Source organism: Amycolatopsis sp. NPDC102522 (assembly GCF_055584485.1).
The window spans coordinates 460,938-516,983 of record NZ_JBVJLY010000002.1; the positions used below are offsets into that span (position 1 = coordinate 460,938).

At 68.6% G+C, this 56,046-nt stretch carries 53 protein-coding genes (2 of these 53 running past the window's edge); 25 read left to right on the forward strand and 28 right to left on the reverse strand.

Translation table 11 applies throughout. The features are described 5' to 3' along the window. On the forward strand, nt 1–3,692 hold the 3' portion of the coding sequence (locus ACZ6YV_RS08070) for a multifunctional oxoglutarate decarboxylase/oxoglutarate dehydrogenase thiamine pyrophosphate-binding subunit/dihydrolipoyllysine-residue succinyltransferase subunit (protein ID WP_465508940.1). 22 nt of this gene lie to the left of the window's left edge; the window shows 3,692 of its 3,714 coding nt (coding positions 23–3,714); its start codon lies beyond the left edge, outside the window; the stop codon is at nt 3,690–3,692. A 125-nt stretch (nt 3,693–3,817) separates the two neighbouring features. Further along, the gene (locus ACZ6YV_RS08075) at nt 3,818–4,606 is read left to right on the forward strand and encodes an SMP-30/gluconolactonase/LRE family protein (protein WP_465508941.1); all 789 of its coding nucleotides are present in this window, start codon (nt 3,818–3,820) and stop codon (nt 4,604–4,606) included. On the opposite strand, the gene ACZ6YV_RS08080 is transcribed toward ACZ6YV_RS08075, so the two are convergent. The 3 genes from ACZ6YV_RS08080 to ACZ6YV_RS08090 all read right to left on the reverse strand — a co-directional run bounded on the left by ACZ6YV_RS08080 (nt 4,603) and on the right by ACZ6YV_RS08090 (nt 8,423). Continuing rightward, nucleotides 4,603–5,325, reverse strand: a complete 723-nt coding sequence (locus ACZ6YV_RS08080) for a hypothetical protein (protein WP_465508942.1) — start codon at nt 5,323–5,325, stop codon at nt 4,603–4,605. The genes ACZ6YV_RS08075 and ACZ6YV_RS08080 overlap by 4 nt on opposite strands. A gap of 65 nt (nt 5,326–5,390) precedes the next feature. Then, a complete protein-coding gene (locus ACZ6YV_RS08085; RefSeq protein WP_465508943.1) occupies nt 5,391–6,422 on the reverse strand; it encodes an Ig-like domain-containing protein in 1,032 nt (343 codons plus the stop codon). Nucleotides 6,423–6,857: 435 nt separating this feature from the next. Further along, the gene (locus ACZ6YV_RS08090) at nt 6,858–8,423 is read right to left on the reverse strand and encodes a S8 family peptidase (protein WP_465508944.1); all 1,566 of its coding nucleotides are present in this window, start codon (nt 8,421–8,423) and stop codon (nt 6,858–6,860) included. A gap of 392 nt (nt 8,424–8,815) precedes the next feature. Between ACZ6YV_RS08090 and ACZ6YV_RS08095 the strand changes: the two genes are divergently transcribed. Further along, a complete protein-coding gene (locus ACZ6YV_RS08095; RefSeq protein ID WP_465508945.1) occupies nt 8,816–9,331 on the forward strand; it encodes a GNAT family N-acetyltransferase in 516 nt (171 codons plus the stop codon). A 78-nt stretch (nt 9,332–9,409) separates the two neighbouring features. On the opposite strand, the gene ACZ6YV_RS08100 is transcribed toward ACZ6YV_RS08095, so the two are convergent. Genes ACZ6YV_RS08100 through ACZ6YV_RS08115 form a run of 4 tightly spaced genes read right to left on the reverse strand, consistent with a single transcriptional unit; the run spans nt 9,410 to nt 12,772 of the window. Next, nucleotides 9,410–10,318, reverse strand: a complete 909-nt coding sequence (locus tag ACZ6YV_RS08100) for an ABC transporter substrate-binding protein (protein WP_465508946.1) — start codon at nt 10,316–10,318, stop codon at nt 9,410–9,412. After that, a complete protein-coding gene (locus ACZ6YV_RS08105) occupies nt 10,315–11,004 on the reverse strand; it encodes an ABC transporter permease (RefSeq protein WP_465508947.1) in 690 nt (229 codons plus the stop codon). Before ACZ6YV_RS08105 ends, ACZ6YV_RS08100 begins: the two co-directional genes overlap by 4 nt. After that, the gene (locus tag ACZ6YV_RS08110) at nt 11,001–11,684 is read right to left on the reverse strand and encodes an ABC transporter permease (protein WP_465508948.1); all 684 of its coding nucleotides are present in this window, start codon (nt 11,682–11,684) and stop codon (nt 11,001–11,003) included. The genes ACZ6YV_RS08105 and ACZ6YV_RS08110 overlap by 4 nt, the downstream gene beginning before the upstream one ends. Next, entirely contained in the window at nt 11,684–12,772 is a 1,089-nt protein-coding gene (locus tag ACZ6YV_RS08115; protein ID WP_378239895.1) for an ABC transporter ATP-binding protein, read from the reverse strand. Before ACZ6YV_RS08115 ends, ACZ6YV_RS08110 begins: the two co-directional genes overlap by 1 nt. A gap of 91 nt (nt 12,773–12,863) precedes the next feature. On the opposite strand from ACZ6YV_RS08115, the gene ACZ6YV_RS08120 reads away from it, so the two are divergent. Next, complete coding sequence (locus tag ACZ6YV_RS08120) at nt 12,864–14,267, forward strand: bis-aminopropyl spermidine synthase family protein (RefSeq protein ID WP_465508949.1); 1,404 nt, start codon at nt 12,864–12,866, stop codon at nt 14,265–14,267. A gap of 388 nt (nt 14,268–14,655) precedes the next feature. On the opposite strand, the gene ACZ6YV_RS08125 is transcribed toward ACZ6YV_RS08120, so the two are convergent. Continuing rightward, entirely contained in the window at nt 14,656–15,831 is a 1,176-nt protein-coding gene (locus ACZ6YV_RS08125; protein ID WP_378239893.1) for an NAD(P)-dependent malic enzyme, read from the reverse strand. A 376-nt stretch (nt 15,832–16,207) separates the two neighbouring features. Here ACZ6YV_RS08125 and rfbC point away from each other — a divergent pair, with 376 nt between their 5' ends. Further along, nucleotides 16,208–16,813: a dTDP-4-dehydrorhamnose 3,5-epimerase gene (gene rfbC, locus ACZ6YV_RS08130; protein WP_465508950.1), complete on the forward strand. Its 606-nt coding sequence runs from the start codon at nt 16,208–16,210 to the stop codon at nt 16,811–16,813. Between the two features lies 1 nt (nt 16,814). Here rfbC and ACZ6YV_RS08135 read toward each other — a convergent pair whose 3' ends face one another. Next, a complete protein-coding gene (locus tag ACZ6YV_RS08135; protein ID WP_465508951.1) occupies nt 16,815–18,422 on the reverse strand; it encodes a GMC oxidoreductase in 1,608 nt (535 codons plus the stop codon). Between the two features lie 167 nt (nt 18,423–18,589). Here ACZ6YV_RS08135 and ACZ6YV_RS08140 point away from each other — a divergent pair, with 167 nt between their 5' ends. Further along, on the forward strand, nt 18,590–19,267 hold the full coding sequence (locus ACZ6YV_RS08140; protein WP_465508952.1) for a hypothetical protein: 678 nt from the start codon (nt 18,590–18,592) through the stop codon (nt 19,265–19,267). An 11-nt stretch (nt 19,268–19,278) separates the two neighbouring features. Here ACZ6YV_RS08140 and ACZ6YV_RS08145 read toward each other — a convergent pair whose 3' ends face one another. Then, on the reverse strand, nt 19,279–19,749 hold the full coding sequence (locus ACZ6YV_RS08145) for a hotdog fold domain-containing protein (protein ID WP_465508953.1): 471 nt from the start codon (nt 19,747–19,749) through the stop codon (nt 19,279–19,281). A 63-nt stretch (nt 19,750–19,812) separates the two neighbouring features. On the opposite strand from ACZ6YV_RS08145, the gene ACZ6YV_RS08150 reads away from it, so the two are divergent. Both ACZ6YV_RS08150 and ACZ6YV_RS08155 read left to right on the forward strand, forming a co-directional pair. Then, nucleotides 19,813–20,406, forward strand: a complete 594-nt coding sequence (locus ACZ6YV_RS08150; RefSeq protein ID WP_465508954.1) for an acid phosphatase — start codon at nt 19,813–19,815, stop codon at nt 20,404–20,406. Then, nucleotides 20,406–20,888 (forward strand): GNAT family N-acetyltransferase, encoded by a 483-nt coding sequence (locus tag ACZ6YV_RS08155; RefSeq protein ID WP_465508955.1) that lies wholly within the window; start codon nt 20,406–20,408, stop codon nt 20,886–20,888. The genes ACZ6YV_RS08150 and ACZ6YV_RS08155 overlap by 1 nt, the downstream gene beginning before the upstream one ends. Nucleotides 20,889–20,958: 70 nt before the next feature. Here ACZ6YV_RS08155 and ACZ6YV_RS08160 read toward each other — a convergent pair whose 3' ends face one another. After that, a complete protein-coding gene (locus ACZ6YV_RS08160) occupies nt 20,959–21,462 on the reverse strand; it encodes a hypothetical protein (protein ID WP_465508956.1) in 504 nt (167 codons plus the stop codon). Nucleotides 21,463–21,763: 301 nt separating this feature from the next. Here ACZ6YV_RS08160 and ACZ6YV_RS08165 point away from each other — a divergent pair, with 301 nt between their 5' ends. Both ACZ6YV_RS08165 and ACZ6YV_RS08170 read left to right on the forward strand, forming a co-directional pair. Beyond that, nucleotides 21,764–22,690, forward strand: coding sequence for a diacylglycerol/lipid kinase family protein (locus ACZ6YV_RS08165; protein ID WP_465508957.1), 927 nt, complete (start codon nt 21,764–21,766; stop codon nt 22,688–22,690). A 273-nt stretch (nt 22,691–22,963) separates the two neighbouring features. Continuing rightward, on the forward strand, nt 22,964–23,218 hold the full coding sequence (locus ACZ6YV_RS08170; protein ID WP_026466945.1) for a WhiB family transcriptional regulator: 255 nt from the start codon (nt 22,964–22,966) through the stop codon (nt 23,216–23,218). A 313-nt stretch (nt 23,219–23,531) separates the two neighbouring features. On the opposite strand, the gene ACZ6YV_RS08175 is transcribed toward ACZ6YV_RS08170, so the two are convergent. Further along, nucleotides 23,532–25,055 carry a sensor histidine kinase gene (locus tag ACZ6YV_RS08175; RefSeq protein ID WP_465508958.1) on the reverse strand — a complete coding sequence of 508 codons (1,524 nt, stop codon included), beginning with the start codon at nt 25,053–25,055 and terminating at the stop codon, nt 23,532–23,534. Between the two features lie 106 nt (nt 25,056–25,161). On the opposite strand from ACZ6YV_RS08175, the gene ACZ6YV_RS08180 reads away from it, so the two are divergent. Continuing rightward, entirely contained in the window at nt 25,162–25,236 is a 75-nt protein-coding gene (locus ACZ6YV_RS08180; protein WP_369299112.1) for a 50S ribosomal protein bL37, read from the forward strand. 78 nt (nt 25,237–25,314) lie between these two features. Here ACZ6YV_RS08180 and rsrA read toward each other — a convergent pair whose 3' ends face one another. Together rsrA and ACZ6YV_RS08190 are read right to left on the reverse strand one after the other, a co-directional pair. Beyond that, a complete protein-coding gene (gene rsrA, locus ACZ6YV_RS08185; protein WP_465508959.1) occupies nt 25,315–25,638 on the reverse strand; it encodes a mycothiol system anti-sigma-R factor in 324 nt (107 codons plus the stop codon). Then, nucleotides 25,635–26,273 carry a sigma-70 family RNA polymerase sigma factor gene (locus tag ACZ6YV_RS08190; protein ID WP_465509286.1) on the reverse strand — a complete coding sequence of 213 codons (639 nt, stop codon included), beginning with the start codon at nt 26,271–26,273 and terminating at the stop codon, nt 25,635–25,637. Before ACZ6YV_RS08190 ends, rsrA begins: the two co-directional genes overlap by 4 nt. Nucleotides 26,274–26,463: 190 nt before the next feature. Between ACZ6YV_RS08190 and ybaK the strand changes: the two genes are divergently transcribed. Together ybaK and ACZ6YV_RS08200 are read left to right on the forward strand one after the other, a co-directional pair. Next, entirely contained in the window at nt 26,464–26,940 is a 477-nt protein-coding gene (ybaK, locus tag ACZ6YV_RS08195; RefSeq protein WP_465508960.1) for a Cys-tRNA(Pro) deacylase, read from the forward strand. Nucleotides 26,941–27,341: 401 nt separating this feature from the next. Then, nucleotides 27,342–27,905, forward strand: coding sequence for a hypothetical protein (locus ACZ6YV_RS08200; protein ID WP_465508961.1), 564 nt, complete (start codon nt 27,342–27,344; stop codon nt 27,903–27,905). Here the strand turns inward: ACZ6YV_RS08200 and ACZ6YV_RS08205 are convergent. Together ACZ6YV_RS08205 and ACZ6YV_RS08210 are read right to left on the reverse strand one after the other, a co-directional pair. Then, nucleotides 27,855–28,463, reverse strand: coding sequence for an alpha/beta hydrolase family protein (locus ACZ6YV_RS08205; protein ID WP_465508962.1), 609 nt, complete (start codon nt 28,461–28,463; stop codon nt 27,855–27,857). The genes ACZ6YV_RS08200 and ACZ6YV_RS08205 overlap by 51 nt on opposite strands. Then, nucleotides 28,460–29,218, reverse strand: a complete 759-nt coding sequence (locus ACZ6YV_RS08210; RefSeq protein ID WP_465508963.1) for an SOS response-associated peptidase — start codon at nt 29,216–29,218, stop codon at nt 28,460–28,462. The genes ACZ6YV_RS08205 and ACZ6YV_RS08210 overlap by 4 nt, the downstream gene beginning before the upstream one ends. 101 nt (nt 29,219–29,319) lie before the next feature. Between ACZ6YV_RS08210 and rsgA the strand changes: the two genes are divergently transcribed. From rsgA to ACZ6YV_RS08240, 6 genes are all read left to right on the forward strand, one after another. After that, entirely contained in the window at nt 29,320–30,330 is a 1,011-nt protein-coding gene (gene rsgA / locus ACZ6YV_RS08215; protein ID WP_465508964.1) for a ribosome small subunit-dependent GTPase A, read from the forward strand. A gap of 60 nt (nt 30,331–30,390) precedes the next feature. Further along, a complete protein-coding gene (locus tag ACZ6YV_RS08220; protein WP_465508965.1) occupies nt 30,391–31,287 on the forward strand; it encodes an SCO4651 family lipoprotein in 897 nt (298 codons plus the stop codon). Next, nucleotides 31,287–32,159, forward strand: a complete 873-nt coding sequence (locus tag ACZ6YV_RS08225; protein ID WP_465508966.1) for an SCO4651 family lipoprotein — start codon at nt 31,287–31,289, stop codon at nt 32,157–32,159. Before ACZ6YV_RS08220 ends, ACZ6YV_RS08225 begins: the two co-directional genes overlap by 1 nt. A gap of 137 nt (nt 32,160–32,296) precedes the next feature. Next, on the forward strand, nt 32,297–32,974 hold the full coding sequence (locus ACZ6YV_RS08230; protein WP_465508967.1) for a hypothetical protein: 678 nt from the start codon (nt 32,297–32,299) through the stop codon (nt 32,972–32,974). 72 nt (nt 32,975–33,046) lie between these two features. Next, nucleotides 33,047–33,841, forward strand: coding sequence for an SCO4651 family lipoprotein (locus ACZ6YV_RS08235; protein ID WP_465508968.1), 795 nt, complete (start codon nt 33,047–33,049; stop codon nt 33,839–33,841). Between the two features lie 61 nt (nt 33,842–33,902). Next, a complete protein-coding gene (locus ACZ6YV_RS08240; RefSeq protein WP_465508969.1) occupies nt 33,903–34,787 on the forward strand; it encodes an NAD-dependent epimerase/dehydratase family protein in 885 nt (294 codons plus the stop codon). A gap of 68 nt (nt 34,788–34,855) precedes the next feature. Here ACZ6YV_RS08240 and ACZ6YV_RS08245 read toward each other — a convergent pair whose 3' ends face one another. Then, nucleotides 34,856–35,347 carry a DUF6912 family protein gene (locus ACZ6YV_RS08245; RefSeq protein WP_465508970.1) on the reverse strand — a complete coding sequence of 164 codons (492 nt, stop codon included), beginning with the start codon at nt 35,345–35,347 and terminating at the stop codon, nt 34,856–34,858. Further along, nucleotides 35,344–36,750: a WS/DGAT/MGAT family O-acyltransferase gene (locus tag ACZ6YV_RS08250; protein ID WP_465508971.1), complete on the reverse strand. Its 1,407-nt coding sequence runs from the start codon at nt 36,748–36,750 to the stop codon at nt 35,344–35,346. Before ACZ6YV_RS08250 ends, ACZ6YV_RS08245 begins: the two co-directional genes overlap by 4 nt. Before the next feature lie 34 nt (nt 36,751–36,784). Between ACZ6YV_RS08250 and ACZ6YV_RS08255 the strand changes: the two genes are divergently transcribed. Then, a complete protein-coding gene (locus ACZ6YV_RS08255; protein WP_465508972.1) occupies nt 36,785–37,558 on the forward strand; it encodes a TrmH family RNA methyltransferase in 774 nt (257 codons plus the stop codon). On the opposite strand, the gene ACZ6YV_RS08260 is transcribed toward ACZ6YV_RS08255, so the two are convergent. Beyond that, complete coding sequence (locus tag ACZ6YV_RS08260) at nt 37,555–37,962, reverse strand: HAD family hydrolase (RefSeq protein ID WP_465508973.1); 408 nt, start codon at nt 37,960–37,962, stop codon at nt 37,555–37,557. The genes ACZ6YV_RS08255 and ACZ6YV_RS08260 overlap by 4 nt on opposite strands. Before the next feature lie 112 nt (nt 37,963–38,074). Here ACZ6YV_RS08260 and ACZ6YV_RS08265 point away from each other — a divergent pair, with 112 nt between their 5' ends. Then, entirely contained in the window at nt 38,075–38,575 is a 501-nt protein-coding gene (locus ACZ6YV_RS08265) for an Rv3235 family protein (protein WP_465508974.1), read from the forward strand. A 68-nt stretch (nt 38,576–38,643) separates the two neighbouring features. Here the strand turns inward: ACZ6YV_RS08265 and secA are convergent, their stop codons facing one another. The 8 genes from secA to ACZ6YV_RS08305 all read right to left on the reverse strand — a co-directional run bounded on the left by secA (nt 38,644) and on the right by ACZ6YV_RS08305 (nt 49,663). Beyond that, on the reverse strand, nt 38,644–41,475 hold the full coding sequence (gene secA, locus ACZ6YV_RS08270; protein WP_465508975.1) for a preprotein translocase subunit SecA: 2,832 nt from the start codon (nt 41,473–41,475) through the stop codon (nt 38,644–38,646). Nucleotides 41,476–41,724: 249 nt separating this feature from the next. Next, nucleotides 41,725–42,414: a ribosome hibernation-promoting factor, HPF/YfiA family gene (gene hpf / locus ACZ6YV_RS08275; protein WP_378239866.1), complete on the reverse strand. Its 690-nt coding sequence runs from the start codon at nt 42,412–42,414 to the stop codon at nt 41,725–41,727. Between the two features lie 543 nt (nt 42,415–42,957). Further along, nucleotides 42,958–43,596 (reverse strand): ComF family protein, encoded by a 639-nt coding sequence (locus tag ACZ6YV_RS08280; protein WP_465508976.1) that lies wholly within the window; start codon nt 43,594–43,596, stop codon nt 42,958–42,960. Between the two features lie 377 nt (nt 43,597–43,973). Next, the gene (locus ACZ6YV_RS08285) at nt 43,974–45,701 is read right to left on the reverse strand and encodes an LpqB family beta-propeller domain-containing protein (protein WP_465508977.1); all 1,728 of its coding nucleotides are present in this window, start codon (nt 45,699–45,701) and stop codon (nt 43,974–43,976) included. Continuing rightward, a complete protein-coding gene (gene mtrB / locus ACZ6YV_RS08290; RefSeq protein WP_465509287.1) occupies nt 45,698–47,380 on the reverse strand; it encodes an MtrAB system histidine kinase MtrB in 1,683 nt (560 codons plus the stop codon). The genes ACZ6YV_RS08285 and mtrB overlap by 4 nt, the downstream gene beginning before the upstream one ends. 43 nt (nt 47,381–47,423) lie before the next feature. Continuing rightward, nucleotides 47,424–48,101: an MtrAB system response regulator MtrA gene (gene mtrA / locus ACZ6YV_RS08295; RefSeq protein WP_005150760.1), complete on the reverse strand. Its 678-nt coding sequence runs from the start codon at nt 48,099–48,101 to the stop codon at nt 47,424–47,426. Between the two features lie 111 nt (nt 48,102–48,212). Beyond that, the gene (locus ACZ6YV_RS08300; protein ID WP_465508978.1) at nt 48,213–49,349 is read right to left on the reverse strand and encodes an NAD(P)/FAD-dependent oxidoreductase; all 1,137 of its coding nucleotides are present in this window, start codon (nt 49,347–49,349) and stop codon (nt 48,213–48,215) included. Then, nucleotides 49,346–49,663, reverse strand: coding sequence for a bifunctional 3-phenylpropionate/cinnamic acid dioxygenase ferredoxin subunit (locus ACZ6YV_RS08305; RefSeq protein ID WP_465508979.1), 318 nt, complete (start codon nt 49,661–49,663; stop codon nt 49,346–49,348). Before ACZ6YV_RS08305 ends, ACZ6YV_RS08300 begins: the two co-directional genes overlap by 4 nt. Before the next feature lie 154 nt (nt 49,664–49,817). Here ACZ6YV_RS08305 and ACZ6YV_RS08310 point away from each other — a divergent pair, with 154 nt between their 5' ends. The 4 genes from ACZ6YV_RS08310 to ACZ6YV_RS08325 all read left to right on the forward strand — a co-directional run bounded on the left by ACZ6YV_RS08310 (nt 49,818) and on the right by ACZ6YV_RS08325 (nt 55,536). Continuing rightward, the gene (locus ACZ6YV_RS08310) at nt 49,818–50,603 is read left to right on the forward strand and encodes an IclR family transcriptional regulator (protein WP_465508980.1); all 786 of its coding nucleotides are present in this window, start codon (nt 49,818–49,820) and stop codon (nt 50,601–50,603) included. A gap of 255 nt (nt 50,604–50,858) precedes the next feature. Next, a complete protein-coding gene (locus ACZ6YV_RS08315) occupies nt 50,859–53,285 on the forward strand; it encodes a GcvT family protein (protein WP_465508981.1) in 2,427 nt (808 codons plus the stop codon). After that, entirely contained in the window at nt 53,282–54,427 is a 1,146-nt protein-coding gene (gene solA / locus ACZ6YV_RS08320) for an N-methyl-L-tryptophan oxidase (protein ID WP_465508982.1), read from the forward strand. The genes ACZ6YV_RS08315 and solA overlap by 4 nt, the downstream gene beginning before the upstream one ends. Beyond that, on the forward strand, nt 54,424–55,536 hold the full coding sequence (locus ACZ6YV_RS08325; RefSeq protein WP_465508983.1) for an aromatic ring-hydroxylating oxygenase subunit alpha: 1,113 nt from the start codon (nt 54,424–54,426) through the stop codon (nt 55,534–55,536). Before solA ends, ACZ6YV_RS08325 begins: the two co-directional genes overlap by 4 nt. A gap of 4 nt (nt 55,537–55,540) precedes the next feature. On the opposite strand, the gene ACZ6YV_RS08330 is transcribed toward ACZ6YV_RS08325, so the two are convergent. Continuing rightward, nucleotides 55,541–56,046, reverse strand: partial view of a dTMP kinase gene (locus tag ACZ6YV_RS08330; RefSeq protein WP_465509288.1) — the 3' portion only. 127 nt of this gene lie beyond the right edge of the window; the window shows 506 of its 633 coding nt (coding positions 128–633); the start codon falls outside the window, past its right edge; the stop codon is at nt 55,541–55,543.

Genomic DNA, 56,046 nt, shown 5'->3' on the forward strand with positions numbered 1-56,046 from the left:
CACAATTCGGCCCCAACGAGTGGGTCGTCGAGGAAATGTACGACCAGTTCCTCGCCGACCCCACCTCAGTCGATGCCGCCTGGCACGACTTCTTCGCGGACTTCAAGCCCACGCAGGACGCGCAGACGAAGGCTGACGACGCACGTCAGACCTCCGCGGAGACCGCCAAGGAGGGCGCGGGCGCCAACGGCCAGGCCGCCAAGCCGACGCCGCAGACGGTCCGCAACGCCGAGTCCACCGCGAAGCAGACCGCCCCGGCGGAGGCCGCCCCCAAGGCAGCGGCGAAGCCCGCTCCGAAGGCCGCCGCGCCCAAGGTCGAGAAGGCTCCCGCCAAGCCCGCCGAGAAGGCCGCCGAGCCGGAGTCGAAGCAGCTCCGTGGCGCCGCGGCGGCGATCGCGAAGAACATGGACGCCTCGCTGTCCGTGCCGACGGCCACGAGTGTGCGCGCCGTCCCGGCGAAGCTGATGGCCGACAACCGCATCGTCATCAACAACCACCTCAAGCGCACGCGCGGCGGCAAGATCTCCTTCACGCACCTCATCGGGTACGCGATGGTCCGGGCGCTGAAGAACTTCCCGAACATGAACCGGCACTACCAGCTGATCGACGGGAAGCCGTTCGCGATCACGCCGGAGCACGTGAACTTCGGTCTCGCGATCGACATGAAGGGCAAGGAAGGCTCCCGCACGCTCGTCGTGGCCTCCATCAAGGCCACCGAGAACATGACCTTCATGCAGTTCTGGCAGGCCTACGAGGAGATCGTCAAGAAGGCCCGCAACGGCAAGCTGACCGCCGACGACTTCGCCGGCACCACGATCTCGCTGACCAACCCCGGCGGCATCGGCACCAACCACTCGGTGCCGCGGCTGCAGACGGGCCAAGGCGCGATCATCGGCGTCGGCGCCATGCAGTACCCGGCGCACTTCGAGGGCACCAGCGAGAAGGCTCTGGTCGACCTCGGCGTGTCGAAGATCATGACGCTGACCTCGACGTATGACCACCGCATCGTCCAGGGCGCGGAGTCGGGCGAGTTCCTCAAGCGCATCCACGAGCTGCTGCTCGGCGAAGACGGCTTCTACGACGACGTCTTCACCAGCCTGCGCCTGCCGTACGAGCCGATCCGCTGGGTCGCCGACATCCCGGACGGCCCGGTCGACAAGACCGCGCGCGTGATCGAGCTGATCGACGCCTTCCGCATGCGCGGTCACCTGATGGCCGACACCGACCCGCTGAACTACCGGCAGCGCAGCCACGCCGACCTCGATGTCCTCTCCCACGGTCTGACCCTGTGGGACCTGGACCGCGAGTTCCCGGTCGGCGGTTTCGCCGGTCAGGAGCGGATGAAGCTGCGTGACATCCTCGGTGTCCTGCGTAACTCGTACTGCCGCACCGTCGGCATCGAGTACACGCACATCCTCGACCCCGAAGAGCGTCGCTGGATCCAGGACCGCGTCGAGATCCCGCACGAGAAGCCGGACCCCGCCGTCCAGAAGTACGTGCTCTCGAAGCTGAATGCCGCCGAGGCGTTCGAGACCTTCCTTCAGACCAAGTACGTCGGTCAGAAGCGGTTCTCCCTCGAAGGCGGCGAGACGGCGATCCCGCTGCTCGACACGCTGCTGGACAAGGCCGCCGAGCACGAACTCGACGAGGTCGTCATCGGCATGCCGCACCGCGGCCGCCTGAACGTGCTCGCGAACATCGTCGGCAAGCCGATCGCGCAGATCTTCCAGGAGTTCGAGGGCAACCTCGACCCGGGCCAGGCGCACGGCTCCGGTGACGTGAAGTACCACCTCGGCGCCGAGGGCAAGTACTTCCGCATGTTCGGCGACGGCGAGACGAAGGTGTCGCTGACCGCGAACCCGTCGCACCTGGAGACCGTCGACCCGGTCCTCGAGGGCATCGTCCGCGCGAAGCAGGACATCCTCGACAAGGGTGGCGAGGGCTTCACCGTCCTCCCCGTCCTGATGCACGGCGACGCGGCCTTCGCGGGCCAGGGTGTCGTGGCCGAGACCCTGAACCTGGCGCTGCTGCGCGGCTACCGCACCGGCGGCACCGTGCACGTCATCGTCAACAACCAGGTCGGCTTCACCACCGCGCCCGAGCACTCGCGTTCGAGCGAGTACGCCACCGACGTCGCGAAGATGATCGGTTCGCCGATCTTCCACGTGAACGGTGACGACCCCGAAGCCGCGCACTGGGTGGCCAAGCTGGCCGTCGAGTACCGCCAGGCGTTCCACAAGGACGTCGTGATCGACCTGATCTGCTACCGCCGCCGCGGTCACAACGAGGGCGACGACCCCTCGATGACCCAGCCGGCGATGTACGACATCATCGACACGAAGCGTTCGGTCCGGAAGACCTACACCGAATCGCTGATCGGCCGCGGCGACATCTCCGTCGAAGAGGCCGAGGCCGCGTTGCGCGACTTCTCCAGCCAGCTGGAGCACGTGTTCAACGAGGTCCGCGAGCTGGAAAAGCACGTGGCGAAGGCCAGCCCCTCGGTCGAAGAGGAGCAGCAGGTCCCGGCCAAGGTGCCCACGGCGACCACCACCGAGGTCATCGAGCACATCGGCGACGCGTTCCTCAACGTCCCCGAGGGCTTCACCCCGCACCCGCGGGTCAAGCCGGTCATGGAACGCCGCCACAAGATGTCCCGCGAAGGCGGCATCGACTGGGCGTACGGCGAACTGCTCGCCTTCGGTTCGCTGGCCATGGAAGGCCGTCTCGTGCGGCTGTCCGGCCAGGACTCCCGCCGCGGCACCTTCACCCAGCGCCACTCGGTGCTGATCGACCGCAAGACCGGCCAGGAGTACTCGCCGCTGGCCAGCCTGGCCGAGGGCCAGGGCCGCGTGATGATCTACGACTCGGCGCTCTCCGAGTACGCGGCCGTCGGCTTCGAGTACGGCTACTCCGTGGCCAACTCCGAAGCGCTGGTCATGTGGGAAGCGCAGTTCGGTGACTTCGTCAACGGCGCGCAGACCGTCATCGACGAGTACATCTCCTCCGGCGAGGCCAAGTGGGGCCAGCTCTCCGACGTCGTGCTGCTGCTGCCGCACGGCCACGAAGGCCAGGGCCCGGACCACACCTCCGGCCGCATCGAGCGCTTCCTCTCGCTGTGCGCCGAAGGCTCGATGACCGTCTCGGTGCCGTCGACCCCGGCGAACTACTTCCACCTGCTCCGCCGTCACGCTCTCGACGGAGTCAACCGCCCGCTGGTGGTCTTCACCCCCAAGTCGATGCTGCGCAACAAGGCCGCGACTTCGCAGGTCGAGGACTTCACCGGCCAGACGAAGTTCATGTCGGTCATCGACGACGCCGTGGTCGACCCGTCGAAGGTGCGCAAGGTCCTGCTGACGTCGGGCAAGCTCTACTGGGAGCTGGTGGCCGAGCGGACGAAGCGCGAGGCGAACGACATCGCGATCGTCCGTGTCGAGCAGTACTACCCGCTGCCCAAGAAGAAGCTGGTGGCGGCGCTCGAGCGCTACAACGGCGCTCCCGCGGTCTGGGTCCAGGAGGAGCCGGAGAACCAGGGTGCGTGGCCGTTCTTCGGCCTGAACCTGCCGCGGAAGCTCCCGGAGGTGTTCTCCAGCCTGGACGTCGTTTCGCGTCGTCCGATGGCGGCGCCGTCGGCCGGTTCGTCCAAGGTGCACGAGGTCGAGCAGAAGGCGCTCATCGCGCGGGCCTTCGACTGATCGCCTGACCTGTACGTGAAGGCCCCCTTCATTGCGCTAGACGCAGTGAAGGGGGCCTTCACGTACTTGGGTGTCGAATCCGGCGGGTCCCGTTCGTGTAGGGGGAAACGAACGAAGGAGACGCCATGAACACCCTGCTCGACGGCCTCAAGCTCCCCGAATCCGCGCGCTGGCACGACGGCCGTCTCTGGCTGGCGAACTGGGGCGGCGGCGAGATCCTCGCGGTCACCCCCGGCGGCGAGAGCGAAGTCATCGCGAACGTGCCGACCACGATGCCGATCACCTTCGACTGGCTTCCCGACGGCCGCCTGATCATCGTCCAGGGCCCCGAAGCCCGCCTGCTCAACACCGACCTGAGCGTCTACGCGGACCTCGCCCCCGTCGCCGCCTTCTGCAACGAGGTCGTGACAGACGGCCGCGGAAACGCCTTCGTCAACGGCTCGCACGACCTCCAGGCACCCGGCGTTCTCGCCGTCGTCACCCCGGACGGCGAAGTACGCCAGGTCGCCGAAGACATCCTGTTCGGCAACGGCATGGCCATCACACCCGACGACAAGACACTGATCGTCGCGGAGTCGTACGGCAACCGGCTCACCGCGTTCGACATCGGCGACGACGGTTCGCTGTCCGGCAGGCGAGTCTGGGCGGACCTCGGCGGCGACCACCCCGACGGCATCTGCCTCGATGCCGAGGGCGCCGTCTGGTACGCGGACGTGGCGGGCAAGTACTGCGTCCGCGTCCGCGAAGGAGGCGAAGTGCTGCAGAAGGTCGAGGCCGACCGAGGCTGCTTCTCCTGCACTCTCGGCGGCGAGGACGGGCGTTCGCTCTACGTCCTCGCCGCGGAATGGCACGGCTGGGAGAACCCATTCGGCGACGGGCCGACAGGGCAGGTCCAGGTCGAGAAGCTCTCCTAGCCGATCGCGCGGGAGGTCGCCTTCGCGACCTTCAGCGCGTTCTCCTTGCAGACCTTCTGGTCGACGACCCCGGAGGGGTCCGGGCCGGTCACGATGACCTGCGCGTCGACGTTGCCCTGGTAGAACCTGATCGTGCACTGGCTTTGGGAACTCATGGTGATGTAAGCGGCCTTGGTCGCTTTCTCCAGGCTCGGGATCACTTCGCCGCCGTCGTCGAACGCGTTCTCGTAACCGGCCTTGGCCGTGTCCTCTCCGTTGCCCGTGCCCGGTTCCGCCGACTTCGCGAGGTACATGGTGACCAGCGCGGAAGGCGCCTTGTACTCACGCCAGCTGCAGTCCGACGCGTAGAGCTCGATGCTCGAGTCCGAGGTGCTCGCGCGCCGCTGCCCTGTCGGGTTCTCCAGCGGTGGTAGGTTCCGCACGCCCTGCCCGATCTTGTCGCAGGTCGGCAGCACGGTGTACTTGTCCGGCGGGCCGGTCTTCTTCGACGAGGTCGGCGCCGCGGACGAAGACGAACCGGAGTCACCGGAGAGCAGCAGGACGGCCGCGACCCCGCCGCCGCCGAGCACCACCACCGCGGCGACGACGAGCCCGACGATGAGCCCGGTGTTCGACTTCTTGGGCGGCGGCGGGCCGTACCCGGGCGGCGGGTAGCCCGGGTAGCCCTGCGGCGGATACGGTTGCTGAGGCCCCTGCTGATAGGGCGGTCCGGGCTGCATACGCAGAGAGTAGAGCCCCACCACGGTCCTTAGTGGACGAACACCGCAAATGGGCGCGCGTCACACTAGTTGTGGATGGTGACCTTCACCGGTGCCGACCAAGCGGCCCCGTTCGGCCCGGTGGCCAGGGCCGATACCGAATGCTCCCCGTTGGAGATCTTGGTCGTGTTCCAGTTGATGTTCCAGTTCGGACCGGAGTTGGCGGTGCCGATGAGGGTCTTCTGGGCGACGTAGAACGCCACCGTGGTCGTGTTCGTGGCCGTGGCGTTCGCGAGAGTCGTCCCCCTGACCGTCTCTCCCGTCGCCGGACTGGTGATCGTCGCCGTGACCCCGGTAGGGCAGGCGTTCACCCAGGAGCACATGTTGAGCACGATGATCCCGACCGTCGCACCCGCCCCGGCCAGCAAGGTCTGCAGGATGACCACGACGCCCGCGGCCGTGATGGCGAGACCGACCGATCCCATCAACACAGCGCAGGCGATGACGGGGGCGGCACCGGCCGTGAGCAACGCGGCGGCGAGCGCGAGGAGCGCGGCGGCCGCGACGGCGACGATCCAGCAGGTGATCTTGCAGATCCAGCAAGGCGCCGCGGCTTCCGGGCCCGCACCCACCGCTTCGATATCGGTGAGCGGCGCCAGTGTGTTGTAGATCGTGGTGTACTGCGCCGCCGTCGGCATCGTGGAAAAGAACACGTAGGAACTGGTGTCCGCGTTCGTGATCGTGACCGTCCAGGTGCCCGGCATGGGAGTCTTGATCATGCAGCTTTGGAGCATCGTCGGATCGTTGCCGGAACAGACGACGAAACGGCTGTCGGTTTCGCTCGGCCCCACCGTATTGCCACCGGGATCCTTCAGGGAGACATTGACCCCGGCGGGATAGCCACCGCCGTCCGTCGTCACGCTGCCCATCAGATAGGGCACGTCGTGATCGACGACGATCGTCAAGGTCTGGGTGGTGTCCTCACTCAACGTGCCCCGCAAAGCCGCCAGCGGGTGAATCTCCCCGACTCTCGCCGAGTCGGAATTCTGTGCGGGAATCACATATCCCGCGCAATAGCAGTTCGGCCCGTCGACTTGGTTCTGCACCAGCACGGCCATCTCGCCGCCCCTTTCGTGCCACCTCCGAAAAACTGGGACATGCTCGTGCCACCGACACGGCGATCGCGGGCGCACCAAGGCGACCACGGACACCGCGATCATGTTCGGCCACGGAATGCGAATTCGTCCGCGTCGATCGCGCCGTTTCCCGGCCGCCAGGGGAAAATCGCGATGAGTGAATGCCCGAGGCCCTTTGCGCGCCGACTCCGAGAAGTATCCACTCGGCGGCCGGGCCTGCCCAGACCGGTTCGACTATGTCAGCCTTTCGGGATTCCTCGTCACCCGTCCGCCAGAGGACACAAAGGATTCCCTGTAGCCGCAAGGCGTTCCGGGTTTTTGACAAAGACGCAGGTCAGGAAATGAACCGTGCGCCGGGCACGGAAAGGCCCCCTTCCCAGCAGGAGGAAGGGGGCCTTCACGTACTCCAGGGGTGGATCAGAGGGTCAGCGACCAGCTGTTGAGGGAGCCGGTGTCGACCCGGTACACGTCCTGCACCTTGAGCTTCCAGGCGCCGTTCGCGGCCTCGGCCGCGGCGTTGACGGTGTAGGTGGTGTTGATGTTGTCGGACGAGTCGTTGCTCGAACCCTTCAGGCGGTACGAGGTGCCGTCCGGCGCGACCAGGTCGATGACCAGGTCACCGACGTAGGTGTGCGTGATGTTCACCGCGACCTTGGTGGTGGCCGAGGCGTTGCGGGCGCAGTTCGCGACGGTGACCGTGCTGGTCACCGCGGCACCGGCGTCGGGGATGGCGACGACGCCGCTGTTGGTCTGCGTGCCACACGGCGTCGGCTCGGGGCCGGGGCCACCGCCGGAACCGGTGTTGAGCAGCACGTTCGGCGAACCGGTGCCCGGGCTGGTCACCTTGTCCTTGACGCCGGCGTTGACCAGGGCGTCACGGACCTGGGCGGGCGTGGCGGTCGGGTTGGCGGAGGCGTAGAGAGCCGCCGCGCCGACGACGTGCGGGGTCGCCATCGAGGTGCCGCTGATGGTGTTGGTGCCGTTGTTCAGCCACGTCGACGTGATGCCGCTGCCCGGCGCGAAGATGTCGAGGCAGGTGCCGATGTTGGAGAAGTCGGACTTGGCGTCGGTGTTGGTGGTCGAGCCGACGGTGATCGCCTCGGGCGTGCGGGCCGGGGAGGTGTTGCACGCGTTCTGGCCGTAGTCGTTACCGGCCGCGACACCGTAGGTGACGCCGGCCGCGATCGACCGCTGGACGGCCTGGTCGAGGGTCGCCGAGGCGCCGCCACCGAGGCTCATGTTCGCGACGGCGGGCTTGACGGCGTTCGCGGTCACCCAGTCGATACCGGCGATGACACCGGCTGTCGTCCCGGAACCGGAGCAGTTCAGCACGCGGACGGCGACGAGCTTGACGCCCTTGGCCAGACCGTGCGCGGTACCGCCGATGGTGCCGGCGACGTGGGTGCCGTGGCCGTTGCAGTCCGTGGCGTCGTTGTCGTTGTCGACGGTGTCACGACCGTGGGTCGCGCGTCCGCCGAAGTCGGGGTGCGTGGTGAGGATGCCGGTGTCGACGACGTACGCGGTGACGTTCGACGCCGTGGTGCTGTAGCTGTACTTCTGGTCCAGCGGGAGGCTCTGCTGGTCGACCCGGTCCTGGCCCCACGACGGTGGGTTCAGCTGGTCCGTCGAGGCCGAGACGGTCTGGTTCTGCTCCACGTAGGCGACAGCGGGATCGGCCGCGACACGCTTCGCCTGCTTTTCGGTCAGGGCACCGGAGAAGCCGCGGACCGACGACGCGAAGGTCTTCTCGACCGTGCCGCCGTGGCGGTTCGTCACGCTCTTCGCGGTGGCCTCGACCGAAGAACCGTCCTTCAGCACGACGATGTAGCTGTCCTTGATCGCCTTCGCGCTGCCCGCGTTGACGATCGAGCCTTCCGCCGCCGACGCGACAGTCGTGCCGCCGAGCGCCGTCAGCACGGCGACAGCCGCCGTGACACCGAACACCGGCAGTCGTCTCTTCAAGGATCCCAGGGAATTGTTCAAGATATTCCTCCCAGGCAGGGTCGACCCGCGGACAGGAGATGTCCGCCGGATCGTTGGGTGAATCGGAAGGTGAAGCGCGTTCACTCGAGGAACGCAGGCTGAGACTAAGTCGCCTTTTCACCCCAAGGAAGACCTTGCATTACGGACATCCGGGTAGTAATGGGCGTCACATCGACGCAGCTCGGGTACCGTTCAGCCCCCGCCTTTAGTCGCGTTTTGCGCCCGTACGGCCCACGAAGAATGGGGAATCCGCACATCCGGTGGTCGTTTTACGGACCTCTGATCGTTTCACCGGCACGGAAGTACACACGGATGGCCGCCTACTAAAGTCGCGACGTCCCGGCGCGGAAATCGATTTCCATCCTACCTTCGGAGGGAGCACACTCTGGCGCATGCTGCTCCGACAGGAAAACCCGGCCGACATCGAGCCGATCCACGCCGTCCATCTGGCCGCGTTCGCGAAACACAGTGTCCCGGTGGTCGAGGCGAAACTCGTCGACGAACTCAGGGCCGACGGTGATCTGATCGGCGCACTGTCCATCGTGGCCGAACGCGACGGGAAGGTCGTCGGGCACGTCTGCTGCAGCCCGTCCCGGCTCGGCTCCGACGAGAAGTCGACGGTCGGCCTCGGCCCGCTCGGTGTCCTGCCCGAGTATCACGCCTCCGGCGTCGGCTCCGCGCTCGTGCACGCCGTGCTCGGCGCGGCGGACGCGCTCGGCTACGGCGCGGTGGTCCTGCTGGGCGACCCGAACTACTACTCGCGCTTCGGCTTCGTTCTCGCCGATCAGTACGGGATCACGCCGCCGGTCGCGGAATGGGCGCCGCATTTCCAGGTCCGCACCCTGCGCGCGTACACGCCGGAACTCCGGGGCGACTTCCGCTACTCCCCCGCTTTCGACCGACTGTAGATCCGTCCGCGTTTCGTCCTCCGAATGCGATGGTTGCGCACGCGAGTACCGCATTCAGCGGACGAAACGCAGGACGTCTCAGGCGGGGGCGAGGAGGTTGTTCCGCCGCAGGAACTCCTCGGCGACGTCGAGCGGGTTGCGCTTCTCCTCGCTGAACTGGACGTTCAATTCGGTCAGCTGATCGGTCGTGAGCGCCGCCGAGACCCGGTTCAGCGCGTCGACCTCCTTCGGCGACAGCGTCCCCTTCGCGACGAGCGGCACGATGTTCTGCGCGGGGAACATGTTCTTGTCGTCCACCAGCGGCACGAAGCCGTTCGCGGCGATCGTCGACGACGTGCTGAACAGGTCGGCGACCTGGATGTCGCCGGATTTCAGCGCGGCGACCGTGACCGGGCCGCCGGTGTCGGTCGTGCGGACCTCGGCGAACTCGCAGCCGTAGAGCGTCTTGATCTTTTCCTTCCAGCGGCTGCTCCACTGGCCGGGACCGCCGAACACGAGTTCCTTGCACCGCTTGCCGAGATCGGAGAAGGTCCTGATCCCGGAATCGGCGAGTTCCTTGCGCACCACCAGAAGATCCTTGTCCTCGGCGGGTGCCTGCTCCAGCACCTCGAACCCGGACGGCAACTTCTGCTTCAGCTGCGTGTAGACGTCCTGCGGGGTGGTGGCCTGCGTCTCCTTGTCGAAGTAGCGCAACAGGTTCCCGCTGTAGTCCGGCACCACCGAAAGCGACTTGTCCTGCAGTGCCTTGACGACGACCTCGCGGCTGCCGACCGGCGGGCGCACGGTCACGTTCTCCGCTCCCGCGTTGCGCAACGCTCCCGCGTAGATCTGGGCCAGCAGAAGGCTTTCCCCGACATCGGACGCGCCGATGATGATGTCGCCGGTCGCGCCGCCCTCGGCGCCGCCGGCGAGCGGGTTGCCGCAGCCCGCAGACAGCACCGCCAGCAAGGCGATCCCGGCGAACAGCGCCGCCACCGTCCGCTTCATACCTTGGCCTTCTTCCCGCTCGCGACCTGCGCCAGCCGAACTCCCTTGGGCACCAGCAAACGCTGGACACCGGCCAGGATCAGATCCAGCACGACTGCGAGCAACGTCGTCAGGACCGCGCCCGCGACCACCTGGGGATAGTCCAAAATGGCCAGTCCGTCGAGCAGGAACCGGCCAAGGCCGCCAAGCCCGACGTACGCGGCGACGGCGGCCGTCGCCACCAGTTGCAGCACCGAGTTCCGCACCCCGCCGAGCACCAGCGGCAGCGAGATGGGCACCTCGACCTTCCACAACCGTTGCCAGCCGGTCATTCCGATGCCCTGAGCCGCGTCGACCACGCCGTGGTCGGTCGCCTGCAGGCCCGCGTACGTCCCGGCGAGGATCGGCGGGACGGCGAGCACCACGAGCCCGATGATCGTCGAGATCTCGCTTTCGGTGAAGAGCAGGAACAGGAAGGTCACCAGCCCCAGCGTCGGCAGCGCGCGGATCGCGTTGCCCCCGCTCACCAGCAGTACCGCGCCGCGGCCGGTGTGCCCGACGTAGAGCCCGAGCGGGATCGCGACGATGAGCGCGAAGACCAGCGCCAGCACCGTGTACCCGAGATGCTGCAGCAGCCGGGCCGGGATGCCGTCCGTGCCCTGCCAGTGGGCCGGGTCGCCGAACCAGTTCAGGACGTCGCCGATCATTTCGCCCCCGCCGTGGTCGCCACCCGGTCCCAGGGTGTGAGGAGATTGCGGAGCTGGACCAGCACCAGGTCGACGATCAGCGCGAGCAGCAGGGTCGCGACGATCCCGACGACGATCGGTGAGAAGTACTCACGCTGGAAGCCGTCGGTGAACAGCACGCCGAGCCCGCCGGTGCCGATCAGCGCGCCGACGCTGACCAGGCTGATGTTGCTGACCGACGCCACCCGGACGCCCGCCGCGAGCACCGGCACCGAAAGCGGCAGCTCCACGCTGAGGAATCGGCGCGCGGGTTTGTAGCCGACAGCCGTGGCCGCGGCGACGACGTGCGGCGGGACAGCGTCGAGCGCGTCCAGCACCGGGCGCACCAGCAGGGCGGCGGTGTAGACGGTGAGCGCGACGATGACGTTGACACTGTCGAGGATCTTGGAGCCGATGATGCCCGGGATCACCACGAACAAGGCGAGTGACGGGATCGTGTACAGCAGGTTCGACACCACCAGCAGCACCGAACGCGCCGCGGCGAACCGGTGTCCGAGCCAGCCCGCGAGTACCGCGATCACCAGGCCCAGCACCAGCGGGACCAGTGAGAGATAGATGTGGTCGAGCAGATCGCCGAAGAACTGCGAGCGGTTGTTGGCGCTGCCGAGATAACGTCCGAGTTCCGCGAAGAAGTCCCCCATCAGGAACCCAGCGGCAGCGCCTCGATCACTTCGAGGACTTGCTTGGCTCTGACCACGCCGAGGACCTTGAGGCCGTCGTCGACCACCACGCCGAGACTCGCGGGCGACGAAAGCGCCGCGTCGAGCGCGCCGCGGATCGGCGACCCCTGGACGTAGAGCGACCCGCCAGCGACGAGATCGGTCTCCGCGAGTTCTCCGTCCACAGTGGACCCAGGACGCAGCCAGCCGCGCGGCTGCCCTTCGGCGTTGACAGCCACCAGCCACTCGTCGGACGGTCCGGGGGCGGGCTTGCCGACCTCGACCCGCTTGACCTCTTCGACGACGATCCCTTCCGCGGAAAGGAAGGAGAGGCCGCGGTAGCCGCGGTCCTTGCCCACGAACGACGCGACGAAGTCGTCGACGGGATGGCGCAACACGTCCGAGGGCGTGCCGTACTGCGCGAGCACACCACCGACACGGAGCACGGCGATCTTGTCGCCGAGCCGCACGGCCTCGTCGATGTCGTGGGTGACGAACACGATCGTCTTCCCCAGCTGGGACTGCAGGCGCAGCAGTTCGTCCTGCAGTTCCTCGCGGACGATCGGGTCGACGGCGGAGAACGGCTCGTCCATCAGCAGCACCGGCGAATCCGCCGCGAGCGCCCTGGCGACGCCGACGCGCTGCTGCTGGCCGCCGGAGAGCTGCGCGGGATAACGTTTGCCGAGTTCCGCGGGCAGTCCGACGGTTTCGAGCAGTTCGGCCGCGCGTTTGCGCGCCTTGCCCTTGTCCCAGCCGGTCAGCAGCGGCACGGTGGCGACGTTGTCCAGGACTGTCCTGTGTGGAAAGAGCCCGGCGTGCTGGATGACGTAGCCGATGCCACGGCGCAGCAGCGCCGGGTCGCCGTCGCTGACGTCCTTGCCGTCGAGCAGCACGGCACCCGAGGTCGGCTCGACCATGCGGTTGATCATCCGCAGCGACGTGGTCTTGCCGCAGCCGGACGGCCCGACGAAGACGGTGATGGTGCCGTCGTCCACGGTGAGGTTCAGGTCGTCGACCGCGACCGTCCCGTCCGGATACCGCTTGGTCACGCCACGGAACTCGATAGTCACGTGTCTCTCCCCATGTCTGGTCGAAAAACCGTAGCCCACATCGGCCCTGTTGGCACGGTGTCTCAGGGATCGGTTCACTAGGCTGCGGGCCGTGAGTCCTTCCGTCGATGACGTCCTCGCGGCGCACGGTGTCCACGTGCGACCGCTCCATCAGGTGATTTCCCTGCTCCGGACGGATTGGCGTGACCTCGGCGAGCTGGTCCGGATCAGCACCGCGCCGCGCCGGAGCGTCGAAGACGTCCTGAACGCGCTCGGCGACGACCTCGAGCGGGACGAGTCCCGTTTCCGGCTGGCCCCGGCCGCCCGTGAGACGTACGCGCGCTTCGGGGCCCGGGACCGGAAAACCGATCCCGACCTGCTGAAGACCATCACCAGCTACGTCGAAAACGTGCCCACGCCGCTGGCCGCGCTCGACCACGTGCAGGCGACTCCCGAGACCGTGCTGAACCGCGCGCTGTGGCTGGACGAGCGGTACGACCTCGAAACGGCGAAGCTGCTGTTCCTGGGTGACCACGACCTCACTTCGCTGGCCGTGCGCGCGTTGCGGCCCGACGCGGATCTCACCGTCGTCGACCTCGACGACCGTGTGCTGGCCTACATCGACGAACTCAGCGAGCGGTCCATCCGCACCCTGCACACGGATCTGCGCGTCGGGCTGCCGCCGTCGGTGGCCGGGCGGATGGACCTCGTGTTCAGTGATCCGCCTTACACCCCCGAAGGAATGGGCTTGTTCGCGGCGCGCGGGGTCCAGGCGCTCAGCGAACCCTCGGACGGGCGGCTGCTGCTGGCCTACGGCTACAGCCCCCGGCATCCCGCGCTGGGCGCGCAGGTGCAGCGGGCGCTCGCGACGCTCGGGCTGACCTTCGAGGCGATCCTGCCGGACTTCAACCGGTACTTCGGCGCGCAGGCGATCGGGAGCGCGGCGGACCTCTACGTCTGCCAGCCGACCGCGAAGTCGAAGAAGAACCGCGGCGGCAAGGGGAAGGCCGCGATCTACACGCATGGACCGCAGTCGGTGGAGTCCGCCGGCGCGGCCAAGCCGTCACTGCTGGACAAGCTGCACGAAATCGCCGCCGAGGGCGGGCTGGCGCTGGAGTCGCGGCCGGTCGACTGGTCCGTTTCCGGGCCGGAAGGCGACGCTGTCGCGATGGACCTTTCGGCCGACCCCGGCCCGTGGCTGCTGCGGACCCTGCTGGGCACCAACGCGCGACGGCTGGCGCTGCTGGTCCCGAACTCGCATCCCGACCTGACGAACGCCGAGGCGCAGGGCGCGCTCAACCGGCTGGTCGGGGCAAAGTACCGGCTGCGGCTGCTGCGGAGCACCCCGGACAACCGGCACGCCGTCGTCGTCGCGGACGCCGTCGAGCACCAGGAGGAACTGCTGACCCGGGCGCACGCGCGGCTGGCGAACGTCTCCCTGGACGTCCCGTCGGACCTGACGGACGCACGGCTGATCGACCTGCCCCGGCACCGGCTGACGGAACTGCTCGGCTGAGGTCCGGCCGGGTGGCGTGTTCACGCACTCCGTCCGTGCGCCGACTCCGGGGTGGGGGGGGGGGGGGCGGGGGGGGGGGGGGGTGTTGGGAGAGAAAGCGAGGGGAGGGCCCCCCCCCCCCCCCCGGCGGCGGGGGGGGGGGGGGCGGCCCCCCCCCCCCCCCCCCCCCCGCCCCCCGCCCCCCCCCCCCCCCCCCCCCCCCCCCCCCCCGCGGCGTGGCCGGGCTTTCGCAACGCCCTCCGGCACTTCTTCGACCTGCCTCGGCACCGGCTGACGGAACTGCTCGGCTGAGGCGCGCAACCCCCCGCGCGCTATGAAAGGCCCGTTACTTGCAGAATTTGCAAGTAACGGGCCTTTCATAGCACTTGAGCAAGCGTGAAAGGGACCCTCAGACGACGCCGTCGGCCTCGGCGGCCTTCGCGACCGCGGCGGCCACCTCGGGCGCGACGCGCGGGTCCAGCGGGCTCGGGACGATGCGGTCCGGGCCCAGGTCGTCCTGCGCGACAGCGAAGATCGCTTCGGCCGCGGCCAGCTTCATGTTCTCCGTGATCGCCCGCGCACCGGAGTCCAGCGCGCCGCGGAAGACGCCGGGGAACGCCAGCACGTTGTTGATCTGGTTCGGGAAGTCGCTGCGCCCGGTCGCCACGATCTTGGCGTACCGCGACGCCGCGGCCGGATGGACCTCCGGGTCCGGGTTGGACAGCGCGAACACGATCGCGTCGTCGGTCATCCCGGCCAGCAGGGACTCGTCGATGGTCGCCCCGGACAGGCCCAGGAAGACGTCGGCGCCCTTGAGCGCCTCGCCGAGGCCGCCGCGCAGACCGGCCGTGTTCGTGGTCTCGGCGAGCTTCTGCTTGATCGGGTTCAGGCCCTCGCGACCGGAGTGGATGATGCCGCGCGAGTCGAGCACGGTGACGTCCGCGACGCCGGCGTTCTGCAGGATCCTGGCGCAGGCCACACCCGCCGCGCCCGCTCCCGAGACGACCACGCGCTGGCCGGAGATGTCCTTGCCGAGGACCTGGTTCGCCCCGCGCAGCGCGGCCAGCGTCACGATCGCCGTGCCGTGCTGGTCGTCGTGCATGACCGGGCAGTCGAGGGCCTCCTTGAGGCGGTCCTCCAGCTCGAAGCAGCGCGGCGCCGAGATGTCCTCCAGGTTCACCGCGCCGAACGACGGGCGCAGCCGGACCAGGGTCTCGATGATCTCGTCGACGTCGGTGGTGTCGAGCACCAGCGGGATCGAGTCGAGCCCGCCGAAGGTCTTGAACAGGACCGACTTGCCCTCCATGACCGGCAGCGAGGCACTCGCGCCGATGTCACCGAGGCCGAGCACCGCCGTACCGTCGCTGACCACCACGACCAGCCTGTCCGCCCACGTGTACCGCTTCGCCTTGGCCGCGTCCTCGGCGATAGCCCGGCTCACCTTCGCCACCCCAGGCGTGTACGCGACCGAGAGGTCACGGGGCGAGGAGATCGGGCGCGTCGCGGCCACGGAGAGCTTGCCGCCCTCGTGTCCTTCGAAGATCTCGGTGTCCGTCACTGGCGTGGTCATCGTGGTTCCCGTCATTGCTTCCGCCGCGTCTAAGGACGGCGAAGTCTCGATTCGAGCGAAGGTCATGGGATTCTCCTGGGACTGCGAGCGGGGGAACTGGCCGGTGAGCAGGCCAAAACTGGGCATGGCCCGGCCACCTGGGGTAACTCGTCCTCCGACACGGCAGCCCAGCGCGGTAGCGCCGGCCTGTCGGCGAAGCGTCCAATCGGCCATCGGTGCCGTGGGTGTGGCGACGGCCGCGGACGCAGCGGTCAGATCATTGTGACAGGCATGCGGACCAGTGTGCCCCTCTGGTGCGGTTCATGTCACAAACGGCTCCGGCTTTCCGCAGCTCAGAGGAGGTTTCCCAAGACGTCCGTCCGGCTTGGGAAAGGCTCGTTAGCATTGAGGTATGCAAGCCAGGCGCCTCAGCATCCCCGAATGTTTCGAGTTCACCCCGCGTGTTTTCCCCGATCACCGCGGCCTGTTCGTGGCGCCGTTCCAGGAAGAGGCCTTCGTCGAAGCGGTCGGTCACCGGCTTCGCCTGGCGCAGACCAACACCAGCGTTTCCCGGCGCGGCGCCATCCGCGGCCTGCATTTCGCGGACACCCCGCCCGGGCAGGCCAAATACGTGTACTGCCCGAGCGGTTCGATCCTGGACGTCATCGTCGATCTCCGGGTCGGCTCGCCCACCTTCGGCGAATGGACGTCCGTGGTGCTCGACAGCACCGAATACAAGGCCGTCTACATCGCCGAAGGCCTCGGCCACGCTTTCATGGCGCTCGAAGACGACACGGTCATGACCTACCTCTGCTCCGAGCCGTACAACCCGGGGGCCGAGCACGGCGTCAACCCGATGGACGCCGATCTCGCGCTGCCGTGGCCGCAGGAAATCGAACCCGTGGTGTCCGAAAAGGACGTCGACGCGCCCCACCTGAAAGAGGCCTTGGAACAGGGATTGCTGCCGCGGTACGACGAATGCGTCAAGTACTACGAGAAGTCGCGGGCCGAGGGCTGACTCAGCGCGGCACGTCCTCCCGCAGCACGCGTTCGACGTTCCGCTCCGCCAGCGCGGTGATCGTCACGAAGGGGTTCACCCCGGTGCTGCCGGGGATCAGCGATCCGTCGGTCACGTAGAGATTCCGGTAGCCCTTCACCCGGCCGTACGAGTCGGTGGCCTTGCCCAGCACCAACCCGCCCAGCGGGTGATAGGTGAACCGGTTCTCGAACGACCGCGTGTCGCCGAACAGGTCGCTCCGGTAGATCGTGCGATTCGCCCGGTTGACCTTGTCGAACAGCGACTTCGCCGCGTCGATCGACGGCTTCCCCTGCGAAGCGCGCCACTGGAGCCGCGCGGAGTCGCTCGCGGCGTCGTAGGTGAAGTGGCCGCGTTCGGGGTTCTTCGTGATCGCCAGGTACAGGCTCAGCCACGTCTCGATCCCGGCCGGCACCGGCGCGACCTCGGCGAAGACCGGGTTCACCGGGTCGTCCCACGCGTCGATGCCGAGCGCGGGCATCCCCGACTGCAGTGATCCGCCGAGATCCCACGCGTGGTTGGCGCGGCCCAGCATCACGTTGCCGTTGGTGCCCCAGCCGCGGCCGACCTCGTCGTTCAGCTCGGGCAGGGTCCCGGTCTCGCGGGCCCGTACGAGCAGTTCCGTCGAACCGAGGCTGCCGGCGCCGAGGAACAGGTACTTCGCGCCGAGCTGTTTCCTCGCCACGACCGCGCCGTCCTCGGCGGTTTCGTGCACGGTGAGGACGTAGGTGCCATCGGTCTGGCGGGTGATCCCGCGGACCTGGTGCAGCGTCTTGATGGTCACGTTCCCGGTGCCCAGCGCGGCCGCGAGATAGCTCTTGTCGAGGGAACGCTTGCCGTGGTTGTTGCCGTAGATGACCTCCGACGCGAGCGCCGACCGCGGCACCGTGCCCGCTTCTTCCCGCTTCATGTACTCGAAGTCGTAGACGCTGGGCACGAACACGGTCTTGAGTCCCGCTCGCGCCGCCGCCTTCCGGGAAACCCGCGCGTAGCGATAGGAACGGCAGGTTTCGAACCAGTCCCGGTCGATGTCGTTCACACCGAGGGCCCGGTTGGCCCGGGGGAAGTACGTCCCGTACATCTCGTCCGCGTCGATGTCGGGCAGGATCTCCTCGAAGTACGAGCGCTTCGGCGTCACGGCCATCGCGCCGTTGACCAGCGAACCGCCGCCGACGCCCCGGCCGACGTAGACGGACATGTCGCCGTAGTTCACCCTGTCGAGCACCCCGGGGTACCGCTTGATGTCCCGGTTGGCCAGGTCCAGCCAAAGGAACGACGCGAGCGGTGCCTGCGTGCGGTCCTTGAACCACGCGGCCCGCTGGTCGGGCCGGAGCATGTCGCAGAAGACCTTGCCGTCCGGGCCGGGGTCGGCCCACAGCTTGCCTATCTCGAGCATGACGGTGGGGATCCCGGCTTCGCCGAGGCGGAGCGCGGTGACCGCGGCGCCGTAACCGGTGCCGACGACCACCGCCGTCGAGAAGCCCGGGGTCGTTTCTTCGGCCTGAGCGGCGGAAATCGTGGTGAGCCCGAGAGCGGCGGCGGAGTTGAGCGCGGTGAACCCGAGGAACTTGCGGCGCGACAGTGGGGACATGGGCCGATGATCGCCCGCCGTTCGAGGCGCCTTCAAGACCGAATCCGAAATGGATTCGCGTCAGCTGGGTAAACACCGTTTATTTCACTCGAACGGGGTGATTCCAGGGATCCCCTGGGTGGCTTCCCCGATGTGTCCCAGACCTCCACAGACCACTCTTTCCGGTCATGAGACGTCTTCTCGCAGCGGCCGCGGCCGCGCTCTCCGCCGCCGCCCTCGTCGCTCTTCCCGGCCACGCCTCCGCGGCGTCGTCCCCCGTGCCCGAGTTCGACTTCTCCGCCTGCCCCGCCCCGCCCACCGACGCCGACCCCGGCACCTGGCGCTGCGAAGCCTTTGTCTCCCAGGGGGTCCTGACTATCGGCGCCCACGAGATCCCGATCGGAGAGATGCGGCTGACGTTCTCCGAAGGCAAAGTGGACGGGAAGTTCGCGCAGGTCTTCGGCGAACTGCGGCACGCTCCCGCCCGGGTCCCCGGCACTTTCGGCGCGAGCCTGCGGCTGAAGTACGGCGGTTACTCGGACTTCCTGTCGAACGACGAGCGACGCGGCGAGCTGGACCTCTACGCGGTCCTGCGGCATCCGTTGCTGCCCAAGGGATGCACGATCGGCACCCTCGAGACGCCGCTTCACTCGGTGGTCAAGGACGACCCCGCGGTGCCCCTCGAGGTGATCTCGCAGAACCCGAAGACGGTGAAGTTCGGCGTCGTCGACGCCCAGCTCGCCGTGCCGCGCACGACCGGCTGCGGACCCCTGGCGCGGCAGGCCGACCAGTTGCTCGGCCTGCCGTCGCCGAGCGGGGAGAACACCTTCAAGCAGGTGACCTACGTCCAGTTCAAGCCCCTCTGACTCCCGCAGGCTTACTTCTTCTTGGTCACCCAGATGGTGATGGTCGCGGTCACGACGGGCTTCCCGTTCGTGTCCGTGATCGTCACCGGCACGGGGAGTTCGAAGCTCTCGTCGCCGAATTCCGGCAACTCCGGCAGCTCTGCGACGGCCCGCAGGCCGGTCTCGGCCTTCGCCACGTAGGCGACCGTCATCCCCTTGGGCAGCCAGCGATGCGTCGTCGGGACGGTCGCCTCGGCGAGCATGCCCATGGCGATCTCGGCGAGGTTGCATGCCGCTATCGCGTGAAAAGTCTTGATGTGGTTGTAAACACCCCACCACTTCGGGGACGTCACCTCACACCGGCCGGGACGCAGTTCGCGCACCGCCGGGAGCACCGTCCGGAAGTACGGCACACGCAGGCACATCGCCGCCGAGAACAGCTGTTTGCCGACCGGCTTCCCGGCCAGCCGGTTCCACATCGCGTAGGTCGGATTCTGCGCCATCACGGTCTCCTCATCATGTTACTCGTCAGTAGCATAACCGGACCGCAGGCTATATTCGCAACCGTGGCTCATCGGCTCTTCCTCCTCCGGCACGGCCAGACCGAATGGTCCGTCAACGGACGGCACACCGGACGCACCGACATCCCGCTCACGACCGCGGGCGAAGGGCAGGCCCGCGCGGCGGGCGGCACCCTGCGCGCGGTGCTCGGCGGCAACCCGGCGCTCGTCCTTTCCAGCCCTCGCACCCGCGCGCTGCGGACGGCCGAACTGGCCGGTCTGCGCGTCGACGAGATCACCGAAGAACTGGCCGAATGGGATTACGGCGACTACGAGGGCGTCACCACCCCGGTGATCCGCGAGACCGTTCCCGGCTGGACGGTCTGGTCGCATCCGATCCCCGGCGGCGAAAGCACGGAGGACGTCAACGCCCGCGCCGACAAGCTGATCGACCGCGTCCGCGAACCGCTCGCCAAAGGCGACGTGATCCTGGTCGGCCACGGGCACTTCAGTCGCGTCCTGGTCGCGCGCTGGGTCGGCCTGCCGTCGACGGCGGGCGTCCACTTCGGACTCGACCCGGCGGGTGTCGCGGTGCTCGGCGACGAACGCGGCGAGCCCCAGATCGAACACCTCAACCTGCTCCCCACGACGGAGGACTAGTGGCCGACGAACGGATCCGACGCATCCGCGAAGAAGACGTGGACGCCGTCGTCCAGCTCGTCTACGACCTCGCCGAGTTCGAACGCGCCCCGGACGAATGCCACCTCACACCCGAGCAGCTGCGCGTCGCACTGTTCGGCGAGGCGCCGGGCCTGTTCGGGCATGTCGCCGAGGTCGACGGCGAGATCGTCGGCTACGCGCTCTGGTTCCTCAACTTCTCAACCTGGCGCGGCGTGCACGGCATCTACCTCGAAGACCTCTACGTCCGCCCCGAACAGCGCGGCTCCGGTCTCGGCAAGGCACTCCTGGCCACCCTCGCGGCGGTCTGCGTCGAGCGCGGTTACGCCCGCCTCGAATGGTCGGTGCTGAACTGGAACCCGGCTCAGGGCTTCTACAAGTCGCTCGGCGCGGTGCCGATGGACGAGTGGACCGTGGACCGGCTCACCGACGAACCCCTGAAGGCGCTGGCCGCCCAGGTCTAGCGAGGGACGAAGGCGTAACTCGCGTGATCAGACACGTAACTCACGTGCTTGGAGCCGGATCTCGCGTGATTCAGGAGTCGCGTTCCTCGCGTTCGCGACGCGCGGCACGGCCGGCGGCGCCGTCACGTTCGGCGGCCTCTTCCTCGGTCTCGCCTTCCCGTAGCCCGAGTGCCCACGCGCGCGACGGGCGGCGGAACAGCAGCACGAGGACGGCGACGCCGATCAGGCCCAGCGGCACGCCCCACAGCGGCTGCCCGGACGGGCCCGCGCCGTACCAGCCGACCCCGACCAGGATCAGCGCGACGACCACGCCGGGCGACCTCGCCCAGGTCTTCCCCAGCACCAGCCCGGCCGCGCAGGCCACCGTTCCGGCGGCGAGGACGAGGTAATAGGTGACCTCGGCCAGGAGGTTCCCCGGTCCGGCTTGGCCGTTGACCAGGAGCAGGACCGCGAACACGATCAGGGCGAGCCCCGGCAGCGCGGTGATGGCCCCGGCGAGGCGGACTTCACGGGGCGCGGGCGAGAGTTTGTCGGCGATGGACACGGCGAAACAGCCTTCCAGGCTTCCGGACACGGCACTCCACCAGGGCGGGTCACCGTACGTGAGCACTTTCGATCGTATGCCACCCGGTCGGCCGTTTTCGTCCGGCCGCCGACAGGGAAAAAATGGAGGTGTCGTCGATGAGCGGGCGGTCGGCCCGGGTGCACTTGTCACGACTGAGCTGTCACTCACCGGCAGTGAAGGAGGGACGCCCGCCACAGGGGCCACACGGTGCTGTCTCAAGGGCGTGCTGCTTCGAGGACGTCTCGCGCGGCTGAGCTTCGCGTCACGTGAAGCTCCCACCTTCGGGCCGTAGTCACTTACCCTGCGGTATGTGCGTGCCATCCTCGTCGTGAATCCCCAGGCCACCTCGACCACCGCCGGTGGCCGTGACGTGCTTGCGCACGCACTGGCCAGCCAGGTCAAACTCGACGTGGTGGAGACCGACTACCGCGGCCACGCGATGGCCGTGGCGCGGTCCGCCGCCCGCGACGGGATCGACCTGGTGGTCGCCCACGGCGGCGACGGCACGGTCAACGAAGTGGTCAACGGCCTGCTCGCGGACGCCGACGGCGACCCGGGGAAGGTGGGCGGCGTCCCCATGCTCGGTGTCGTGCCGGGCGGCTCGGCGAACGTCTTCGCCCGCGCGCTGGGCATCGCGCACGATCCAGTGGAAGCGACCCATCAGCTCCTCAACGCCATCGAGAACGACCGAAGCCGCAAAGTCGGCCTCGGGATCGCCGACGGCCACTGGTTCACCTTCAACGCCGGCCTGGGCTGGGACGCCGACGTCGTCGGCCGCGTGGCCAACCGCCGGGGCAAGCAGACCACCACGGGGCTCTACGTGAGGGCCGCGGTGGCGTCGCATCTGCGTCCTCCGCTCGGCCGTCCACCCCTCACCGTCAGGATCCCGGGTGAAGAGCCCACCGAAGTGCTGACCGCTTTCGTGTCCAACACCGACCCATGGAGTTACCTGGGGGACCGTCCCGTCCACCTGAACCCGGGCAGCTCGTTCGACAGCGGATTGGGCCTTTTCGCGTTGAGCGGTCTGAAATTGCCCACCGTGTTCAAGCATGTACGGCAAGCATTGCTCACGAAGAGCAACCAACGCGGACGACGTCTCCTTCGTCACGATGACCTGCCGATGATCCGCATCGACGCTGCTGAACCGGTAAACTTCCAGGTGGACGGCGACCTCGTCGGCCAGCGGAAAAGAGTGGAGTTCTTCAGCGTCCCGGAAGCACTGACGGTAATCGTCTGACGACCGGACCGCTGATCGCCTGCGGCAAAGTACGACCTGCCGCTCATCGACGCAGAACCTCCGCTCACCGCATCGGCCTTCCCTTCGGGAGGCTGTTTCGGAACGAAACCGCAGGTCAGAAGCGTCGCTCGGCCGGGTGAGCTGACTCACCGATCTTCAGAAAACCCTTGTCGAAACGGGTGCTTCGTGAAAGCATTCACAAGCACCCAAAAAAACGACCGCCATGACGACTATGGCGCGGAGTACCGCGCCGTTATGAAGGAGCTCAGAAACATGGACTGGCGCCATGACGCGGCCTGCCGAGACGAGGACCCCGAGCTGTTCTTCCCCGTGGGAACCAGCGGTCCTGCTCTGTCGCAGGTAACTCAGGCGAAATCCGTGTGCCACCGTTGCACCGTCGCTTCCGACTGCTTGGCCTGGGCATTGGCCAGCGGACAGGATGCAGGCGTGTGGGGCGGGATGAGCGAGGACGAGCGACGGGCCCTGAAGCGCCGTCGTACGCACATCGGCACGCGTACCTCCGCCTGAGTTTTTCAAAGACTCAGCACGCTTCATCGCAACATCTGAAAACTCGGCAAGAACCCCAAGCTTCGGGTAATCCCGCGGCGCAGTGGCTGTATGGCCCTGCGTTGCGAGGTGATACCTACCCGACTTGAGCTTAACAAGCGAGGCCGACACACCCCCATGCGGGGTATGGCTTCCAGGACTTTTTCCCAGTCCTCCCGCGGAACCGTTACAGGGCCGGCGCCACTTCTCTTCGGGCGCCGGCCCTAAAACGTGTCCGGATGAGACTGTCCCTTGAGGATGATCACAAGGGACAGTCCACTGCGGACTCTCGAACTCAAAGACGGCGAGACAGCGGGATCCTCAGGGCTGCTTCGGTTCCCGCCCGGCGGCCGCCGGATTCCTCGGACTCCCCGCGCAGACCGCGGATCGACAGCGAGCCGCGCAGTTCCGACTCCACCAAGGTCCGCACGATCTGCAGTCCGAGGCCGTCGCTGCGTTCCAGGGAGAACCCCGAAGGCAGTCCGCGCCCGTTGTCGCGGATGACGACGTCGAGCCAGCGGGCGGATCGTTCCACCTCGAGTTCGACCTTGCCCGGCCGTCCGTCGGGGAACGCGTGCTCGATGGCGTTCTGGACCAGTTCGGCCAGCACCATCACCAGCGGCGTCGCGATCTCGGCGACGACGACGCCGAACGAGCCCGTGCGCGAAAGCCCGACCTGCGATTCGGCCGTCGCGACCTCACCGACCATCGGGAGGACGTTGTCGAGCAGCTTGTCGAGATCGACCCGCTCGTCCACCGAGATGGACAGCGCCTCGTGCACCATCGCGATCGACGAAACCCGGCGCACGGACTCGCCGAGCGCGAGCCGCGCCTCCTCACTGGAGGTCCGGCGCGACTGGAGCCGCAACAACGCGGCGACGGTCTGCAGGTTGTTCTTCACCCGATGGTGGATTTCACGGATGGTCGCGTCCTTCGAAAGGAGGGCGCGGTCACGGCGCTTCACCTCGGTGACGTCGCGCACCAGCACCAGCGCGCCGGCGGCCTGCCCTGCCGGGCGCAGCGGCAGCGCACGGAACAGCACGACGGCACCGCGGCGGGAATCCGCCTCCGTGCGGCTGCTGGGCTTGCCGTCGAGCGCCTCGATGATCCGGTGCGAAACCTCGGTCGCGTCGAACGGGTCGCGGATGAGTGACCTGGTCAGCGGCGCGAGTCGCTGACCGACGAGGTCGGACTCATGCCCCATCCGGTGATAGGCCGACAACCCGTTCGGGCTGGCGAAGACCACGGTGCCGGTCGGGTCGAGGCGGATCAGGCCGTCGCCGACCCGCGGGCTGGTGTGCGTGTCCGTCTGGTTCCCCGGGCTGGGGAAGGTGCCGTCGACGATCATCTGGCACAGGTCGCCCGCGCTGCCGAGATAGGCGATTTCGAGCGGGCTCGGCACCCGCGAGGCCGCCAGGTTGGTCTCGCGGCTGAGGACGGCGATCACAGTGCCGCCGAACACCACCGGGATGGCCTCACGGCGCATCGGGAGGTCGCGGTACCAATGCGGGTCTTCTTCGCGGCAGATCCGCACCTCGCGGATCGCCTTGGCCAGCTGAGGGTGCTCGCCCTCGGTGAACCGGGAGCCGACGACGTCCTCCGGATGGGCCGTCGGCGCCGTCGTCGGGCGCGCGTGCGCGACGCACACGTAGTCGCCGCCGTCGGGCTGCAGCTCTTCCGAGACGGCGACCCAGAGCAGGAAGTCGGCGAAGGACAGATCGGCCAGCAGCTGCCATTCGGCGACCACGGTCTGGAGATGGTCCGCGGCTTCACCGGACATGCCGGTGTTCTCCGCGAGCAGATCGGAAAGGGTGGACACGTCCCCATCCAAGCAGGGTGAGGGCCGCATGACACACTGGAGAGGTTGACCCTGGCCCAGCGGTGTCGTATCACCCCGCGAGGGCCACTCGGACGAGGAGTGAAACATGTCGAAGCGCGCCCGCAAGCGTCGCGACCGTAAGAAGAACGGCGCGAACCACGGCAAGAAGCCCAACTCCTGATCATCGATCAGACAGCGAAGGCCCCCGCACCGATCCGGTACGGGGGCCTTCGCTGGTCTTGAGCCGGGCTGGACCGCGCTAGTCGAAGGTCTGCTCGATCTTGACCTCGGTGCGCTCGATGGTGATCCCGCCCTTGGTCTGCACGGTCTGGCGGATCGAGGCCCGCAGCCGGGACTTCAGGTCGTCCGGCGCGTGGTCACCACCGCACTTCCGGGCGAGCAGCTGCTTGATGTGCTCGTCGATGCCGTATTCCTCGAGGCACGGCGGGCAGTCCTCGATGTGCTTGCGCAAGGCCGCGTCGCGCTCGGCGCCGCACTCCTTGTCGAGCAGCAGGTAGATGTCGGCGAGAGCTTCCTCGCACTTGACCTTGTCGTCAGCGCCGGAGCAGTAGTCGTCGGTCATCGCCCCGCCACCTCCTGCTGTTTGCCGGCGCGGATGAAGCCCCGTTCACGGGCGACGTCGGCGAGCAGGTCACGGAGCTGGGCGCGGCCGCGGTGCAGCCGGGACATCACGGTGCCGATGGGCGTGTCCATGATCCCGGCGATCTCCTTGTACGCGAAACCTTCGACATCGGCGAGGTAGACCGCGAGGCGGAACTCCTCGGGCAGCTTCTGCAGCGCTTCCTTGACGTCGGCGTCGGGCAGGTTGTCCATCGCCTCGACCTCGGCCGAGCGCAGCCCGCTGGAGGTGTGACTCTCCGCCTTGGCGATCTGCCAGTCGGTGATCTCCTCGGTGGGCTGCTGCACCGGCTGGCGCTGACGCTTGCGGTAGCCGTTGATGTAGGTGTTCGTGAGGATGCGGTACATCCACGCCTTGAGGTTCGTACCCGCCTTGAAGGACGCGAAGGCCGCGTACGCCTTCAGGTACGTCTCCTGGACGAGGTCCTCGGCGTCGGCCGGATTCCGGGTCATCCGCATGGCGGCCGAGTACAACTGGTCGAGCAGGGGCATCGCGTCCCGCTCGAAGCGCTCGGCCCGCGCGGCCGCCTCTTCGGCGTCCGTACCCGTGTCCGGCGCGGGATTCTGCGTGCTCGGCAAACCGTTCCCTTCCCGATCGGCGTCGATGCGCTTGTGCGCATGAGACGTCGTCGAGTTTACGCGCGGACGGATCACCTGGCCGCCCGGCGTGCGCGGGATCAGGATTCGGGGAGCTTCGAGTGTGGTGGACACGTGCCTTTCAACAGTGCGGCCCGGCCGGGCATTCCCGGCGCGCTCGTAGACTCCGCCCATGGCAGGCAAGGGAACCCCGGCGACGGCGCTGCTGGCGAAGCAGAAAGTGGCGCACGTTCTGCACGCCTACGACCACGACCCGCGGGCCGAGTCCTACGGCCTCGAAGCCGTCGAAGCACTGGGGCTCGACCCCGCGCGCGTCTTCAAGACCCTGGTCGCCGAGGTCGACGGGAAGCTGACCGTCGGCGTGGTCCCGGTCACCGGCCAGCTGGACCTGAAGGCGCTGGCGGCCGCCGTGGGCGGGAAGAAGGCGAAGATGGCCGACCCCGCGGCCGCGCAGCGCGCGACGGGGTACGTGCTCGGCGGGATCTCGCCGCTCGGGCACCGGAGCAGGCTGCCGGTGGTGATCGACGTCTCGGCGGAGCGGTTCGAGACCGTGCACTGCTCGGCAGGGCGTCGCGGGCTGGAGGTCGAGCTCGCGCCTGGCGACCTGGCGCGGCTCACCGGTGCCGTGGTGGCTCCCATCGCGGGCTGAGTTCCCGCGCGGACTTCTCGCAAGTAGTCGGCTGAACGCGGCGGCTGGAGCTTGGGTCGGTGTCGCCACCCTGCCCGCTTGAAGTACGTGAAGGACCCCTTCATTGCGCCTAGCGCAATGAAGGGGTCCTTCACGTACTGGGGAAAGTGCGAAGGTCGAGTTCCCTCGGCTCAGCCGAGGCAAGGGGGCCTTCACGCGCAGCCGCTGTGACTGCAGGTGCGCCTGGGGCGAACGTGGTGATCCGCAAGTCCGTCGCCTCCCGCACCGCATTCAGAGGACTGAACGCGGGAGGGCGGGTTCACCCTCGCGAGGGAGCGGGATCGGTCCCGAGCGGGAAGATCACGCACCCGTGCTCGGGAATCGTCGTCGGCAAGCGAACGACGATCTCTGGGGAGTGCCGAATGACCAAAACCGTGCCCGACGTGCCGAGGTGGGCGAGCCTCGCCGCCCACGCGACACTGCTGACGACCCTGCCGTCCGGGCTGTGGCGGATCGCGATGGGGCTCGGCATCCCGGTCGGGTTCACCGCGCAGGGGCTGGAGGAGTTCGGCATCCCCGGCTGGGGGACGGCCTACGTCTTCGGGCTGAGCCTCCTCGCCGAGTCGCTCGCGTTCCTCACCCTCGGGCTCGTCCGGCCGTGGGGAGAGGTGTGGCCGCGTTGGATCCCGGGGCTCCGCGGCCGGAGGATCCCGCCGCTCGCCGCGATCGTCCCTGCGGCCGCGGGCGCGATCGCCTTGACCGTGCTGAGCGTCCAGGCACTGTTCGGCTGGAGCCAGGCGGGCTCGTCGATGTCGCCGGGCAGCTGGGAGGAGTCGCCGGTCTACGGCGTCGTCATGGCCGCCTGTTACGCGCCGCTGCTGCTCTGGGGGCCGCTGCTGGCCGCGGTCACCGTGCACTACGCCCGGCGACGGCTCTCAGGCAAGCGGCCGCAGCACACGCTCGAGCCACTCGGCGGCCGCGCGTGACACGCCTTCGAGGTCGGCGCTGAGGTTGTGGTCGCCCTTGAGCACCACGATCTCGTGATGCGGACCCGCCTTGGGCAGGCCGAACGGGTCACGTTCGCCCTGCACGACCAGTGTCGGGACCTCGACGGCGTCGAGTTCACCCTGCCGGGTCTTCTCCGGCTTGCCCGGCGGGTGTTCGGGGAAGGCCAGGCAGAGCACCGCCACCGCCTGTCCCGCCGCGGCGGTCCGGCAGGCGACGCGGGCCCCGGAAGACCGGCCGCCGAACACGATCGGGAGATCGTCGAAACGCTCGGAGATCTCGTCGGCGACGGTGAGCCAGGCGGTGTCGAGTTGCGTGGCGGGAGCGGGAGCCCGGCGGCCCGCGACCCGGTACGGCTGCTCGACGAGCGCGACGTGCACACCGGCCGCCTGCGCCGCCCGCGTGACCGCGACCAGGTCCTTCGCGCCGATCCCGCCGCCCGCGCCGTGGCCGAGCATCAGCACCGCGACGCCCTCCTCGGCACAGTGCAGCTCGGCCCGCGCGGGGCCGTAGGCGGTGTCGATCTCCAGCGTCGTCATGAGTTCGGCAGGTCGAAGAGCGCGCTTTCGGCGGCGGGCTCGACCCGGTCCAGCAGCTCGGGGCCGTTGTTGCGGACGCTGTTGACCAGGCTGGACACCGGCCGCAGCTCGATCGTGTCGACCAGATCCGCCGGGGGCGGGACGAGCAGTTCGGTGACGTCGGGCCGGTCGGGGTCGAGCCAGATGTCCCACTTCTCGCGCGGCATCAGCAGCGGCATGCGGTGGTGGACGTCGGCGAGCCTGCCCACCGAGTCCGTGGTGATCACGGAGAAGGTGATCAGCGGGTCGGCGTCCTTGTCGTCCTTCGGCCGCCAGGTCTCCCAGATCCCGGCGAACGCGAGCGATCCTTCGCCGGGACCGGTCATGAAGAAGGGCTGCTTCTCCTTGCCGTCGCGCCGCCACTCGTACCAGCCGTCGGCCGGGACAAGGCACCGCCGCGAGGAGACAGCCTTCTTGAAGGACGGCTTCTCCTTCGCCGTCTCGGCGCGCGTGTTGATCATCTTCGAGCCGACGCCGGGGTCCTTCGCCCAGAACGGGACCAGCCCCCAGCGCATCATCCGCAGCGACCGGACGGCGGGCTCGTCTTCGAGCACCGCGCCGTCGGCGTCACGCGGATGGCGCTGCACCACGGTGGGGACGTCCTTGGTCGGCGCCACGTTGTGATCGGTCCGGATCCGGCCCTCGGTCAGGTCCACCGCGGCGAATTCGTCGATCAGCGCCGCGGGGTCCTTGGTGGCGGCATAGCGCCCGCACATGCGAAAACCTCCCTAATCGACAGTCATCGTTACACGCCGGCCAGGCGATGGCGAGCAGCATGGGATCATTGTTCCGCGGTGTTCGAAGAGCAGGAGGCGGTTTGACGGGCAAGGACTGGCGCAGGCTGGACGAATCCGACGTGCGGATCCGCCCCGGCAAGGGCACCAGGCCGCGCAGCAAACGTCGTCCCGAGCACGCCGACGCCTCCACGGCGATGGTCATCGGCAAGGATCGCGGACGCTGGACCTGCGCGATCGACTCGGATCCGGAGCGCGTCGTCACCGCGATGCGCGCCAGGGAAATGGGCCGGGTCTCGGTGGTCGTGGGCGACACCGTCGGCATCGTCGGCGATGTGAGCGGCAAGCCGGACACCCTCGCCCGGATCATCCGGGTGGATGAACGCTCCAGCGTGCTCCGCCGGACAGCGGACGACACCGATCCCTACGAACGGGTGGTCGTCGCCAACGCCGAGCAGCTGCTGATCGTGACCGCGCTGGCCGATCCCCAGCCGCGCACCGGCTTCATCGACCGCTGCCTCGTCGCCTGCTACGCGGGCGGCCTCGAACCGGTCCTGTGCCTGACGAAGGCCGACCTGGCGAGCCCGGACGAACTCCTCGCCGGCTACGCGGGCCTCGACATCCCCGCCGTGGTCACCCGGCACGACGAGTTCCCGGACGAACTTCTCGGACGGCTCAAGGACCGGGTCACCGCGCTGGTCGGGCATTCGGGGGTCGGGAAGTCCACTTTGGTCAATCGGCTGGTGCCCGACGCCGGGCTGGCGACCGGTGTGGTCAGCGCGGTCGGCAAGGGCAGGCACACGTCGGTCGCGGCGGTCGCGCTCCCGCTGCCCGACGGCGGCTGGGTGGTCGACACCCCGGGTATCCGCTCGTTCGGCCTCGCGCACGTGACTGCCGACGACATCGTGCTCGCGTTCGAGGAGTTCGCCGCGGCGGCCGAGGAATGCCCGTCCGCCTGCGGGCACCTCGGGCCACCGTCGGACCCGGACTGCGCGCTCGACGACGTTGTGACAGAGGGTGACGCAAGTTCGGAGCGTTTGGCCTCTTTGCGCCGCCTTTTGGGCTCCCGAGCCGGACATGAGGACGATCGGTAACTAATTCCGGCCTTGCGCGATAACCCGTTCGGATTAGATCAACTTTTCTGAGGGGTCCTCTTGAAGCGCGTAACCATGCTCGCCGCCGTCGCCACAGCCGCCGTCCTGGCGCTGTCCGCCTGCGGTGGCGAGAAGCAGTCCGGCGCGGCTGCTCCCGCTCCTTCCGAAGCGAAGAGCTCACTTTCGTCGCCGCTCGGCGACCCGATCCAGCTCGCGGCCCTGAGCCGCGAGAGCACCAAGAAGGCCAAGTCGTCGAAGATGACGATGGAGGCCATCGCGGGCACCCAGAAGAACACGGCGTCCGGCCAGGGCGTGTACGACGGCGAGAACAGCAAGCTCGCGATGGTCATGGACAGCGACGGCAAGAAGCTCGACATGCTGTTCATCGACAACGCGCTGTACTTCAAGCTCGACGCCGAGGACAAGGCCGAGCTGAAGACCGACAAGGCGTACGTGAAGATCTCGCCCGACGGCCAGGACCCGCTCTCGCAGCTGCTCGGCAAGATGATGTCGAAGGCCGTCAAGGAAAGCGACCCGTCGCGCACCCTCGAGCAGATCTCGAAGGCCGGCAAGATCACGAAGTCGGACCAGGTCGAGCTGAACGGCGAGCAGACCAACCACTACGTCATCGAGGTCGAAGCCGAGAAGGCCATCGCGCTCATCATGGGCGACATCGGCATCCCGCTGCCCGCCGAGGCCGTGAACCAGCTCAAGGCGAAGCTCGAAGGCAAGAACGTCAAGATCCTCACCGAGCTGTGGCTCAACGCCGACCAGCTGCCGGTGCAGGTCGTCTCGGACCAGACCGCGTTCGGGAAGGCCATGGGCGCCCCAGGTGACGGTGTCGCCAAGACCACGATCAAGTACACCGACTGGGGTGTTCCCGTGGACCTCACCGTCCCGCCCGCCGACCAGGTCGGCGACATGGCGGAGCTCGCGAAGAAGGCCGGCGGCCGGTAATGCGCGTCACCTTCAAGCTTGCCGCGGTGGCCGCGGCCCTGACCCTCGTGGTCACGGGCTGCGGCACCCGCCCGGACGCGACGGCCGAGAACAAGGGTGGCGAGCTCGGGCTGGCCACCCCGTTCACCGACGCGCTCGGCCTCGTCGAGGCCGCGAAGCAGGGGACGCGGAAGACCAAGTCCTCAAAGGCGACCATCGACGCCGCGGCCGGGGATTCCAAGGTCACGGGCACCTTGCTCGCGTACTACGACGGTCCCGCCTCGAAACTCGAGGCGAACATGACCATCGACGGTGAAACCGGCGTCATGCGCCTGGTCGAGGGGATCCTGTTCATCAAACTTCCCCCGTCCGAGAAGGCGCAGCTCAAGACGGACAAGAACTGGGGAAAGATCGACCTGAACAGCCAGGATCCTCAGGCGAAGGCCATGGGGAAGGCTCTTCAGAAGTCGTTCGAGATGGGCGACCCGGCGAAGCTGCTGGAGCTGGTCGAGAAGACCGGACGCATCCTCAGGTCTGAGCAGACCCAGCTGGGCGGCGTCCCGGTGAACCACTACTTCGTCGAATTCGACGCCAAGAAGCAGTTCGACCTGTTCCTCGGCGACGACGCCCCCGCGGACCAGCGGGCGAAGATCGAGAAGCGGCTCGAAGGCAAGGATCTGCGGATCCCGGCCGAGCTGTGGCTCAACGCCGAGCAGCTCCCGCTGAAGATGACCATGGACATGACCGCGTTCCTGAAGTCGGTGGGACAGAAGGAGACCGGCGAGGCCAAGTCGACCTACACCTACAGCGACTGGGGCACGCCGGTGGAGGTCGTTCCGCCGCCCGCCGCGGAGGTGGGCGACTACGCCGAAATGGCGAAGCAGGGAATCTAGCCCCCTGTCGCGCGTGAAGGCCTCCTTCCCTCAGCTGAGGGAAGGAGGCCTTCACGCGTTTCCGGACCAACGGACGGTGGAAATTCACGCGATAGGCGCTACGGTAGTGGTACAGACCATTCACCCGAGGGAGTCCTATGCGTGCCACCGGTTTCGCCGCCGTCTGTACCGCTCTCCTGCTGCTGGGAGGCTGTTCCGGCGAGGAAAAACCGGCGGCGGCCGCCACCGACGCGGCGCAGCTGGCCTCGGTCGCGGGCGCGGGCACGCAGAAGGCCCGGTCGTCCAAGATCGCGCTGGAGACCACCGCCGAGGACGGCCGCAAGGTCGTGGTGACCAGCTCCGGGCTCTACGAGGGAGCGAACAGCAAGTTCTCCATGGTCGCCGAGGTCGGGGGCGAGAAGCGGGACCTGATCTTCGCCGACGGTGTCCTCTACTACCACCTTTCCGACGCCCAGGTGCAGGAGCTCAAGACCGACAAGGAATGGGTCAAACTCACCGCCGACGGCAAGGACGCGCTCTCCGCGGCCAACGGCGCGCTGATGACGGACGTCGTCGAGACGATGGATCCGACGCGCACGATCGACCGGATCTCGAAGTCCGGCAAGGTCACCAAATCCGAGCAGGCCGACCTGAACGGGACGGCCACCACGCACTACGTCCTCGACCTCGGCGGAGCCCCGGCCGAGGTGTGGCTGGACGCCGAACAGCGCCCGGTGCGGGTCACCACCGGCAAGACCACGGTCAACTACGACAGCTGGGCCTCCGACGTGGTGATCATCGCGCCGCCGCCCGAGGCGATCGGCGACAGCCGCTGAGCCGTTCCCCCGATCGGGGCGAGGCCCCTGGTTGTGTTTCGCTTGAGCACCCGCCCTTGAAAGCAGGTCCTCATGCGGAGAACGGCCCTGCCCGCCGTCATGCTCGCACTCGGCGCGCTGCTCGGCGCGTGTGACAGCGAAACAGTCTCGTTCGCCGACGCCCGCGCGCTCGCCGACGGAGCCGCGTCCGCCATCGACGGCAAGGCCACGAAGTTCACCACCGACGTCACGGCGGGCTCGACGCGCTCGAAGAGCCAGGGTCAGGCCCGGGTCGCGCGAGCGGGCACCGCGCTGGCCATGACCACGGACTTCCTCGGCGAGCCGCTCGAACTCCGGCTGGTCGACAAGATCGTCTTCGCCAAGGTCCCCGCGAGCGCCCGTGAGGACATTCCCGGCGGGAAGCCGTGGGTGAAGGTCTCCCCCGACGGCGCGGACCCGTTCTCGCAGGTCGCCGGCGGCAGTATCGACCAGCTGGCGAAGCAGAACGACCCCGGCCGCGCGCTCGACCAGGTCCGGCGGGCGGGCACGCTCACCGAATCCGGGCACGCCGAACTCGACGGCGTGTCCACCGAGCACTACCGGCTGGACATCGACATGGCGGCGCTGGGCGGCGATCTGCCCGCCGGGTTGTCGGCGGAGGCCGTCGGCGAACTGAACGGCAAGCTCGGGAAGATCCCGATGGAGGTCTGGCTCGACGACGCGCGCCAGCCGGTGCAGATCGTGCTCGACCTCGCCCCCGTGCTCGCCGCTTCGGGCGTCCCGGACAGCGCGATGGCCAAGATCGTCACGCGCTACCGCGAATGGGGCACGCAGGCCGACATCCAGGCGCCGCCGCCGGAGGAGATCGGCGAGATCCCGGCGGGCTGAGCCTGTCACGTTCCCCGCATCTGTCTCGTCCAGCTCGTGAAGGCGGACAGGAGGGACGAACATGCGCGTGATGGTGATCGGGGCGACCGGGGTGCTGGGGCGGCCGCTGGTGCGGCGTCTGCTGGCCGAGGGCCACGAGGTGAGCGGGCTGGCCCGCGGTGAAGACCGGGTCGCGGCCGTGCGCGCCACCGGCGCGAAACCGGTGACGGGTTCGCTGTTCGACGTCGATTCCCTGGCCGGGGCGCTGAGCGGGCACGACGCGGTGGTGAACGTCGCGACCCGGATCCCGGACGCGCGCCACGCGATGACGGCGTCGGGCTGGGCGGAGAACGACCGCCTGCGGACCGACGGCAGCCGGGCACTCGCGGCCGCCGTGCGACAGGTCGGCGAGCTGGGAATCGTTGTGCAGGAAGGGATTTCGTTCGTCTACGCCGACGGCGGCGACGAGGAACTGGACGAGGACGCGCCTCTCGCGGCGCACGGCCACATCGCGTCTTCGACGGTGGCGCACGCGAACATCGCGGAACTGGCGGACGAGGGACGCACCGCGATCCGGCTGCGGATCGGGCTGCTGGTGTCCGACGACCCGATGACCACGATGATGCTGACGGCCGCGCGGCGCGGTTCGCCGCTGATCATCGGCCGCCGGACCGACTGGACCGCGGCGATCCATCCGGACGACGCCGCGGCAGGCGCGGTCGCGGCGCTGCGGGCGCCGAGTGGCGTCTACAACCTGGCCGCGGATCCGATGCGGAAGCAGGAGCTCGGCGAGGCGATGGCCGCCGCGGCCGGGGTCCGGCGGCCACGCGCGCTGCCGAAGTGGCTGGCGAACCGGGTGGGGTTGATATCGGTGCTGGCGCGTTCGCAGCGCGTCGTCTCGACCCGGCTCAGCGAGGCGACCGGCTGGCGGCCCGAACGCCCGGTGCCCGGCCCTTCGTGGTTCTAGCGTTTCGTCCTCTGAATGCGGTCCTTGCGCGTGCAACTACCGCATCCAGAGGACGAAACGCGAGGGTTCTAGAGGAGTTCCAGCAGGAAGGGGAGCTCCTGGGGCGCGTACCAGGCGAGTTCGTGGTCTTCGGCGTCGCCGAGGGTGAACTCCGCGTCCGGGTCGCCGAGGTCGGCCTGGTCGATCACCGCGGCGGCGGCCTGCACGGACTCGGCGGCCTCGGCCGCGTCGACGTGGATCGCGGCGATGTCGGCGATCTTCACCGGCCCGGACAGCCTGACGACGGCGGCGTCGAGATCCGGGCGCAGCGTGACCTCGTCGAGGTCGGCCGAGATCACCACGCGCCGCGGCTCGGGCTTCTCCTCGGCCGCGATCAGCCGGAGCGACGCCCTGGCGGCGTCGAGCAGCGCGGCGTACTCGAGCTCTTCGTCGGACCCGCTGGCGTAGGACTCCCGCAGCGCCGGTGTCAGCGCGAAGCCCGTGCCGCTGCGCGCCCGGAGCTCACCGGCGGTTTCGAGGTCGCGCAGCATCGCGATCGTCCCGGGTAGATAGACCCTCACCAGTGCGCACCCTTCAGCTCTTCCAACGATTCCTCGATCATCCCGGCGAGCAGGTCCACATCGGACACGGCCTTGCGGTCGCCGTTCAGTCCGAAGTAGACACCGCCGTGATACGAGGTGACCCCGATCGCCAGCGCCTGATTGCGCACCAGCGGCATGACCGGGAACATCTCCACCATCTTCGCCTGTCCCGCGTAGAGCGGCACCTGCGGGCCCGGCGAATTCGTGATCAGCACGTTGAAGATCCGCCCCGACATCGATCCGGCCGCCCGCGCGCCCAGCGAATGCAGGGTCGCCGGCGCGAAGCCGCCGACGGTCAGCAGCCCGCGCGCGGCGACCGAACGACCCGAGTCGAGGTGGTCCGTCATCGCGTGGCCGATGTGCTGCAGCCGCAGGACCGCGTTCGGCTCGCCGACCGGGAGGTCGACCAGGTAGGCGTCGACCTGGTTCCCGACCAGCGCCGGCGTCGAGTACTCGGCCGTCTCGGCGTCGCGGACGGCCATCGGCACCAGCGCGCGCACGGTGGTGGTCGCGGTCAGGTTCGAGCCGCGGGAGAGCAGCCATTCCCGCAGCGCGCCGGTGATCGCCGCCAGCACGGCGTCGTTGACCGTGCCGCCGTGCGCGGCGCGGACCTTGCGGAAGTCCTCCAGCCGCGTGCGGACCACGGCGAACATGCGGCCGCCGGAGGTACGGACGTTGAGCGGCCCGGACGGCGCGGGCTTGACCACGGTCTTCAGCGCCGACGCGACGTCGCCGACCGTTCCGGCGACCTTGCCCGCCATCGCGGTGGCGTCGTGGGCGATGGACCGGACGTTCTCCACCAGTTCCGTCGGCCGCTGCACAGTCTCGGCGACGGCGTCGAGGATCAGCTGAGTGCGGCTTGGTTCCCGGCGCGGATGCCAGTTGTCGTCGAACGGTTCCGGCTCCTGCGGAGCGGTGTCGAGGATCAGCTGCCCGAGCTCGATGGTGCCGAGCCCGTCCACGACGGATTGGTGCGTCTTGGTCACCAGCGCGACGCGGTCCCCCGCGAGTCCCTCGACGAAGTACGCCTCCCAGAGCGGCCGTCCCGGGTCGAGCCGCCTCGACATCAGCCGCGCCACGAGGTCGAACAGCTGGCCGTCGGAGCCCGGCTGCGGCAGCGCGGACCGGCGCACGTGGTAGTTGAGGTCGAAGTCGACGTCGTCGACCCACACCGGCCGGGCGAGGTGCCCCGGCACCTCCAGCACCCGCTGCCGGTAGCGCGGCAGGAACGCCAGGCGCTGCCCGATCAGGTCCAGCAGCTGCTCGTAGGTGAAGCCGTCGCGCGGTCGTTCGAAGATCGCCACACCGCCGACGTGCATCGGGGTCGAGTGGTCTTCCACGTAGAGGAACGAGGCGTCCAGCGCGGAGAGGCGGTCGGGCATGGGCCGATCCTTACATAGTGGGACACTCGCCGGTGTGGGTGATGAGGCGGCGATCTCGCCGAAGGACCGGTTCCTGACGGTGTACGGCCGGAAACCGGTGCTCGAGGCATTGGACGACGCGGCTCTCGAGGTGGACAAGGTGATTCTCGCCGATACCGTGCGGGGTCAGAACGCCGCCGAGATCGAGCGCGCCGCCAAGGCCGCCGGGGTGCCGGTGCAGCGGGCGAGCGCGCACCGCGTCAAGGTGCTGGCCGGCAACGGCAAACAGGACCAAGGGGTGCTGGCCGACGTCGTCGCCCCGCGGATGCGGTCGCTGCACGCGGCCTTGGACAACGGCAGGCCGCCGTCGCGGGTGCTGCTGCTCGACGGCATCACCACCCCGGCGAACGTCGGGATGATCCTGCGCACGGCGACCGCGGCCGGGCTGGAAGGTGTCGTGGTACCGCGGCGCGGGGTGGCCGCCCTCGACCCGATGGTGGTCAAGGCTTCGGCCGGGGTCGCGTTCCGCGCGCCGGTGCTGCGGTGCGGCAGCGCGCGCGAGGCCGCCGAAATGCTCACCGAGGCCGGGTACGGGATCTTCGCGCTGGGCGCTTCGGCCGACAGTTCGGTGTTCGACGTCGAACTGCCGCAGCGCGCGGCCTTCGTGCTGGGCGGGGAGACGAACGGGGTCGGCGCCGAGGTCGGCGAACTGGTGACGGAGTGGGTGTCCATCCCGATGCCGGGCGAGGTCGAGTCGCTCAACGTCTCCGCGGCCGCCGCCGTGCTCTCCTTCGAGCTGGTCCGCCGCGCTGGGACTTCGAAGAACTAGGGCTTCGCCGGGAACAGGGCGCTGAGCTCGGTCAGCGTGTCCTCGACCGAAGTGTGGTGCACGCCCGCCATCCCGGCCGCCACCGCGGCGCGGACGTTGTGCGCGGCGTCGTCGACGAACACGCACCTGTCGGCAGGCAGGTCGAGCAGGCCCGCCGTGAGCAGGTAGACCTCGCGTTCGGGTTTGGCCACGCCGACCTCGCCGGAGAAGACGAGCGCGTCGAAGAACGGGTCCAGCGCCCTCTTGGCCTCGTCCGACGCCCCGGGCGCGTTCGAGAGCAAGGCCGTTTTGACGCCGCGTCCCCTGACGGTGAGCAGGAAGGCGTACAGCTCGTCCGCGCCGTCGTCCGTGAGCACCCCGACGTAGTCGATGACCAGCCCTTTCAGCACCGGCCCACCGTACACAAGCGATCACCGCCCGGTTCATCCTCTCGGGCGGTTCGTGTCGCGCCGCCGCCCGCTCCCGGCCCCTTAGTTGCTGGGCGTGGCCGAGGGGGCCGCGGAGGGGGACTGCCTGATGACTTCGTACGTACTGAGACGTCTGAAACCGTGTGAACCGCCGTATCGGGTCGCGGGCAGGCTGGTGCACCGGGTGGCACAGCCGGACAACCAGCTCGTGCTGGACCTGCCGCTGGCGGGCGAACAGATCGTGGAGGAACTGCGGCCCCGGCCCGACACGCCGGACAAGCGGCAGGTGGGCAGGCTGCTGACCACCATCCTCGAAGCCTGCGACGGGCGGCGCTCGGCGGTCCAGGTGCGGCCGATCCTCGACCCGGCGCTCCACAGCGCGCTGCTCGACAGCGGTCGTCGCCGTCCACCTGGCGGTTACCGGCCGAAATCGATCCACCTGTGCCATCCGGCGGACGGCGTCGTCGAGGCCTGCGCGACGGTCGAACAGAACGATCGCTGCCTCGCCTTGGCCGCGCGCTTCGAGCGGACGCCGTCGGGCTGGGTGTGCACACGCTTCAACCTGTTGAAACCGCCGCGACGAGTTTCCTCGCTCCGTCTCACAGCATGACAGCCTCACAGCATGACAAAGGGGGCCTTCACCGCATCGCGTGCGGTGAAGGCCCCCTTCGGCTCGTCTTAGCGGCGAGGGCCCTTCTTGCCCTTCTTCTGGGAGGCGCGCTGCGCGGCACGACGCTCCCGGCGGGTCCCGCTCTGGTCGCCGCTGTCGCTGTCGGCGCTGTCCGAATGCGACTCGACACCGCCGTCCTCGGACGGGCCCGACATCGTCAGCCCGGACTGCGAACCGCCGCCGAGACCCTTGCCCCGCAACGCGGACGGCACGGATTCGGTGTCGGTCGCCGGACCCTGGGGAGGCGTCGGACGGGCGTGCCGTCCGTCGCCGTTGGCGGCCTGGCCGTTCCCGGAGCCGACACCGGCGGGCAGCGCGGACGCGGACTCCGGCGACGGGGCGGTGGGCTCGGCCTGCTCGACCTGGAGGTTGAACAGGAAGCCGACGGCCTCCTCCTTCAGCGACTCCAGCATCGCGCGGAACATGTCGTAGCCCTCGCGCTGGTACTCGATGACCGGGTCGCGCTGTGCCAGGGCCCGCATGCCGATGCCCTCCTTGAGATAGTCCATCTCGTAGAGGTGCTCACGCCACTTGCGGTCGAGCACGGTGAGCATCACCTGGCGCTCCAGGCTGCGCATCGCGCCTTCGCCGACCTTGGCGTCGATCTCGGCCTCGCGAGTGTCGTACGCGCGGTGAGCGTCTTCGAGCAGCGCGTTGCGCAGCCCTTCGGCGTCGAGGTCGTCGTCCCCGGTCAGGGCGTCCCAGGAGACCTGCACCGGGTACAGCGTCTTGAGCGCCGTCCACAGCTTCTCGTGGTCCCAGTCCTCGGCGTAGCCCGAAGAGGTCTCCTCGTTGACGTACGCGTTGATGACGTCGACCAGCATGTGCTCGATCTGCTCGCGGAGATCCTCGCCCTCGAGGACGCGCAGGCGCTCGGCGTAGATCACCTTGCGCTGCTCGTTCATCACCTCGTCGTACTTGAGGACGTTCTTGCGGATCTCCATGTTCTGCATTTCGACCTGCGTCTGCGCGCTCTTGATCGCCTTGGAGACCATCTTGTGCTCGATCGGCACGTCGTCCGGCAGCCGCATGGTGGTCATGACCCGCTCGACCATCGTCGCGTTGAAGCGGCGCATGAGCTCGTCACCGAGCGAAAGGTAGAACCGGGACTCGCCCGGGTCGCCCTGACGGCCGGAACGACCGCGGAGCTGGTTGTCGATCCGGCGCGATTCGTGCCGCTCGGTGCCGAGGACGTACAGACCGCCGGCCTCGCGGACCTCTTCGGCCTCGGCCTTGGTCTCCGCCTGGATCTGCTCCAGCACCTTCGGCCAGGCAGCCTCGTACTCCTCGGAGTGCTCCACCGGGTCGAGGCCGCGCTCGCGCAGCTCCTCGTCGGCGATGAGGTCCGGGTTGCCGCCGAGCACGATGTCGGTACCGCGGCCCGCCATGTTGGTGGCGACCGTGACCGCGCCCTTGCGCCCCGCGCGGGCGACGATCAGCGCCTCCCGGTCGTGGTGCTTGGCGTTGAGGACCTCGTGCGGGACACCCAGCTTGAGCAGCAGCTTCGACAGGTGCTCGGACTTCTCGACACTCGTGGTGCCGACCAGCACCGGCTGGCCCTTCTCGTGCCGCTCGGCGATGTCCTCGGCGACGGCCTCGAACTTGGCTTCCTCGGTCTTGTAGATCAAGTCGGCCTGGTCGGCGCGGACCATCGGCTTGTTGGTCGGGATCGGCACCACACCCAGCTTGTAGGTCTGGTGGAACTCGGACGCCTCGGTCTCGGCGGTACCGGTCATCCCCGACAGCTTGTCGTAGAGCCGGAAGTAGTTCTGCAGCGTGATCGTGGCGAGCGTCTGGTTCTCGGCCTTGATCTCGACGCCTTCCTTGGCCTCGATCGCCTGGTGCATGCCCTCGTTGTAGCGGCGGCCGTGCAGGATGCGGCCGGTGAACTCGTCGACGATGAGGACTTCGCCGTCGCGGACGATGTAGTCCTTGTCGCGCTTGTAGAGCTCCTTGACCTTCAGCGCGTTGTTCAGGTAGCCGACCAGCGGCGTGTTCGCGGCCTCGTAGAGGTTCTCGATGCCCAGCTGGTCTTCGACGAAGGCGACACCCTTTTCGCTGACACCGACGGTGCGCTTGCGGATGTCGACTTCGTAGTGGATGTCGACCTTCATCAGCGGGGTCAGCCGCGCGAACTCGACGTACCAGCGCGAAGACTGGTCTGCCGGGCCCGAGATGATCAGCGGGGTCCGCGCCTCGTCGATGAGGATCGAGTCCACCTCGTCGACGACGGCGAAGTTGTGGCCGCGCTGCACGCAGTCCTCGAGGCTCCACGCCATGTTGTCGCGGAGGTAGTCGAAGCCGAACTCGTTGTTCGTGCCGTGCGTGATGTCGGCGGCGTACTGCTGGCGGCGGACCTCGGGCGTCTGGTCGGACAGGATGACACCGACCTCGAGGCCGAGGAAGCGGTGGATGCGGCCCATCCACTCGGCGTCACGTTTGGCGAGGTAGTCGTTCACCGTGATGACGTGCACGCCCTTGCCGGAAACGGCGTTCAGGTACGCGGGAAGCACCTGGGTCAGGGTCTTGCCCTCACCGGTCTTCATCTCGGAGACCTGGCCGAGGTGCAGCGCGGCGCCGCCCATCAGCTGGACGTCGTAGGGCCGCTGGCCGAGCACACGCCAGGCCGCTTCCCGCGCCACCGCGAACGCCTCCGGCAGGAGGTCGTCGAGTGACTCGCCGTCCGCGTTCCGCTTACGGAACTCGTCGGTCTTGGCCCGCAGAGCGGTGTCCGAAAGTTCCTTGACGTCGTCTTCGAGGGTGTTGATGTGATCGGCGATGTTGCGCAGCCGCTTCACCATCTTGCCCTCGCCCGCGCGGAGCAGGCGGTTCAGCACCATCCGGTCGACCTCACTAGCTGATTGTGATCGCACCCGAGCCGGTCCCGGGCAGTCTCTTACACGGCGGCGCCGGGTTTCGCACCGCCGTCCGACCCCCATCGTAGGGAACACCTCGGTGTTCGCGCACGCACCGTCGGTCGGTATCTGACCCGGCGGGCCCGCATCACGCCTGATCCGGACAGGAAGCGGCCCGCACGCGTGCGCGTACGGGCCGCTTCATAGGCGTTATGGGTTGTCGGAGGGACCGGCTCAGCTCAGCCGGATGACGCCGTAGTCGAAGCCTCGCCTCCGGTAGACGACGCTCGGGCACCCGGCGTCGGAGTCGTTGAACAGATAGAAGTCGTGACCGACCAGTTCCATCTCGTAGAGTGCCTGGTCGACCGTCATCGGTTCCGCGTCGTGCTTCTTCTCGCGGACGACGCGACCGGGTTGATGTTCGTCAACCCCGTCATCCCAGCGCTGCTGGGGCATCTCGAACTCTTCACCGCTCTCGACGGCGAAACCGTTGGCCAGGGGTTCGGCCTCTGGCGCCTCGAGCACAGCGGTACCCGCCAGATGCCGGGTGTCGGTGGTCGTCCCACCGGCGGCCGCCATCGACGTCGCCTCTGCGACGGATTCCGGACGGCTGCGGCCGTAGTGCACGCGCCGGCGGTCGTGTGTCTTCCGCAACCTGTTCTCGAGCTTGTTGAGTGCGGAATCCAGCGCTGCGTAGAAGTCGCCTGCACACGCTTCGGCGCGTACGGCGGGGCCCCTGCCCTTACCGGTGATTTCGACGCGCTGGCAGTTCTTCGACTGCCGGCGATTGGGCTCATGGAAGAGCTCCACGTCGTAACGGATGACCTTCTTGTCGTAGCGCTCTAGCCGGGCCAGCTTTTCGCTGACGAGTGCCCGATAGTGGTCGGGCACCTCCACGTTGCGGCCCTTAACGACGATGTCCATACACGACCTCCCTCGCTGAAATGACTGCGAGCTGTAGATGTGTTCACTAGGGCGCCGGTAAAGCGGGGACGAAGCCCGGATCGCGGGCGATGAGGGAACTCGGCATGCGGTCACGACGTCTCGTGGCGGATGTCCGGGTGCGGACTCAGCGCGGCTCCGGCGCCAGGGACATGGGCTGGTCACCTCCCTGCCTGCCGGGATTGCTGATAGCGCTGCACGTTAGCTGTAACACGCCGCGAGCAACAGCCCCCGAGCCGGGGGATATCAGGACGTGAGACCTCGTCACCGCACGCGACGACAGCCGTGTGGCCAGCGGGACAATCCGGCCTGCCGGGCGTCGTCCCCGTGATTTGTTTTCACGCGGACGGCGCAAACCTTCGGACAGGAAAAAGCCGAGGGTGACGCCACCAAGGGAATCCGCCGCCACCCCGGTGGAGTGGCGAGCCGTTGGAGTGTTCCCCGGAAGCTGCCTCATATCCCGTCAACGCCCTTGTACCCATTCCCGTTCCCGATCATTCATCACTCTTGTAGGTGACCCCTCGATCACCCGGCGGCGGCCAGTGCGACCATCGCGGAAACGTGAATTCCGCTTATGTCCAATAGGCGCACACAAGCGGCGGCCGTCGCTCCGGTTGTGATGACGTCGTCAAGAAGCACGACGCTCTCCGGGCGGGTTCCCGGGACCAGGCGGATGCGGCCGTCGAGGTTCACCGCCCGCTCGGCACGGGTGAGTCCCACCGCGTCGCGGACCCCGGCCGTGAGCCTGAGGAGCGGCGCCACTGTCGCCGGATTTCCCTTGCTCGCCAGCGCTTTCACGCATTCTTCGGCGATGCGCCGGACATGCGGTCCACCTCGGACTCGCGAGGCGTGCCGTCTCGACGGGACCGGGACGAGACAGGGCGGCCCTGGCCGTTGTGGCAACTGCGGCAGGGCTTCGGCGACGGCTCGCCCGAAGGACGGCGCGAGGTCGCGGCGACCGCGTTCCTTGTAGGCGAGGATCAGGCGCCGGGCGTCGTCGGCGTAGCGGGCCAAGGCGTAGACGGGCACGAGACCGGCCGTCGGCGCGCGGGTGATCTCGCTGAGCGAACCCCAAGCGGTCTGACAGGTCGCGCAGCAGGGCGCGCCGGGGGCTCCGCAGGACGCGCAACGGGCGGGGATGAGGAGGTCCAGGAGGTTGGTCATGTCTGCGAGGGTGGCTGGGGGCTCCGACAGTTCCTGGTCCCGAGGTGTCGTGAAAGGTCCGGTTAGGACACTTTTCGTCCTAAGGGGACCTGTCATGACGGCAGTCGAGGAGAAGAGGCCGGGGTTCGGTGGCGGGCCTGGGAGGGCAGTCGGGAAGAAGGTCGGATGCCTTTTGAGGAGAAGTCACCTTGGCGACGGTGGGCTCCTTCGCCACGCTGGACTCCTTCGCCACGCTTCACGGACTACACGGGTCGCTAGCGCCGCTAGGAAGGCTGGCCTCACCCACCTGAAGTACGTGAAGGACCCCTTCATTGCGCCTAGCGCAATGAAGGGGTCCTTCACGTACCGGACCGCGAGAGCGAACGCGAGCAGCGCGCTCAGCCCGGGTAGAACGGATCCGCGTCGGTGACGGTGTGCGCCTGCGGCCGCCAGACTTCGCCCAGCTCGGAGGCCACCCACAGCCCGCCCGCGTCCGCGACCAGGTTCGGCCTGCTCGGCGCCGCGGTGACGCCGTGCACCGGCGGGGTCAGGTTCGAGCTGTTGAAGGTGTCCATCCGCTGCCCGTCCAGCGGCACCTTGACCACCGGCAGCGAGTTCGACGACGTCGCGGCGATCAGGTGGTCCTGGGTCGCCCAGTCGACGTCGACGACATCCTTGAGGTCGCGTTCCTGCAGTTTCCGCGGCGCCCGCAGCGCCACCGAGTCCGCCGTCCGCACGATCGAGGCGATCACCAGCTGCCCGTTGACCACCGCGGCCAGCCGCGACCCGTCGCGCGAAAGCCGTAGTTCGGTGACCTGGCCGAGGCCGGTGAGCATGGTCGCGTCGACGCCGGCCTTCACCCAGCGGCCGTCCGCGGCCAGCGTGACCCTGGCGACGGTGTTGTGGTCGACGACCGTCCAGACCTCGCCCGAAACCCCGCCGCCGCGGGCGACCGGACGCCAGGTCGGGCGGCTCAGGCTGCCGCCGAACAGGTCCACCGAAGCGAGATCGCGGCCCAGGTCGCCGACCCGGAGCCACTGCCTGCCTTCGCGCTCTTCGACCACCGCGAGCCGTTTGCCGTCGACGGACTGCCCGGCGCTGATGACCTTGTAGCCACCGTTGCCCGCGGGCCCGCCGACCGGCGCCCCGTCGCCGAGCGACCGGACCCGCCCGTTCACGGTCATCAGTCCCAGCAGTTCCGAGTTGGGCGCGATGTCCACGTTGTAGTTGGGCAGTTCGCTGGAGCGCAGGTATTCGTGTTCCGGCACCAGCGCGGTGCCGTCGGCCAGCAGCCGGATCCGGCTCAGCGTCACCGTCTGCAGCGAGAGGACGATCTGCGCGGCGATCAGGCTCCGGTCCGCGAGGCTGGCCCCGCCGATCCCGGTCAGGGCGACGTCCAGGGTCCCGTCGTCCGTGCTGCGCACGTTGGTGTCGGTGGTGACATGGTCGCCCAGCAGATCCTTGACTGCGCCCTTCAGCCCTTCCGACGGCCCCTGCAGCACCAGGTCCATCACCCGGCCGGGCAGCCCGGCCTGCGGTTTCGCCGCGACGTACCGGAGGTCGGGGACGAAGGTGCCGGAGTCGGGCGAGTAGAAGCTGATCGGCACCCGGAAGTAGTTGGTCGCGAAATCCATGTCGGTGACGGCGAGTTCCTGCGGCGGGTCCACGATCCGCCACTGGCCGTTGGCCTGCTTCCGCAGCTTGAACTGCTGCGAGTACTCGGCCTTCACCGGGATGAACGCGCTGTCGGGGCTCAGGTTGCCGAGTTTGAACCCGCGGACGTTCACCACCTGCTCGTCCGGGTTCCCGGTCGGCGTCCCGGTGTCGTAAACGGTGCCGAAGGTGTTGTCGATGATCGTCAGCCCCGGCGACGGCTTCCAGTTTCGCCGGGCCTCGTCGTCGAGGTACACCCGCGCGTCGGCGTTGGCCGTGCCCGGGGTCGCCGAGTTGCGGATGAACTGGCGGATGACGGTCAGCGAGTCGATCCCGGCCGCCGGTTCGGGGACGTCCACCGGCGCCTGCCCGGGTTTGTCCCCGGGGACGACGGCGGGCTGGTTTTCGAGGGGGATGTTCGCGCAGCCGGCGACCAGCAGGAACACCGCAAGCAGGGTCAAGAGCCGTTTCACCGGCCGACCTCCTCGGGCTCGGCGAAGATCGCGTCGGGCGCCGGCCGGACTTCGAGCAGTCCGGACGACGAGCCGTGCGTGTCGGTCGCCTTGTGATCGGGTGGCGGCAGGACCAGCGGGCTCTCCCCCATCGGCGTGTCCTGCTCTCGCGGCAGTACGAGCCGGAAGCAGGCGCCGTGGCCGGTCTCGCCCCAGGCGTCGAGGACGCCGCCGTGCAACCGGGCGTCCTCCTGGCTGATCGCGAGGCCGAGACCGGTGCCGCCGGTCCGGCGGTTGCGGGACGGGTCGGCCCGCCAGAACCGGTTGAACACCAGTTCCGCCTCGCCGGGGCGAAGCCCGACTCCGCGGTCTCGCACGGTGATGGCGACAGCGGTCTCGTTGACCGCCAGCGTCAGCACCACCGGGTTCCCTTCGCTGTGGTCCACCGCGTTGGCCAACAGGTTGCGCAGGATCCGCTCGACGCGGCGCGCGTCGACCTCGGCGGGCGCCTCCTCGTCCGGCAGGATCAGCTCGACCGAACTGCCCGCGTTGCCCGCGATCACCCGGACCTGTTCGACGGCCCTGGTCGCGATCGGCCGGACGTCGATCAGCTCGGCCGAAAGCTCCTCGACGCCCGCGTCGAGCCTGCTGATCTCCAGCAGGTCGCCGAGCAGGGCCTCGAACCGGTCGAGTTCGTCGACCAGCAGTTCGGTGGAGCGGGCGAGCCCGGCCGGGAACTGCTCGCGCGACGCGTGCAGCACGTCGGCGGCCATCCGGACGGTGGTCAGCGGGGTCCGCAGTTCGTGCGAGACGTCTGAGGTGAACCGGCGTTGCAGCCCGCCGAAGTCCTCCAGCTGGCGGATCTGCCGCTGGATGCTCGCGGCCATCCCGTTGTAGGACACGGCGAGTTTGGCCAGATCGTCCTCGCCGAGCACGGCGAGGCGCTGGTCGAGGTCCCCGTCCGCGAACTGTTCGGCCGCCGCGGCGGCCTGCCGGACCGGCCGGACCACCTGCCGGGTGACCAGGTTCGTGATGCCCGCCAGCAGGAGCAGCAGGACGAGACCGCCGACGAGCAGCGTGTTCTGCACGGTCGAGACGGTGTTCTGCTCGCTGGTGAGCGGGTACAGCAGGTAGAGCTGGAGCGGGTTGATCATCGTGCTCACCGGCGCGCCGACGATCAGATACGTCGTCTTGCCGCCGTCGGCTTCGGTGGCCGTGTGGATCATCCAGCTGAGCTGCTCGGTCTCCACGAACTGGCGCAGCCGGACGGGCACCTTGTCGTAGGGACCGGCGGCCACCGGCCTGCTCGACTGGTCGCGGCCGCCCGCGGACAGCACCGGTTCGAAGGTGCCCGCTGTCGACCCCGCGCCGTCCTGTGAGGTCGACGAGCTGGAGATCTTCTTCAGCGCGTTGTTCATCCGCGCCGTCAGCGCTTCCGTGCCTTCGGTGCCGACGCCGACCAGCTCACCGGCCGCGGTCTCGACGACCGCCCGGGTCTGCGCGATCGCCGCGTTCTGCTTGGTCTCCATCAGCCGGTCGGTGATCTGGTTCTGCAGCACCATGCCCAGCACGAACACCACGGCCGACGACAGCGCCAGCGTGGACACCGTGACCCGGAACTGCAGCGAATACCGCCACAGCTCGTTGAACGCGACGACCTTGCGACGCACGAAAACCACGATGCGCCGGACGTGGCGCATCGTGGTCTGGGCGAGCCTGGGCAAGCTTCCGCTCATGGAGTGATCACGGCGGGCCGGCCTTGTACCCGACGCCGCGGACCGTCAACACCACCTCGGGGTGCTCCGGGTCCTTCTCCACCTTCGAGCGCAGACGCTGGACGTGCACGTTCACCAGGCGGGTGTCGGCGGCGTGGCGATATCCCCACACCTGCTCGAGGAGCACCTCGCGGGTGAACACCTGACGCGGTTTGCGGGCGAGCGCGACCAGGAGGTCGAACTCCAGCGGGGTCAGCGGGATGGCCTTGCCCTCCCGTGTCACCTCGTGGCCGGGGACGTCGATCGCGAGGTCGCCGATCGTCAGCGACTCGGCGGGCTCGGCCTCGGTGCGGCGCATGCGGGCGCGGACCCTGGCCACCAGCTCCTTCGGTTTGAAGGGCTTGACCACGTAGTCGTCGGCGCCCGACTCGAGCCCGAGGACGATGTCGACGGTGTCGCTCTTGGCGGTGAGCATCACGATCGGCACGCCGGACTCGGCCCGGATCGCCTTGCAGACGTCGATGCCGTTCATCCCGGGCAGCATGAGGTCGAGGAGGACCAGGTCCGGTTTCAGCTCACGAAGCGCGGGCAGCGCACGAGAGCCGTCGGCCACGACGGCTGTGTCGAACCCCTCCCCACGCAGCACGATGGTGAGCATCTCCGCGAGAGCAGGGTCGTCGTCGACGACCAGAACGCGTGCCTTCATAAACCTATGTTCGCACTAGTTTCCCCGCGCGGGCGCACGACCCGGCGATGTGACCACCAGAAAGATCATCGAAACGGGCAAATTGCTCCATCCGAGTAGGGTCTTCGGCCCCTAGAGGGAGCGCCGGAGCCTGGTGAACGGCCGCGGGGAGTCGATCGCGAAGACACCGGTCACGACGTCTTCGCGGTGATAGGTCGCGACGAACCGCTTCGACGCGACATCGCCTTCGACGATCCGGAGGTCTTCTGTGGCCACTCCGGCGAATTGGAGCCGCCGTCCGTACTGATCGGACCAAAAGTAACCGTGTCGTGCGAAATGCGTGACGGTCACGCCGGCGAGCAGGTTCGCGACGGCGACGCCCGCCTGTTCGCCGGCCGCCGTCCAGTGTTCGGCGCGGACCCGCCTTCCGCGCAGACGGCAGCGGTACCGCGCGACGTCACCCACCGCGATCACTCGGGGATTCGCTGTGACACAGCCGGAATCGACCAGCACCCCGTCGTCGACGGCGAGCCCGGAGCCGGTGAGCCATTCGGTGGCGGGGCGCGCCCCCACTCCGGTGACGACGAGATCGGCGCGGATCTCCCGGCCGTCGGCGAGCCGCACACCGGTGACGTGTCCGGCTCCGGCGAACCCGGCGACGGCGACGCCCGCGATCAGCCGGACGTCGTTTTCGGTGTGCAGTTCCCCGCACACCGCGCCCATCCGCGCGCCGAGGACCGGGGCGAGCGGGACGGGCATCGCCTCGATCACGGTGACGGCGTGGCCGAACAGGCGGCAGGCGGACGCGACTTCCGCGCCGATGAATCCGGCGCCGATGACGACCACCGAAGAGGGCCCTGCCGCGAGAGCCTGTTTCAGCGAGACGGCGTCGTCGAGCGTCCTCAGGGTGTGGACGCCGTTCAGGTTCCTTGCCGCGCCAAGGGTTCTGGCCACGGCGCCGGTCGCGATGACGTAGCCGTCGGCGGCGATCGTGGTGCCGTCGTCGAGCGTCACACCTTCGCCGCCGAGCTTCCCTGCGCGGACACCAAGATGCCATTCGGCGTCCAGCGCGTCGAGGTCGTCCTGCCCGGCGAGCGCGAGATCATCGGCGGAAACCTTGCCCAGCAAGAAATCCTTCGACAACGGCGGTCTGTCGTACGGCGGTTCGGCGCCGATCATCACCAGCCGTCCGGCGAAGCCCTGCGCGCGCAACTCCTGTGCCGAACGGAGTCCCGCCAGGGAGGTGCCGACGACGGCGACGGTTCTCAAGCGACGTCCTGCCGCACCCGGGTGTCCACGTAGATCACCCCGTCGGCGACCACGACCGGGTAAGTGCGCACGGCGTTCTTCGCGGGCAGACAGCTCGGGACGCCGGTCCGCAGATCGAACCGCGCCGCGTGCAGCGGGCATTCGACGTAGCAGTCCTCGATCCAGCCGTCGGCGAGCGACGCGTCCTGGTGGCTGCAGGTGTCGTCGAGAGCGTAGTAGCCGCCCTCGGCATGGAAGACCGAGACGGGCACGGAACCTTCGAGGCGGAGAGCTTCGCCCTCGGGCAGTTCGGAGACGGAGCAGGCACGGATCATCGGGGCCTCCGGGGAAAGGGCCGACGGTTTTGTTGATGTTGCGTATTACGAGACGGAACGTGCTCTGCGCAACAATCGCCCCTGAGGTGCCGATGCGTCAAGGGATTCGCCCACTCAGCCGAGCGGATGCGGGCGAAACGGCTACTGTTGCGTCATGCGGAACCAGGACGCGGGGAACGCAACACCCAGTCAGGTGCAATCCGTCGACCGCGCGATCAGCGTGCTGGAACTGCTGGCGCGCAACGGGGAAACCGGGATCACCGAGATCGCGGGCGAACTCGGTGTGCACAAGTCGACGGCTTCCCGCCTGCTGAGCGTCCTGGAGAACCGCGGCCTCGTCGAGCAGCTCGGCGAACGAGGCAAGTACGCGATCGGTTTCGGCATCGTCCGGCTGGCGGGTGCCGCCACCGGCCGGATGGACCTGGCGAAGCTCGGCAGGCAGACCTGCCAGGGCCTGGCGGAGACGCTCGGCGAGACGGTCAACATCGCGATCGCCGACGACGGGGTCGCGATCAACGTCAGCCAGGCCCGCGGCTCGGCCGCGATCACCACGCAGAACTGGACCGGCCAGCGCACGCCCCTGCACGCGACGTCCAGCGGGAAGATCCTGCTCGCGTACATGGGCGACGTCGAGCGCAAACGTTTGCTCCGGCGGAAACTCGAACAGTTCACCCCGCGGACCACGGTCGATCCGGACGAGCTGACCGCCGAACTGGAGCGGATCGCCGAGGACGGGTACGCGGCCTGCTTCGAGGAGCTGGAGCTGGGGATGCACGCGGTCGCGGTGCCGGTGCACGGCCCCGGCGGCGACGTCGTCGCGGCCATGAGCGCCTCCGGTCCGTCGTACCGGCTTTCGAAGCAGCGGGTGCGGCAGATCGTCCGACCGCTGGCCGACGCGTCCGCGGATCTTTCGGCGCAGCTCGGGTACTTCGCGGAGTGACCTGACCGGCCCTTTCACCCCTGTCGCGCGTGAGATGAAAGCCCCTTTCATTGCAAAATTTGAGATGAAAGGGGCTTTCATCTCACGCGCCCCTTGAAGAGAGCGACCTTTTCGGGCTCTTGACAGCGCGCCCGCATGTGCCGCACTTTGTTGCTGAAGACGGAACAATGTGCCTCATCCGCAACAGCGCCTGTCACCCCGATGCCCGCGTGTCCTTTGTGGACCCGACCGGGCAGGCAGGAGGTTCCCCTCACCATGCCCCCAGGACCCCGCGTCGTCGTGATCGGCGCCGGCATCGTCGGCTGCGCGCTCGCCGACGAGCTCACCGAACGTGGCTGGACCGACCTCACCGTGCTGGAGCAGGGCGACCTGTTCACCACCGGCGGCTCCAGCTCGCACGCCCCCGGCCTGGTCTTCCAGACCAACGCCTGCCGCACGATGACCGAGTTCGCCCGCTACACCGTCGCCAAGTACGGCGCGCTCGACCTCGACGGCGCCCCCTGCTTCCGGCAGGTCGGCGGGCTGGAGGTGGCCACGACACCGGAACGGCTCGCCGATCTCAAGCGGCGGCACGGCTGGGCGACCGCGTCGGGCGTCGGAAGCAGGCTGATCGAGCCAGGCGAATGCGCCGCGCTGCATCCGATGCTCGACCCGGCCAAGGTGCTCGGCGGGTTCCACATCCCTTCCGACGGCCTGGCCGGCCCCCTGCGGGCGGCCGAGGCGCAGGCCCGCCGCGCGATCGGGCGCGGCGGGAAGTTCCTCGCGCGCCAGAAGGTCGTCGGCGTCGAACGGGCGGGCGGCCGGGTCACCGGCGTCACCACCGAGACCGGGAGCTTCCGCGCGGACATCGTCCTCTCGTGCGCCGGGATATGGGGGCCGGTGCTCGGCGAACTGGTGGACCTCGCGATCCCGCTGGTCCCGATGGCGCACCAGTACGCGCGCACCAGTCCCCTGCCGCGGCTCACCGGCATGACCCTGCCGATCCTGCGGCATCAGGACGCCGACCTCTACTTCCGCGAGCACGTCGACAGGATCGGCATCGGCGCGTACGGGCACCGGCCGATGCCGTTGCCCGCCGAGGAGATCGGCGCGGGCGAGGGCATGCCTTCGGAGCTCGCGTTCACGCCCGCGGACTTCGAGGAATCCTGGGCCGCCGCCGTCGACCTGCTCCCGTCGCTGGGCGAGACCAAGGTCGAAGAGGGCATCAACGGCCTGTTCTCCTTCACCCCGGACGGCATGCCGCTGCTCGGCGAACATCCGGACCTCGACGGCTTCTGGGTCGCCGAAGCCGTCTGGATCACGCATTCGGCCGGGGTCGCGCGGGCGATGGCGCGGTGGCTGGTCGACGGGCAGCCCGGCGCCGATCTGCACGGCTGCGACCTCGCCCGGTTCGAGCGGGTGCAGCTGGCCCCGGACTACGTCATGGCACGCAGCTGCCAGAGCTTCGTCGAGGTCTACGACGTCGTCCATCCCCTGCAGCCCATGGAAGAACCGCGGCCACTGCGGACGAGTCCCTTCTACGAGCGCCAAACGAAACTCGGCGCGTTCTTCCTCGAAGCGAGCGGCTGGGAAAGGCCGCACTGGTACGAGGCGAACGCGAACCTCCCGGAAGTCGCTCTGGTCCCGGAGCGGAACGACTGGGCCGCGCGGTACTGGTCCCCGATCGGCGGCGCCGAAGCACTCGTCGCGCGGCAGCGGGTCGCGATGTTCGACATGACCTCGCTGAAACGCGTGGAGGTCACCGGCCCGGGCGCCCTGCCGTTCCTGCAGACGATGACCACGAACCAGCTCGACAAGAAGCCCGGCTCGGTCACCTACACGCTGCTGCTCGACGAGGACGGCGGCGTGCGCAGCGACCTGACCGTCGCCCGGCTCGGCGCCGAGCGGTTCCAGGTGGGCGTCAACGGCAACGTCGACATCGACTGGCTGCGACGGCATCTCCCCGGCGACGGCGCCGCGCAGATCCACGAGACCACGCCGGGCACCTGCTGCGTCGGGCTCTGGGGCCCGCTCGCCAGGGCGGTCCTGCAGTCACTGTCCACAACGGACTTCTCGCACCGGGCGATGGGGTACTTCAAGACGAAACAGGCGTACGTCGGCCTGGTGCCGGTGACCGCGATGCGACTGTCCTATGTGGGCGAACTCGGCTGGGAGCTGTACACGAGCGCCGATCTCGGCCGCGAACTGTGGGACACGCTCTGGGACGCCGGGCGGAAGCACGGGATCATCGCCGCCGGCCGGGACGCCTTCTCCAGTATGCGGCTGGAGAAGGGCTACCGGCTGTGGGGCACGGACGTCACCGCCGAGCACGACCCGTACGAAGCCGGGCTCGGGTTCGCCGTGCGGATGGACAAGGGCTACTTCATCGGGCGCGACGCGCTGGCGGGCCGCTCGGCGGAAACGGCCACCAGGAAGCTGACCTGCCTCACCGTCGACGATCCGTATTCCGTCGTGCTCGGCAAGGAACCGGTGTTCGCCGACGGCCGTCCCTCCGGGTACGTCACCAGCGCCGCGTACGGCTACACGGTCGGCAAGAACATCGCGTACGCCTGGCTTCCGGCCGAGCTGTCGGCGCCGGGAACGCCCTTGGAGATCGAGTACTTCGGCGAGCGGATCCCCGCCGTCGTGGCGAGTGAACCGCTGTTCGACCCCGGCATGACCCGGATCAGGAGCGCCGCATGACCCACTACGACGTCATCGTCATCGGCCTCGGCGGGATGGGCAGCGCGGCCGCGTACCGGCTCGCCCGGCGGGGACGGCGCGTGCTGGGCATCGACCAGTTCGCGCCGGTGCACAACCTCGGGTCCAGCCACGGCGGCTCGCGGATCACGCGGCAGTCGTACTTCGAGGATCCCGCGTATGTCCCGCTGCTGCTGCGGGCGCACGAACTGTGGGACAGCGTCGAACGGGACTCCGGCCGGAAGATCTTCACCCGCTGCGGCGGGATCATGCTCGGCGGCCCCGGCTCGAGGACGGTGTCGGGCAGCCTGGCCAGTGCCCGGGAATGGGGGCTGCCGCACGAACTGCTGGACGCGGCGGAGATCCGGCGGCGGTTCCCGACGATGCACCCGGACGACCACGAGATCGCGCTGTACGAGGAGAACGCCGGTTTCGTGGTGCCGGAAGGCAGCGTGGCGGCGCATCTCCAGCTCGCCGCGCGGGCGGGGGCGGATCTGCACCACGAGGAGAAGGTCCTTTCGTGGCAGGAGACGTCCACCGGGGTCCGGGTCGGGACGTCGCAGAACTTCTACACCGCGGGGCAGCTGGTGATCTGCCCCGGCGCCTGGGCACCGGGACTGCTCGCCGAACTCGGCGTCGACTTCACCATCGAACGCCAGGTCCAGTACTGGTTCGCGCCGTCGGGCGGGGCCGAGCCGTTCCACGCCGGACGGCATCCGATCTACGTCTGGGAAGGCGAAAGCGGCCGCCAGTTCTACGGTTTCCCCTCCCACGACGACGCCGGGAGCGTGAAGGTCGCGTTCTTCCGCGGCGGCGAGACCTGCACACCAGAGAGCATCGACAGAACGGTGCACGCCGAAGAGGTCAGCGAGATCTCGGAGTTCGTCGGCCGGAAGATGCCGTCGCTGCCGGGCACGTTCCTGCGCGGAGCGACCTGTATGTACACGAACACCCCCGACGAGCATTTCGTCATCGCCCGCCATCCCGCGCACGAACGCGTGGTGGTCGCCTGCGGGTTCTCCGGGCACGGCTTCAAATTCGTCCCGGTGATCGGCGAAGTGCTCGCCGATCTGGTGGTGGACGGCGCCACCGAACATCCGATCGCCCTGTTCGACCCCGCCCGGCTGACCGGAGTGGCGAGATGACCCGGACACTGATCCCGACCCTGGGCGGCCGGTACTACACCGACGCCGGGATTTTCGCGGCGGAGCAGGAAAAGATCTTCGAGCGCGGCTGGTTCTGCGCCGTGCGCTCGGCGGACCTTACGTCGGCGGGCGACTATCGGACCGTCCAAATCGGACGCGAGAGTGTGCTCGTCAGCCGGGGACGGGACGGCGGGCTGCGCGCGTTCCTCAACATCTGCCGTCATCGTGGCGCCCGGCTGTGCACCGAGGACGCGGGCACGGTGAAACGCGCGTTTCACTGTCCGTACCACGCGTGGACGTACGGGCTCGACGGGAAGCTGATCGCGGCGCCGAACCTGGCGAACCTCCCCGGCATCGACCGCACCGAGTACGGGCTGCATGCCGTGCATCTGCGGGAATGGCTGGGTTACGCGTGGGTCTGCCTCGCCGCGGACCCGCCGTCGTTCGAGACCGACGTCGAAGGCGCGGTGCGGGAACGGCTGGGCGACCTGGAATCGATCGGGCACTACGGCCTCGACAGGCTCTCGGTCGGGCGCCGGATCACCTACGACGTCAAGGCGAACTGGAAACTGATCGTCGAGAACTTCATGGAGTGCTACCACTGCGCGACCATCCATCCCGAACTGACCGAGGTGCTGCCGGAGTTCGCCGACGGGTACGCGGCGCAGTACTTCGTCGGGCACGGTGCCGAATTCGGCGAGGAAGTCGATGGGTTCACCATCGACGGCGGTTCGGGCTTCGAGCGGCTCGACGGTGTCGCGAACGAACAGGACAGGCGGTACTACGCGATCACCATCCGGCCACAGGTGTTCGTGAACCTGGTGCCGGACCACGTGATCTTCCACCGGATGTACCCGCTCGCGCCGGACCGGACGGTCGTCGAATGCGACTGGTTCTACTCCGACGAGGTCGTGGCGTCGGGGCGGGACGTGTCCCGGTCGGTGGAGTTGTTCCACCGCGTCAACGAGCAGGACTTCGACGCCTGCGAACGTTGTCAGCCCGCGATGGCGTCCCGCGCCTACCGCGACGGCGGGGTTCTGATGCCGTCCGAGCACCACATCGGCGAGTTCCACGCCTGGCTGCTCGCGCGTTTAGAGGACCGCGTTTAGAGGACTAATCGCGGAGGAGTTCGGTAGCCAAAGCAGCGGTGTCGACACCGGCGACGCCGTCGAGAACGTGCCAAGGCGCGAGCCACGCCGTCGCGGCGAGTTCGTCGTAGACCACCGAGCAGCGCTTCTGGAGCGCGTCGTCGGTCTCGAAGGAATCCCGCGCGCGGTCGGCGTCGCTCTCCGCACGGCGCTGCGCGCGGCCGGCGGCGACGTCGGCGGTGACCCGGAGCAGCAGATGCGCGGCGGGCACCGGCAGCCCGAACCGGTCGATCTCCAGTTCCCGGAGCCAGCGCACGAACTCGCCGTCCGCGCCCTGGTGCAGCCGGGCCGCGCCGTACGCCGCGTTCGACGCGACGTACCTGTCGAGCAGGACGACGTCGTGATCGTCGAGGCGGGCGCGGATCTCGTCGGCGGCGCCCCGGCGATCGAGCGCGTAGAGCATCGCCATGCCGTACACGGAGTCGGCGAGGTCGCCGTGGCCGCGGTGCAGCGCTTCCTTCACGAGGTCGG

Coding starts and splice junctions, on each gene's coding strand:
- ACZ6YV_RS08315 (WP_465508981.1), top strand. CDS start 50,859: ATGCCCCCAGGACCCCGCGTCGTCGTGATCGGCGCCGGCATCGTCGGC.
- ACZ6YV_RS08140 (WP_465508952.1), top strand. CDS start 18,590: ATGAGACGTCTTCTCGCAGCGGCCGCGGCCGCGCTCTCCGCCGCCGCC.
- ACZ6YV_RS08075 (WP_465508941.1), top strand. CDS start 3,818: ATGAACACCCTGCTCGACGGCCTCAAGCTCCCCGAATCCGCGCGCTGG.
- hpf (WP_378239866.1), bottom strand. CDS start 42,414: ATGGACATCGTCGTTAAGGGCCGCAACGTGGAGGTGCCCGACCACTAT.
- ACZ6YV_RS08210 (WP_465508963.1), bottom strand. CDS start 29,218: ATGTGCGGGCGCTATGCCGCCACCAAGGACCCCGCGGCGCTGATCGAC.
- ACZ6YV_RS08170 (WP_026466945.1), top strand. CDS start 22,964: ATGGACTGGCGCCATGACGCGGCCTGCCGAGACGAGGACCCCGAGCTG.
- rfbC (WP_465508950.1), top strand. CDS start 16,208: ATGCAAGCCAGGCGCCTCAGCATCCCCGAATGTTTCGAGTTCACCCCG.
- ACZ6YV_RS08240 (WP_465508969.1), top strand. CDS start 33,903: ATGCGCGTGATGGTGATCGGGGCGACCGGGGTGCTGGGGCGGCCGCTG.
- ACZ6YV_RS08305 (WP_465508979.1), bottom strand. CDS start 49,663: ATGATCCGTGCCTGCTCCGTCTCCGAACTGCCCGAGGGCGAAGCTCTC.
- solA (WP_465508982.1), top strand. CDS start 53,282: ATGACCCACTACGACGTCATCGTCATCGGCCTCGGCGGGATGGGCAGC.
- ACZ6YV_RS08110 (WP_465508948.1), bottom strand. CDS start 11,684: ATGGGGGACTTCTTCGCGGAACTCGGACGTTATCTCGGCAGCGCCAAC.
- ACZ6YV_RS08225 (WP_465508966.1), top strand. CDS start 31,287: ATGCGCGTCACCTTCAAGCTTGCCGCGGTGGCCGCGGCCCTGACCCTC.
- ACZ6YV_RS08135 (WP_465508951.1), bottom strand. CDS start 18,422: ATGTCCCCACTGTCGCGCCGCAAGTTCCTCGGGTTCACCGCGCTCAAC.
- ACZ6YV_RS08265 (WP_465508974.1), top strand. CDS start 38,075: ATGACTTCGTACGTACTGAGACGTCTGAAACCGTGTGAACCGCCGTAT.
- ACZ6YV_RS08100 (WP_465508946.1), bottom strand. CDS start 10,318: ATGAAGCGGACGGTGGCGGCGCTGTTCGCCGGGATCGCCTTGCTGGCG.
- ACZ6YV_RS08085 (WP_465508943.1), bottom strand. CDS start 6,422: ATGGCCGTGCTGGTGCAGAACCAAGTCGACGGGCCGAACTGCTATTGC.
- ACZ6YV_RS08235 (WP_465508968.1), top strand. CDS start 33,047: ATGCGGAGAACGGCCCTGCCCGCCGTCATGCTCGCACTCGGCGCGCTG.
- ACZ6YV_RS08105 (WP_465508947.1), bottom strand. CDS start 11,004: ATGATCGGCGACGTCCTGAACTGGTTCGGCGACCCGGCCCACTGGCAG.
- ACZ6YV_RS08145 (WP_465508953.1), bottom strand. CDS start 19,749: ATGGCGCAGAATCCGACCTACGCGATGTGGAACCGGCTGGCCGGGAAG.
- ACZ6YV_RS08205 (WP_465508962.1), bottom strand. CDS start 28,463: ATGACGACGCTGGAGATCGACACCGCCTACGGCCCCGCGCGGGCCGAG.
- ACZ6YV_RS08250 (WP_465508971.1), bottom strand. CDS start 36,750: ATGCCCGACCGCCTCTCCGCGCTGGACGCCTCGTTCCTCTACGTGGAA.
- rsrA (WP_465508959.1), bottom strand. CDS start 25,638: ATGACCGACGACTACTGCTCCGGCGCTGACGACAAGGTCAAGTGCGAG.
- ACZ6YV_RS08095 (WP_465508945.1), top strand. CDS start 8,816: ATGCTGCTCCGACAGGAAAACCCGGCCGACATCGAGCCGATCCACGCC.
- mtrB (WP_465509287.1), bottom strand. CDS start 47,380: ATGCGCCACGTCCGGCGCATCGTGGTTTTCGTGCGTCGCAAGGTCGTC.
- ACZ6YV_RS08230 (WP_465508967.1), top strand. CDS start 32,297: ATGCGTGCCACCGGTTTCGCCGCCGTCTGTACCGCTCTCCTGCTGCTG.
- mtrA (WP_005150760.1), bottom strand. CDS start 48,101: ATGAAGGCACGCGTTCTGGTCGTCGACGACGACCCTGCTCTCGCGGAG.
- ACZ6YV_RS08200 (WP_465508961.1), top strand. CDS start 27,342: ATGACCAAAACCGTGCCCGACGTGCCGAGGTGGGCGAGCCTCGCCGCC.
- ybaK (WP_465508960.1), top strand. CDS start 26,464: ATGGCAGGCAAGGGAACCCCGGCGACGGCGCTGCTGGCGAAGCAGAAA.
- secA (WP_465508975.1), bottom strand. CDS start 41,475: ATGGTGCTGAACCGCCTGCTCCGCGCGGGCGAGGGCAAGATGGTGAAG.
- ACZ6YV_RS08280 (WP_465508976.1), bottom strand. CDS start 43,596: ATGACCAACCTCCTGGACCTCCTCATCCCCGCCCGTTGCGCGTCCTGC.
- ACZ6YV_RS08325 (WP_465508983.1), top strand. CDS start 54,424: ATGACCCGGACACTGATCCCGACCCTGGGCGGCCGGTACTACACCGAC.
- ACZ6YV_RS08310 (WP_465508980.1), top strand. CDS start 49,818: ATGCGGAACCAGGACGCGGGGAACGCAACACCCAGTCAGGTGCAATCC.
- ACZ6YV_RS08080 (WP_465508942.1), bottom strand. CDS start 5,325: ATGCAGCCCGGACCGCCCTATCAGCAGGGGCCTCAGCAACCGTATCCG.
- ACZ6YV_RS08125 (WP_378239893.1), bottom strand. CDS start 15,831: ATGACGGGAACCACGATGACCACGCCAGTGACGGACACCGAGATCTTC.